At 64.3% G+C, this 56,053-nt stretch carries 52 protein-coding genes and 1 pseudogene (1 of these 53 cut by a window edge); 28 read left to right on the top strand and 25 right to left on the bottom strand.

All coding sequences use genetic code 11. The features are described from left to right. Window positions 1-263, bottom strand: a 263-nt coding sequence (locus PVZ78_RS08415; protein ID WP_273828319.1) for a transposase family protein, incomplete at its 3' end; no start/stop codon positions are given. 563 nt (window positions 264-826) lie between these two features. Here PVZ78_RS08415 and PVZ78_RS08420 point away from each other — a divergent pair. The 3 genes from PVZ78_RS08420 to PVZ78_RS08430 all read left to right on the top strand — a co-directional run bounded on the left by PVZ78_RS08420 (window position 827) and on the right by PVZ78_RS08430 (window position 6,704). Further along, complete coding sequence (locus PVZ78_RS08420) at window positions 827-2,620, top strand: DUF1302 domain-containing protein (protein WP_009047036.1); 1,794 nt, start codon at window positions 827-829, stop codon at window positions 2,618-2,620. A gap of 23 nt (window positions 2,621-2,643) precedes the next feature. After that, the gene (locus PVZ78_RS08425) at window positions 2,644-4,011 is read left to right on the top strand and encodes a DUF1329 domain-containing protein (protein WP_110175439.1); all 1,368 of its coding nucleotides are present in this window, start codon (window positions 2,644-2,646) and stop codon (window positions 4,009-4,011) included. 149 nt (window positions 4,012-4,160) lie between these two features. Next, on the top strand, window positions 4,161-6,704 hold the full coding sequence (locus PVZ78_RS08430) for a LuxR C-terminal-related transcriptional regulator (RefSeq protein WP_273828556.1): 2,544 nt from the start codon (window positions 4,161-4,163) through the stop codon (window positions 6,702-6,704). Between the two features lie 149 nt (window positions 6,705-6,853). Here the strand turns inward: PVZ78_RS08430 and PVZ78_RS08435 are convergent, their stop codons facing one another. Then, a complete protein-coding gene (locus PVZ78_RS08435) occupies window positions 6,854-7,645 on the bottom strand; it encodes an IclR family transcriptional regulator (protein WP_009047039.1) in 792 nt (263 codons plus the stop codon). Between the two features lie 166 nt (window positions 7,646-7,811). Here PVZ78_RS08435 and hmgA point away from each other — a divergent pair, with 166 nt between their 5' ends. The 4 genes from hmgA to PVZ78_RS08455 all read left to right on the top strand — a co-directional run bounded on the left by hmgA (window position 7,812) and on the right by PVZ78_RS08455 (window position 12,615). Then, window positions 7,812-9,116: a homogentisate 1,2-dioxygenase gene (hmgA, locus tag PVZ78_RS08440; protein WP_016701731.1), complete on the top strand. Its 1,305-nt coding sequence runs from the start codon at window positions 7,812-7,814 to the stop codon at window positions 9,114-9,116. 3 nt (window positions 9,117-9,119) lie between these two features. Further along, complete coding sequence (gene fahA, locus PVZ78_RS08445) at window positions 9,120-10,424, top strand: fumarylacetoacetase (protein WP_273828557.1); 1,305 nt, start codon at window positions 9,120-9,122, stop codon at window positions 10,422-10,424. Between the two features lie 15 nt (window positions 10,425-10,439). Continuing rightward, window positions 10,440-11,078: a maleylacetoacetate isomerase gene (gene maiA / locus PVZ78_RS08450; protein ID WP_273828558.1), complete on the top strand. Its 639-nt coding sequence runs from the start codon at window positions 10,440-10,442 to the stop codon at window positions 11,076-11,078. 166 nt (window positions 11,079-11,244) lie between these two features. Further along, window positions 11,245-12,615 (top strand): MFS transporter, encoded by a 1,371-nt coding sequence (locus PVZ78_RS08455; RefSeq protein ID WP_009047043.1) that lies wholly within the window; start codon window positions 11,245-11,247, stop codon window positions 12,613-12,615. Window positions 12,616-12,627: 12 nt separating this feature from the next. Here the strand turns inward: PVZ78_RS08455 and PVZ78_RS08460 are convergent, their stop codons facing one another. The 3 genes from PVZ78_RS08460 to PVZ78_RS08470 form a co-directional block, all read right to left on the bottom strand. Further along, window positions 12,628-13,095 carry a GNAT family N-acetyltransferase gene (locus PVZ78_RS08460; RefSeq protein WP_124354614.1) on the bottom strand — a complete coding sequence of 156 codons (468 nt, stop codon included), beginning with the start codon at window positions 13,093-13,095 and terminating at the stop codon, window positions 12,628-12,630. A 56-nt stretch (window positions 13,096-13,151) separates the two neighbouring features. Further along, the gene (locus PVZ78_RS08465; RefSeq protein ID WP_039967690.1) at window positions 13,152-13,964 is read right to left on the bottom strand and encodes a class I SAM-dependent methyltransferase; all 813 of its coding nucleotides are present in this window, start codon (window positions 13,962-13,964) and stop codon (window positions 13,152-13,154) included. Between the two features lie 67 nt (window positions 13,965-14,031). Beyond that, complete coding sequence (locus PVZ78_RS08470) at window positions 14,032-14,835, bottom strand: SirB1 family protein (protein WP_210475402.1); 804 nt, start codon at window positions 14,833-14,835, stop codon at window positions 14,032-14,034. Window positions 14,836-15,018: 183 nt separating this feature from the next. Here PVZ78_RS08470 and PVZ78_RS08475 point away from each other — a divergent pair, with 183 nt between their 5' ends. The 4 genes from PVZ78_RS08475 (at window position 15,019) to PVZ78_RS08490 (ending at window position 19,331) form a co-directional block, all read left to right on the top strand. Beyond that, a complete protein-coding gene (locus PVZ78_RS08475; RefSeq protein WP_025806470.1) occupies window positions 15,019-16,038 on the top strand; it encodes a Leu/Phe/Val dehydrogenase in 1,020 nt (339 codons plus the stop codon). A 99-nt stretch (window positions 16,039-16,137) separates the two neighbouring features. Beyond that, a complete protein-coding gene (pdhA, locus tag PVZ78_RS08480) occupies window positions 16,138-17,232 on the top strand; it encodes a pyruvate dehydrogenase (acetyl-transferring) E1 component subunit alpha (protein WP_009047047.1) in 1,095 nt (364 codons plus the stop codon). After that, on the top strand, window positions 17,225-18,211 hold the full coding sequence (locus PVZ78_RS08485) for an alpha-ketoacid dehydrogenase subunit beta (RefSeq protein WP_009047048.1): 987 nt from the start codon (window positions 17,225-17,227) through the stop codon (window positions 18,209-18,211). The genes pdhA and PVZ78_RS08485 overlap by 8 nt, the downstream gene beginning before the upstream one ends. A gap of 10 nt (window positions 18,212-18,221) precedes the next feature. Beyond that, on the top strand, window positions 18,222-19,331 hold the full coding sequence (locus tag PVZ78_RS08490; protein ID WP_038630629.1) for a dihydrolipoamide acetyltransferase family protein: 1,110 nt from the start codon (window positions 18,222-18,224) through the stop codon (window positions 19,329-19,331). A 156-nt stretch (window positions 19,332-19,487) separates the two neighbouring features. Here the strand turns inward: PVZ78_RS08490 and PVZ78_RS08495 are convergent. Further along, window positions 19,488-19,745 (bottom strand): annotated as a pseudogene (locus PVZ78_RS08495) (YebG family protein); the annotation flags it as partial. Between the two features lie 365 nt (window positions 19,746-20,110). Here PVZ78_RS08495 and PVZ78_RS08500 point away from each other — a divergent pair. After that, the gene (locus tag PVZ78_RS08500; RefSeq protein ID WP_009042237.1) at window positions 20,111-20,611 is read left to right on the top strand and encodes a phosphate-starvation-inducible protein PsiE; all 501 of its coding nucleotides are present in this window, start codon (window positions 20,111-20,113) and stop codon (window positions 20,609-20,611) included. On the opposite strand, the gene PVZ78_RS08505 is transcribed toward PVZ78_RS08500, so the two are convergent. The 3 genes from PVZ78_RS08505 to PVZ78_RS08515 form a co-directional block, all read right to left on the bottom strand. Next, on the bottom strand, window positions 20,608-20,937 hold the full coding sequence (locus tag PVZ78_RS08505) for a DUF3509 domain-containing protein (protein WP_009047051.1): 330 nt from the start codon (window positions 20,935-20,937) through the stop codon (window positions 20,608-20,610). The two genes, PVZ78_RS08500 and PVZ78_RS08505, sit on opposite strands and share 4 nt — an antisense overlap. Before the next feature lie 218 nt (window positions 20,938-21,155). Further along, the gene (locus PVZ78_RS08510; RefSeq protein WP_028681685.1) at window positions 21,156-22,457 is read right to left on the bottom strand and encodes a serine/threonine transporter; all 1,302 of its coding nucleotides are present in this window, start codon (window positions 22,455-22,457) and stop codon (window positions 21,156-21,158) included. A 63-nt stretch (window positions 22,458-22,520) separates the two neighbouring features. Then, complete coding sequence (locus PVZ78_RS08515) at window positions 22,521-23,897, bottom strand: L-serine ammonia-lyase (protein WP_028681686.1); 1,377 nt, start codon at window positions 23,895-23,897, stop codon at window positions 22,521-22,523. 135 nt (window positions 23,898-24,032) lie between these two features. Here PVZ78_RS08515 and PVZ78_RS08520 point away from each other — a divergent pair, with 135 nt between their 5' ends. Continuing rightward, window positions 24,033-24,980, top strand: coding sequence for a LysR substrate-binding domain-containing protein (locus tag PVZ78_RS08520; RefSeq protein WP_273828559.1), 948 nt, complete (start codon window positions 24,033-24,035; stop codon window positions 24,978-24,980). Window positions 24,981-25,192: 212 nt separating this feature from the next. Then, a complete protein-coding gene (locus PVZ78_RS08525; protein ID WP_009047054.1) occupies window positions 25,193-25,600 on the top strand; it encodes an HPF/RaiA family ribosome-associated protein in 408 nt (135 codons plus the stop codon). Window positions 25,601-25,823: 223 nt separating this feature from the next. On the opposite strand, the gene fecA is transcribed toward PVZ78_RS08525, so the two are convergent. The 3 genes from fecA to PVZ78_RS08540 form a co-directional block, all read right to left on the bottom strand. Then, window positions 25,824-28,184, bottom strand: coding sequence for a TonB-dependent Fe(3+) dicitrate receptor FecA (gene fecA, locus PVZ78_RS08530; protein WP_273828560.1), 2,361 nt, complete (start codon window positions 28,182-28,184; stop codon window positions 25,824-25,826). 225 nt (window positions 28,185-28,409) lie between these two features. Next, window positions 28,410-29,375: a FecR domain-containing protein gene (locus PVZ78_RS08535; protein WP_273828561.1), complete on the bottom strand. Its 966-nt coding sequence runs from the start codon at window positions 29,373-29,375 to the stop codon at window positions 28,410-28,412. Beyond that, complete coding sequence (locus tag PVZ78_RS08540; protein ID WP_016703295.1) at window positions 29,372-29,860, bottom strand: sigma-70 family RNA polymerase sigma factor; 489 nt, start codon at window positions 29,858-29,860, stop codon at window positions 29,372-29,374. The genes PVZ78_RS08535 and PVZ78_RS08540 overlap by 4 nt, the downstream gene beginning before the upstream one ends. Window positions 29,861-30,080: 220 nt before the next feature. Here PVZ78_RS08540 and PVZ78_RS08545 point away from each other — a divergent pair, with 220 nt between their 5' ends. The 4 genes from PVZ78_RS08545 (at window position 30,081) to dacB (ending at window position 33,871) form a co-directional block, all read left to right on the top strand. Then, window positions 30,081-30,386, top strand: coding sequence for a DUF3649 domain-containing protein (locus PVZ78_RS08545; protein ID WP_009047058.1), 306 nt, complete (start codon window positions 30,081-30,083; stop codon window positions 30,384-30,386). After that, on the top strand, window positions 30,383-31,957 hold the full coding sequence (locus PVZ78_RS08550; protein WP_028681689.1) for a PepSY-associated TM helix domain-containing protein: 1,575 nt from the start codon (window positions 30,383-30,385) through the stop codon (window positions 31,955-31,957). Before PVZ78_RS08545 ends, PVZ78_RS08550 begins: the two co-directional genes overlap by 4 nt. Continuing rightward, on the top strand, window positions 31,958-32,281 hold the full coding sequence (locus PVZ78_RS08555; RefSeq protein WP_009047060.1) for a DUF3325 domain-containing protein: 324 nt from the start codon (window positions 31,958-31,960) through the stop codon (window positions 32,279-32,281). 141 nt (window positions 32,282-32,422) lie between these two features. Beyond that, window positions 32,423-33,871, top strand: a complete 1,449-nt coding sequence (dacB, locus tag PVZ78_RS08560) for a D-alanyl-D-alanine carboxypeptidase/D-alanyl-D-alanine endopeptidase (protein WP_273828562.1) — start codon at window positions 32,423-32,425, stop codon at window positions 33,869-33,871. A 145-nt stretch (window positions 33,872-34,016) separates the two neighbouring features. Here the strand turns inward: dacB and PVZ78_RS08565 are convergent, their stop codons facing one another. After that, window positions 34,017-34,892, bottom strand: coding sequence for a helix-turn-helix domain-containing protein (locus PVZ78_RS08565; RefSeq protein WP_273828563.1), 876 nt, complete (start codon window positions 34,890-34,892; stop codon window positions 34,017-34,019). A 285-nt stretch (window positions 34,893-35,177) separates the two neighbouring features. Here PVZ78_RS08565 and PVZ78_RS08570 point away from each other — a divergent pair, with 285 nt between their 5' ends. Beyond that, complete coding sequence (locus PVZ78_RS08570) at window positions 35,178-36,077, top strand: DMT family transporter (RefSeq protein ID WP_009047063.1); 900 nt, start codon at window positions 35,178-35,180, stop codon at window positions 36,075-36,077. 145 nt (window positions 36,078-36,222) lie between these two features. Here PVZ78_RS08570 and PVZ78_RS08575 read toward each other — a convergent pair whose 3' ends face one another. Together PVZ78_RS08575 and PVZ78_RS08580 are read right to left on the bottom strand one after the other, a co-directional pair. Beyond that, window positions 36,223-37,197 (bottom strand): 2-hydroxyacid dehydrogenase, encoded by a 975-nt coding sequence (locus PVZ78_RS08575; RefSeq protein ID WP_273828564.1) that lies wholly within the window; start codon window positions 37,195-37,197, stop codon window positions 36,223-36,225. Window positions 37,198-37,438: 241 nt separating this feature from the next. Beyond that, on the bottom strand, window positions 37,439-38,407 hold the full coding sequence (locus tag PVZ78_RS08580; protein ID WP_009047065.1) for a LysR family transcriptional regulator: 969 nt from the start codon (window positions 38,405-38,407) through the stop codon (window positions 37,439-37,441). A gap of 263 nt (window positions 38,408-38,670) precedes the next feature. On the opposite strand from PVZ78_RS08580, the gene PVZ78_RS08585 reads away from it, so the two are divergent. From PVZ78_RS08585 to PVZ78_RS08600, 4 genes are read left to right on the top strand one after another with little or no spacing between them, the layout of a single operon-like run. Continuing rightward, window positions 38,671-40,182, top strand: a complete 1,512-nt coding sequence (locus PVZ78_RS08585) for an efflux transporter outer membrane subunit (protein ID WP_273828565.1) — start codon at window positions 38,671-38,673, stop codon at window positions 40,180-40,182. 52 nt (window positions 40,183-40,234) lie between these two features. After that, window positions 40,235-42,442 (top strand): FUSC family protein, encoded by a 2,208-nt coding sequence (locus PVZ78_RS08590; protein ID WP_009047067.1) that lies wholly within the window; start codon window positions 40,235-40,237, stop codon window positions 42,440-42,442. After that, window positions 42,432-42,632 (top strand): DUF1656 domain-containing protein, encoded by a 201-nt coding sequence (locus PVZ78_RS08595; RefSeq protein ID WP_007930063.1) that lies wholly within the window; start codon window positions 42,432-42,434, stop codon window positions 42,630-42,632. The genes PVZ78_RS08590 and PVZ78_RS08595 overlap by 11 nt, the downstream gene beginning before the upstream one ends. A gap of 10 nt (window positions 42,633-42,642) precedes the next feature. Beyond that, window positions 42,643-43,509, top strand: a complete 867-nt coding sequence (locus tag PVZ78_RS08600) for an efflux RND transporter periplasmic adaptor subunit (RefSeq protein ID WP_101281841.1) — start codon at window positions 42,643-42,645, stop codon at window positions 43,507-43,509. Between the two features lie 109 nt (window positions 43,510-43,618). Here the strand turns inward: PVZ78_RS08600 and PVZ78_RS08605 are convergent, their stop codons facing one another. The 5 genes from PVZ78_RS08605 to PVZ78_RS08625 form a co-directional block, all read right to left on the bottom strand. Then, window positions 43,619-44,644: a sel1 repeat family protein gene (locus PVZ78_RS08605; protein ID WP_232290993.1), complete on the bottom strand. Its 1,026-nt coding sequence runs from the start codon at window positions 44,642-44,644 to the stop codon at window positions 43,619-43,621. A 276-nt stretch (window positions 44,645-44,920) separates the two neighbouring features. Continuing rightward, complete coding sequence (locus PVZ78_RS08610) at window positions 44,921-45,952, bottom strand: sel1 repeat family protein (protein ID WP_273828566.1); 1,032 nt, start codon at window positions 45,950-45,952, stop codon at window positions 44,921-44,923. A gap of 314 nt (window positions 45,953-46,266) precedes the next feature. Continuing rightward, on the bottom strand, window positions 46,267-47,262 hold the full coding sequence (locus tag PVZ78_RS08615) for a hypothetical protein (RefSeq protein WP_273828567.1): 996 nt from the start codon (window positions 47,260-47,262) through the stop codon (window positions 46,267-46,269). Between the two features lie 238 nt (window positions 47,263-47,500). After that, window positions 47,501-48,325: an SDR family oxidoreductase gene (locus PVZ78_RS08620; RefSeq protein WP_124312778.1), complete on the bottom strand. Its 825-nt coding sequence runs from the start codon at window positions 48,323-48,325 to the stop codon at window positions 47,501-47,503. Between the two features lie 35 nt (window positions 48,326-48,360). Then, window positions 48,361-48,825: a hypothetical protein gene (locus PVZ78_RS08625; protein ID WP_009047073.1), complete on the bottom strand. Its 465-nt coding sequence runs from the start codon at window positions 48,823-48,825 to the stop codon at window positions 48,361-48,363. A 216-nt stretch (window positions 48,826-49,041) separates the two neighbouring features. On the opposite strand from PVZ78_RS08625, the gene PVZ78_RS08630 reads away from it, so the two are divergent. The 5 genes from PVZ78_RS08630 (at window position 49,042) to PVZ78_RS08650 (ending at window position 51,910) form a co-directional block, all read left to right on the top strand. Continuing rightward, window positions 49,042-49,449 carry a PAAR domain-containing protein gene (locus PVZ78_RS08630; protein WP_029526655.1) on the top strand — a complete coding sequence of 136 codons (408 nt, stop codon included), beginning with the start codon at window positions 49,042-49,044 and terminating at the stop codon, window positions 49,447-49,449. Further along, window positions 49,446-49,982 (top strand): DUF4123 domain-containing protein, encoded by a 537-nt coding sequence (locus PVZ78_RS08635; RefSeq protein ID WP_101281846.1) that lies wholly within the window; start codon window positions 49,446-49,448, stop codon window positions 49,980-49,982. Before PVZ78_RS08630 ends, PVZ78_RS08635 begins: the two co-directional genes overlap by 4 nt. Further along, window positions 49,975-50,361, top strand: coding sequence for a hypothetical protein (locus tag PVZ78_RS08640; protein ID WP_016703280.1), 387 nt, complete (start codon window positions 49,975-49,977; stop codon window positions 50,359-50,361). Before PVZ78_RS08635 ends, PVZ78_RS08640 begins: the two co-directional genes overlap by 8 nt. Before the next feature lie 365 nt (window positions 50,362-50,726). Further along, on the top strand, window positions 50,727-51,182 hold the full coding sequence (locus PVZ78_RS08645; protein ID WP_009047077.1) for a Tox-REase-5 domain-containing protein: 456 nt from the start codon (window positions 50,727-50,729) through the stop codon (window positions 51,180-51,182). Between the two features lie 14 nt (window positions 51,183-51,196). Continuing rightward, window positions 51,197-51,910, top strand: a complete 714-nt coding sequence (locus PVZ78_RS08650; protein ID WP_028681700.1) for an Imm52 family immunity protein — start codon at window positions 51,197-51,199, stop codon at window positions 51,908-51,910. A gap of 117 nt (window positions 51,911-52,027) precedes the next feature. Here PVZ78_RS08650 and PVZ78_RS08655 read toward each other — a convergent pair whose 3' ends face one another. From PVZ78_RS08655 to PVZ78_RS08675, 5 genes are all read right to left on the bottom strand, one after another. Continuing rightward, window positions 52,028-52,423: a hypothetical protein gene (locus PVZ78_RS08655; protein ID WP_038636440.1), complete on the bottom strand. Its 396-nt coding sequence runs from the start codon at window positions 52,421-52,423 to the stop codon at window positions 52,028-52,030. Between the two features lie 92 nt (window positions 52,424-52,515). After that, window positions 52,516-52,842 carry a hypothetical protein gene (locus PVZ78_RS08660; RefSeq protein ID WP_372437841.1) on the bottom strand — a complete coding sequence of 109 codons (327 nt, stop codon included), beginning with the start codon at window positions 52,840-52,842 and terminating at the stop codon, window positions 52,516-52,518. 53 nt (window positions 52,843-52,895) lie between these two features. Beyond that, window positions 52,896-53,288 carry a hypothetical protein gene (locus PVZ78_RS08665; protein WP_016703275.1) on the bottom strand — a complete coding sequence of 131 codons (393 nt, stop codon included), beginning with the start codon at window positions 53,286-53,288 and terminating at the stop codon, window positions 52,896-52,898. Continuing rightward, window positions 53,285-54,244, bottom strand: coding sequence for a hypothetical protein (locus tag PVZ78_RS08670; protein WP_273828570.1), 960 nt, complete (start codon window positions 54,242-54,244; stop codon window positions 53,285-53,287). The genes PVZ78_RS08665 and PVZ78_RS08670 overlap by 4 nt, the downstream gene beginning before the upstream one ends. Before the next feature lie 725 nt (window positions 54,245-54,969). Continuing rightward, a protein-coding gene (locus PVZ78_RS08675; protein ID WP_009047083.1) for a mannose-1-phosphate guanylyltransferase/mannose-6-phosphate isomerase crosses the window boundary here: on the bottom strand, window positions 54,970-56,053 show its 3' portion. The gene runs 368 nt beyond the window's last position; 1,084 of the gene's 1,452 nt are visible here — the last part of the coding sequence; the start codon falls outside the window, past its right edge; its stop codon occupies window positions 54,970-54,972.

Consider the following 56,053-nt stretch of genomic DNA (forward strand, 5'->3'; position numbering starts at 1 on the left):
GTCTCCATGCGTTTGCCGCAGTCACGACAGCCAACACGTCTGAGCAAAACGCTGAGGCGCACTGCACGGCCGAGAATGGGCAAATCACGAACGACTCGCTCGCAATACTCGTGAGTGGTTGAACAGGGCTTTTGGCATCCACCACAGGAAGGGAATCGGGTGGTGTGGGGCGTCAGATCGATCTGTAGGGCATCGCCATCAGGCTTGATCGTGACGACAGAAAAGCCCTCCCAAAAAGGAAGGAAAGTATTAATATCGTGCATAAGAACGCCGGTTTTTTAGATGTGTTTGCTCGCACGAACATCATCAATCAAATCGGCGTTCTTGTTTCTGTGTTTCCCGGAATTCCGTGAAGAACCATAAAAAAGGCCGCTGCAAGGCAGCGGCCGAAGGAAGACGTTAGATCAAGGAGCAACAAATCAACGTCAGTGAACACCCGGTGAAGATCTGAATATCGTTGCTTCAAACCTTCTGAATCCTCTTGCCCCAAGGTGGCGTGATCACACCTCTGGGCGACTCTGCGTGGCTGTTTGCCGTGAGAGCGAGGCCAGAATAAGGGCTGGCCGCTCAATGAAAAATAGCGATTGTGGACAAGGACTGTTACAGCCTGGGCAATAGTAGTGCACGCCGTGCGGACATGCCCTGCAAGTGCGCAATCCATCCACCTGATACCCGTCCATCCAGCCCGTCGATGCACCGCGCAAAGGCCCGGCTGGCGGGGGCATTCATCCTTTCGAACGACAGCGCGAATACCTCCTTGGTGCGCTTATCGCTCCCGTGCCCCGGCAGTAGGGTGAGGCCTTCTGTCACTCACCGGGGAAGACGCATGACAAAAACAACAATGCGCGCCATCTTCACACCGCGGACGCTGGCCGTCGCGGTGGCCTTGGGGGGCTGCGCCCAGGCGCAGGCCGTTTCATTCAACATCGGGGAGATCGAGGGGCAGTTCGATTCTTCGCTGTCCATCGGCGCCAGCTGGGGCATGCGCGATGCCGACAAGGACCTGGTGGGTGTCTCCAACGGCGGTCGCGGGCAGTCCTCCACTGGCGACGACGGGCGCCTGAACTTCAAGAAGGGCGAGACCTTCTCGAAGATCTTCAAGGGCATCCACGACCTTGAATTGAAATACGGCGACACCGGCGTCTTCGTCCGGGGCAAATACTGGTACGACTTCGAACTCAAGGACGAAGACCGCGAGTTCAAGCCCATCAGCGACCACAACCGCAAGGAGGGCGCCAAGTCGTCCGGCGGGCAGATCCTCGACGCCTTCATCTATCACAACTATTCCATCGCCGACCTGCCGGGCACCGTGCGCGCCGGCAAGCAGGTGGTCAGCTGGGGCGAGAGCACCTTCATCGGCAACTCGATCAACAGCATCAACCCGATCGACGTGTCCGCTTTCCGTCGTCCTGGCGCGGAGATCAAGGAAGGCCTGATCCCGGTGAACATGCTGTTCGCTTCCCAGGGCCTGACCGACCAGTTGACCGTGGAAGGTTTCTATCAGCTGGAGTGGGACCAGACCGTGGTCGACAACTGCGGCACCTTCTTCGGCAACGACGTGGTGGCGGACGGCTGCACCACGGGATACACCGTCGGCAGCCCGGCGATCCGGCCGCTGCAACCGATTGCCGCGGCGTTCGGCCAGGGCTTCACCGTGGCCCCCGAAGGCGTGGTGATCGGCCGCGCCGGCGACCGCGATGCCCGCGACTCCGGGCAGTGGGGCACCGCTTTGCGCTGGCTGGGCGACGACACCGAGTACGGCCTGTACTTCATGAACTACCACGCCCGCACCCCGACGGTCGGCACCATCACCGCCGGGAGCAGCACCCTGGCGAGCATCCCGGGGATCGTCAGCAGCGCCAACAGGATCGCTCCGGGCACCGGTTCGGCCCTGGCCCAGAGCGTGATGCTCGGGCGCGGCCAGTACTACCTCGAATACCCGGAAGACATCCGCCTGTACGGCGCCAGCTTCTCCACCACGCTGCCCACCGGCACCGCCTGGACCGGCGAGATCAGCTACCGGCCCAACGCCCCGGTGCAGGTCAACACCAACGACTTGACCCTGGCCCTGGTCAACCCGATCGCCGGTGGCCTGGCGTCGCCGGTGCGGACCTCGGCGGGGGCCGACAACACCGGTTATCGGCGCAAGGAAATCACCCAGGTCCAGAGCACCCTGACCCAGTTCTTCGATCAGGTGCTGGGCGCCGACCGCCTGACCCTGGTGGGCGAGGCGGCCATCGTGCATGTCGGTGGCCTGGAGTCGAAAAGCCAGCTGCGCTACGGCCGCGACTCGGTCTACGGCCAGTACGGTTTCGGCGGCGATACCGACGGTTTCGTCACGGCCACGTCCTGGGGTTATCGCGCCCGGGCGATCCTCGACTACAACAACCTGATCGCCGGGATCAACCTCAAGCCCAACCTGTCCTGGTCCCACGACGTCAACGGCTACGGGCCCAACGGCCTGTTCAACGAAGGCGCCAAGGCGGTGAGCCTCGGGGTCGATGCCGACTACCGCAACACCTATACCGCCAGCCTCAGTTACACCGACTTTTTCGGCGGCGACTACAACACCCTCAAAGACCGCGACTTCCTCGCGTTGAGCTTTGGCGTGAACTTCTGACCCGACCCAGGAAGGACAACTTTATGCGCAAGACGATTTTGCAATGCGGTGCCCTGGCCTTGACCCTGCTGGCGGCCAACGTGATGGCGGCGGTCACCCCGCAGGAAGCGGACAAGCTCGGCACCAGCCTGACCCCGCTCGGTGCCCAGAAGGCCGGCAATGCCGACGGCTCGATCCCGGCCTGGACCGGCGGCATCGGCAAGAACGCCGGGGCGGTGGACGCCAAGGGCTTCCTCGCCGACCCGTTCGCCAGCGAAAAGCCGCTGTTCACCATCACCGCGGCGACTGTCGACAAGTACAAGGACAAGCTCTCCGACGGCCAGGTGGCGATGTTCAAGCGCTACCCGGAAACCTACAAGATCCCGGTCTACCCGACCCATCGCACGGTCGGCCTGCCGGCGGACATCTACGAGTCGGCCAAGCGCAGCGCGCTGAATGTCACCTCGATCAACGAAGGCAACGGCCTGGCCAACTTCACCGGCAACCGCTACTACGCCTTCCCGATTCCGAATAACGGCGTGGAAGTGCTGTGGAACCACACCACCCGTTATCGCGGCGGCAACCTGCGCCGGATCATCACCCAGGCCACGCCACAGACCAACGGCAGCTACACGCCGATCCGCTTCGAGGAAGAGGTGGCGGTGCCGCAGCAGATCCCCGACCTGGACCCGGAAAAAGGCGCCAACGTGCTGACCTTCTTCAAGCAGGCGGTGACCGCTCCGGCGCGCCTGGCCGGTAACGTGCTGCTGGTGCACGAAACCCTCGACCAGGTGAAGGAGCCGCGCCTGGCGTGGATCTACAACGCCGGCCAGCGCCGGGTGCGCCGCGCCCCGCAAGTGGCCTACGACGGGCCGGGCACCGCCGCCGACGGCCTGCGCACCTCGGACAACTTCGACATGTTCTCCGGCGCGCCGGACCGCTACGACTGGAAGCTGGTGGGCAAGAAGGAGATGTACATCCCCTACAACAGCTACAAGCTGGATTCGCCGAGCCTCAAGTACGACGACATCATCAAGGCCGGGCATATCAACCAGGACCTGACCCGCTACGAGCTGCACCGGGTCTGGGAGGTGATCGGCACGGTCAAGCCCAGCGAGCGGCATATCTACGCCAAGCGCCACATGTACATCGACGAAGACAGCTGGCAGGTGGCGCTGGTGGATCACTACGACGGTCGCGGCCAGCTGTGGCGGGTGGCCGAAGGGCATGCGCAGTTCTATTACAACGCCCAGGTGCCGGCCTACACCCTCGAAGCGCTGTACGACATCATCGCCGGGCGCTACATCGCCCTGGGGATGAAGAACGAAGAGAAGCACAGCTTCGAGTTCGGCTTCGCCGCCAAGGCCGCCGACTACACCCCGGCCGCCCTGCGCGCAGCCGGCGTGCGGTAAGGCCCGGGATACAAACGATGGCAAAAGGCGACCGATCGGTCGCCTTTTTTATGGGCGCGGATCAGCGCGCTGAATACTTCTCAACAAGCACCGGCGACAAGGCTAGGGTGAGGGCACGCAGGCTAAAACTATAAAAAAGGCACGCCGCAATGACCGCCATGACCCCCTGTCCTGGATTCCTGCCCCGTTTGTCCTCCCACCACCTGTCCCGCAGCCGTCTGAGTGCCCCGCTCCTGGCATCGCCGGCGCGGGTGAAGCTGCTCTGTGCGCCGGCCGGCAGCGGCAAGACGGCCCTGCTCGCCGAGTGCCTGTTGCAGGCGCCGGCCGCATGCCGGGTGTGCTGGTTGCCCCAGGCCGGGGCGGCGCAGACACCGCTGCAACTGTGCGGCGAGCTGGCGCGGGCGCTGGGCCTGGCCGCGGCGGACGAGGCTGCGGTGCTGGAGCATCTGGCGCAGGTGCAGGCCCCGACCTGGCTGTTCCTCGACGACTACTGCCGGGTCGCCGCGCCGCAGCTGGACTTGCTGCTCGACCGCCTGCTGGCGATCGGCAACCCGGCGCTGACCTGGTGGCTGGGCGGCCGCCGCCGGCCGCAATGCAACTGGCCGCGGCTGCTGCTCGACGACCAGCTCCACGAATGCACGGGCCCCGAGCTGGCATTCACCCAGGAGGACATCGAGCGACTGCTGCAGCAACTGCCGCAACCTTTGTCGATCCATACCGCCAGCCGGATTTTCCAGCGCAGTGCCGGCTGGTGCGCCGGGGTGCGCATCGCCCTGCTCGAAGGCAGCGACCTGGCGGCCGCGCCGTGCCGGCAGGGGCGGCCCAATACCCTGCTGGAATACCTGGAGCACGAACTGTTCAGCGTGTTGCCGGCGGAACTGTCCGAGGTCTGGCATGTGCTGGCGCACCTGCCGCGTTTCAATGCCGCGTTGTGCGAGCACCTGTTCGGCGCCGGGGAGGGCGCCCAGTATCTGCGGGCGTTGCAGGAGCTGGGCTGCTTCATCGAACCCTGGGACCCTGCGCCGGAGTGGCTGCAAGTGTTCGCCCCCCTGGCCCGGCTGATGCGTGACGAGCCCTGGCCGGCGGGACGCTCCTGGCATCGCCGCGCCTGCCAGTGGTTCGCTGCGCAGGAGGACTGGCAGGTGGCGTTCGAGCAGGCGTTGCTGGCGCAGGAATACGAAGTGGCGGTCAGCCTGTTGCAGCACTTCAGTTTCGAGCAGCTGTTCGAGCAGCAGAACGTGGTGTTGCTGTTGCGTCTGCATGAACAGCAGGGCGACGAACTGCTGCTCGGCAGCCCGCAACTGGTGGGGCTGTTGACGGCGGCCTTGCTGTTCGCCGGGCGTTTCGATCAGGCGCAATCCTGCGTGGCGCAGATGGCGCGTTTCGCGCCGCAGTCGACGGCCTCAGGGCAGAAGCAACTGGTAGCGCGCTGGCAGGCGCAGCAAGGGTGGCTGTTGCATCTGCAAGGGTTGATGGAACCGGCGCGGATGCATTTTCTCGAGGCGCTGACCGAACTGCCGGCCCATGCCTGGCCGACCCGCCTGCTGTGCCTTTCGGGCCTGACCCAGCAGGCCTTGCTCCGGGGCGAGCTGGAGGTGGCGCAGATGCTCAACCGCGAGGCGCTGTGCCTGGCCCGGGCCCAGCATTCATTGGTGTTCGAAGCGCTGCTGGAGCTGGACCATGCGCAGTTGCTGGAGCAGCGCGGGGCGCCCCACAGGGCGCAGAGCCTGCTGGACGAGGTGCAGCTATTATTGAGTCGTCAGGCTTATCGGGTCGGCCCGCTGCTGGGGCGGATCGCCTTGCGTCGCGGGCGCCTGGCCTTGCGTCAGGGCCAGGCGGAACAGGCTGCCGGGCATTTCCAGGACGGGCTCGAGCTCTGTCTGCTCAGCCATGACAAACGCGCCTTGTACGGGTTTCTCGGCCAGGCGTTTCTGGCCGCCAACCAGGGCGACTACGCCCATGCCTTTGTGCGCCTGCGCGATGCCGAGCGGCTGATGCAGCAACGGCAGATTCCCGACACCGTGTACCGCGCCGTGCTGCTGCAGGTCAGCAGCGTGTTCTGGTTGCAGCAGGGCCGGCCGGAACTGGCCCAGGAGGCCTTGAGCCGGGTGCTGCGTCACTACCGCGGGCCGCAGGCGCGTCAGGCGCCACCGGCCAGCCTCGAGCTGATTCCGCGTATCGAATACCTGCTGGTACTGGCCGAGGTGTACCTGCAGCGCGCCGAGGCGCCTGTGGCAAGTTTGCAGCGCCTGCTCGAACAGGCCCGGCAACGGGGCATGTTGTGCCTGCAAACCGAGTTGCAGCTGGCCCTGGCGGAGGTGGCTTTTCTGCTGGGGGACCGGGCGTTGTCCACCCGTGCCTTGCAGGAGGGGCTGGCGCTCGGTGCGCGCTGCAACCTGCACCAGGCACTGCATGAATTGCGTTTGCGTCAGCCGCGGATGTTTGAAGTCCAGCAAGTGGCTGAACCCGAAGAAGTGCCGCTGCCGGCGGCAGGGGAGAGCCCGCTGAGCCAGCGGGAACTGGAAGTGCTGCAACTGATTGCCCTGGGCAGTTCCAACCAGCAGATCGCCGAGCAGCTGTTCATTTCCCTGCACACGGTGAAAACCCATGCGCGGCGTATTCATAGCAAGCTCGGGGTGGAGCGTCGCACTCAGGCAGTGGCCAAGGCCAAGACGTTGGGGTTGATGCTGTAGCCGCTGGCGGAGCCTGCGATCGGCGTGGGCGGCATTCCGATGTAGTCGTCGTAACAGAAGGCTTTGCGAATTATCGGAGGTACCGCGTCGTCAGAGGTAGCGACGGCTGCGCCGTCGATCGCAGCCTGCGGCAGCGGCTACAGGGGGCTTTAGGGTTGGTAGCCCATGCGCCAGCTCACCGCCTGGGATGCCGCCAGCAGGCGCTGCGCCGCCGGGCCGTTTTCGTCGGCGTGGAACAGCGAGGTCGGGCCGACCACCGTCAGCACGGCGGCGACCTTGCCGGTGGCGTCGAACACCGGGGCCGACAAGGCATCCACACCGGGCATCAGCAGGCCATGCACATGGTGCAGGCCGCGCTGGCGAATCTGCTCACACAGGGCGGCATACACCTGATCGTCCGCCAGCGCGTGAGGCGCGTGGGCCTTGAGTTCCTGCTCGCGCAAATCGACGGTCTCGCGGTTCGGCAGGTAGGCACCGAATACCAGCCCGGTGGACGAGCTGAGCAACGGCAGCACCGAACCCAGTTGCGTCACTACTGTCACCGCACGCACGGCCGGTTCGATATGCACCACGGTCGCGCCCTGGTTGCCCCATACCGCGAGAAAGCAGGTCTCGTTCAACTCATCCCGCAGCTCGGCCAGGGGCAGGGCGGCGACCTTCAATACGTCCATGCTGCCCAGCGCCGCCATGCCGACCCGCAAGGCCTCGCGGCCCAGGCCATAGTGGTTGGTGGCGGTGTTCTGTTCGGCGAAACCGCTGGCGATCAATGCCTGCAGATAACGGTGGACCTTGCTCGCCGGCATCTGCACGTGTTCGGCCAGGCGCGACAGCGAGGTGGCCGGCGACAGCTCGGCCAGCGCCTTGAGGATGTCGGTGCCGACCTCGGCCGAGCGGACTTTCTGTTTACCGTTGCTGTCGCTGGTGCTGCGCGGCTTTTCCATGGAGGCGGTGTGATCCCGGGACGAATGGGCGTCTTTATAGCTTGACGGTCAATACCAATCAAATTACGTTATCCGTAATTGGATTACGATAAAAATAACGCAGGCGTGCCGAGAGCTCTTCCCATGGAGTCGCTGGCCGCTGCCAACTCCACTTCCAGGAGGCTCCATGAACCTCGATTCCACGGCGTCCGGGCTGGCGTACCAGTCGGGCTTCGGCAACCAGTTTTCCAGCGAGGCCCTGCCAGGCGCCTTGCCCGTCGGCCAGAACTCCCCGCAAAAAGCTCCGTACGGTCTCTACACCGAACTCTTCTCCGGCACGGCCTTCACCATGGCCCGCAGCGAAGCGCGGCGCACCTGGATGTACCGCATCCAGCCGTCGGCCAACCACCCGGCCTTCGTCAAGCTGGACCGCCAGCTGGCGGGCGGGCCGCTGGGCGAAATCACCCCCAACCGGCTGCGCTGGAACCCGTTGGATATCCCCAGCGAGCCCACCGATTTCATCGACGGCCTGGTGAACATGGTCGCCAACTCGGCGGCGCAGAAACCGGCCGGGATCAGCATCTACACCTACCGCGCCAACCGCTCCATGGAGCGCGTGTTCTTCAACGCCGACGGCGAGTTGCTGCTGGTGCCCGAACAGGGCCGCCTGCGTATCGCCACCGAGCTTGGGGTACTGGAAGTCGAGCCGCTGGAGATCGCGGTATTGCCCCGCGGCCTGAAATTCCGCGTCGAACTGCTCGACCCGCAGGCCCGTGGCTATATAGCCGAAAACCACGGCGCGCCCCTGCGCCTGCCCGACCTGGGGCCGATCGGCAGCAACGGCCTGGCCAACCCGCGGGACTTCCTGACCCCGGTCGCCCATTACGAAGACCTCAAGCAGCCGACCACCCTGGTGCAGAAGTTCCTCGGCGAGCTGTGGGGCTGCGAGCTGGATCATTCGCCGCTGAACGTGGTGGCCTGGCACGGCAACAACGTGCCGTACAAATATGACCTGCGCCGTTTCAACACCATCGGCACCGTCAGCTTCGACCACCCGGACCCGTCGATTTTCACCGTGCTGACCTCGCCCACCAGCGTGCACGGCCTGGCCAACCTCGACTTCGTGATCTTCCCGCCGCGCTGGATGGTGGCCGAGAACACCTTCCGGCCGCCGTGGTTCCACCGCAACCTGATGAACGAATACATGGGCTTGATCCAGGGCGCCTACGATGCCAAGGCCGAAGGTTTCGTGCCCGGCGGCGCTTCGCTGCACAGCTGCATGAGCGCCCACGGCCCGGATGGCGAAAGCTGCACCAAGGCCATCAACGCCGAGCTGCAACCGGCGAAGATCGACAACACCATGGCCTTCATGTTCGAGACCAGCCAGGTGCTGCGTCCGAGCCAGTTCGCCCTGGAGTGCCGGCAATTGCAGAACGACTACGATGCTTGCTGGGCCTCGCTGCCCGCCACCTTCAACCCGAATCGGAAATAACCCATGAATCAGCCAACCATCACCCGCAGCTGGGTTGCCTCCGCCAACGACCACGCCGACTTCCCGTTGCAGAACCTGCCGCTGGGGGTGTTCAGCCACAAGGGGTCGGCGCCACGCAGCGGCGTGGCCATCGGCGAGCACATCTTCGACCTGGAAGCGGCGCTCGACGCCGGGCTGTTCGAGGGCCCGGCCAATGCCGCGGTGGAAGCCACCCGTGGCGGCCAGTTGAATGCCTTTTTCGAACTGGGCCGCCCGGCCCGAGTCGCCCTGCGCGAACGCCTGCTGGAGTTGCTCGGCGAAGGCAGCAGCCTGCGCGGCAAGGTCGAGGCCCTGGGGGCGAAGCTGCTGCCCCTGGCCGCCGATTGCCAGATGCACCTGCCGGCGAAGATCACCGACTACACCGACTTCTACGTCGGCATCGAGCATGCGCAGAACGTCGGCAAGCTGTTCCGCCCGGACAACCCGCTGCTGCCAAACTACAAGTACGTGCCGATCGGTTACCACGGCCGCGCGTCCACCATCCGCCCTTCCGGTGCCGAGGTACGCCGGCCGAAAGGCCAGACCCTGCCCGCCGGTCAGAGCGAGCCGACTTTCGGCCCATGCGCGCGGCTGGACTACGAGCTGGAACTGGGCATCTGGATCGGCCAGGGCAATGAAATAGGCGAGCCGATCGCCATTGGCGACGCCGCCGAGCACATTGCCGGTTTCTGCTTGCTCAACGACTGGTCGGCGCGGGATATCCAGGCCTGGGAATACCAGCCGCTGGGCCCGTTCCTGTCGAAAAGCTTCATCACCAGCATCTCGCCGTGGGTGGTGACGGCCGAAGCCCTGGAGCCGTTCCGCCGTGCCCAGACGCCACGTCCCGAAGGCGACCCGCAGCCACTGCCGTACCTGCTGGACAAGCGCGACCAGGCCGCCGGTGGTTTCGACATCGAGCTGGAAGTGCTGCTGCTCACCGAAGCCATGCGCGAGCAAGGCCTGCCGGCCCACCGCCTGACCCTGAGCAACACCCAGTACATGTACTGGACCGTGGCGCAGATGGTCGCCCACCACAGCGTCAACGGCTGCCAGCTGCAGGCCGGCGACCTGTTCGGTTCGGGCACCTTGTCGGGCCCGCAAAGCAGTCAGTTCGGCAGCCTGCTGGAGATCACCGAAGGCGGCAAGAAGCCGATCGAGCTGGCTTCCGGCGAAGTGCGCAAGTTCCTCGAGGACGGCGACGAAATCATCCTGCGCGGCCGCTGCCGCCGCGAGGGTTTCGCCTCCATCGGTTTCGGCGAATGCCGCGGCAAAATCCTGCCTGCCCGTTAAGAAGAGGTGCGCGTCATGGAGCTCTATACCTACTACCGCTCGACCGCCTCCTACCGGGTGCGCATCGCCCTGGCGCTCAAGGGCCTGGATTACCAGGCGCTGCCGGTCAACCTGCTGGTCCCCGCCGGCGGTGCCAACCGCCAGCCGGAATACCTGCGGATCAACCCGCAAGGCCGCGTGCCGGCCTTGCGCACCGATGACGGCGAGCTGCTGATCCAGTCGCTGGCCATCATCGAGTACCTGGAGGAACGTTATCCACAGGTGCTGCTGCTCTCCCAGGAGCTGGCGGCCCGCGCCCACGAGCGGGCAGTGGCGTTGCTGATCGGCTGCGATATCCATCCGCTGCACAACTCCAGCACGCAGAACCTGTTGCGCCAGTGGGGCTACGACGAGGCCCGGGTGCTGGAGTGGATCGGCCACTGGATCAGCAATGGCCTGGCGGCGGTCGAGCAGTTGATCGGCGAGCAGGGTTATTGCTTCGGCGAGCAACCGGGGCTGGCCGACACCTTCCTGATTCCCCAGCTGTACGCGGCCGAGCGTTTCAAGGTGCCATTGGACGCCTACCCGCGGATTCGCCGGGTCGCCGCCCTGGCCGCCGAACACCCGGCGTTCCAGAAGGCCCATCCGGCCAACCAGCCCGATACGCCTGCCTGACCTCTATTGCCGCTGCCACGGCCTGTGGCAGCCGCAATAGAAGATATGCCCGTAGGTGCAAGCCTGCTCCCGCACCTGAAGACGTACACAAGACCGATCATTGCCGCCCAAGAGCAATGACGGTCTGCCGGCTCCCATAACCATAAAAACCAGCAGGTACCTTGCGATGCACAATCAGATTGCCAGCTTCCGGGAGGCGCTCGACGCCCGTCCCGTGTCGCGTTATCAGTGGTTGCTTCTTCTGCTTCTGGCCCTGTTGCTGGTCACCGATGGCTACGACGCCCAGGTGCTGGGTTATGTGGTGCCGGCCCTGGCCCAGGACTGGGGCCTGGAGAAAGCCGCGTTCGGTCCGGTGTTCAGTGCCAACCTGCTGGGCCTGACCCTGGGCTCGCTGGCGGTGACGCCGCTGGCGGACCGTTTTGGCGTGCGGCGGATCCTGCTGGCCTGCGTGCTGATCTACGCCAGCCTCACGGTGATGATGGTGTTCGCCGATTCGCTGAACAGCCTGATGGTCGCGCGTTTTATCTGCGGCATCGGCATGGGCGGGGCGATGCCCAGCGCCATGGCGTTGATGTCGGAATATTCGCCGCCGCGCCTGCGCACCCTGATGGTGACCCTGGCCGCCTGTGGTTTCTCCTTCGGTGGCGCGGCCGGCGGTTTTGTCGCCGCGGGCTTCATCGACAGCTTCGGCTGGCAGGCGGTGTTCCTCGCCGGCGGTGTCACGCCGTTGCTGCTGTTCCCGTTCCTGGTCTGGTTCCTCCCTGAGTCGCTGCCGCGCCTGCTGCGCGATCAGCCGCCTTATGCCCGCCTGCGCAAGGTTACCGCGCGCATGTTGCCGGACTGGCAGCCACCGGCCGCCTCGGCCGCGCAGAACCAGGCCGAGCAGGGCAGCAAGCTCACGGTGATCGAGTTGTTCCGCCACGGTTATGCGCGTCCGACGCTGCTGATCTGGTCGACCTTTTTCGTCAGCCTGATCCTGCTGTATTTCATGATCAGCTGGTTGCCGTCGCTGCTGCTGGAAAGTGGCCTTGGCTTGAACGAGGCGAACCTGGTGACCTCGATGTTCCTGTTCGCCGGTACCCTGGGGGCGATCTGCATGGCCTGGTTCGCCGACCGCCTGCAACGCAAGGTGCGGCTGCTCTCGGCGGTGCTGGCCGGCGCGGCGCTGTGCACCCTTCTGTTGGGCCTGAACCACGACAACCCGCGCTACCTGGTGGCCTTCGTCTTCGCCGCCGGCTTCTGCATCATTGGCGGCCAACTGACCCTCAACGCCTTCGCCAGCAACTTCTACCCGGCCCATGTCCGCGCCACCGGCACCGGCTGGGCCCTGGGCGTCGGCCGCTTCGGCTCGATCCTCGGCCCGCTGTTCGGCAGCCTGCTGCTGGCGATGCACATCCCGGTGCAGCAGATCTTTTTCTTCTGCGCGATTCCGGCGGTGATTGCGGCGTTGCTGATCATCCAGGTGCGTTCGCCGTCCGAGGCTTCTTCGGCAGGCGCGGGGCCTGCCCCGGAACTGCAGGCGCCGCTCAAACCCTGAACGAGCGCGGGCTCAGCGTGCCAGATGCTTGATCATCGGCACGCAGGCCAGGGTCAGGCCCCGGGGCGACTGGTACTGGGCAATCCGTTCGCCGACGAAGCCGCAGTGGCGATAGAAGTCCGCAGCGTTCAGGGTCGAGTCCAGGGCCAGGTGCGGCAGGCCGGCCTGCCGCGCCAGTTGTTCGAGGTAGTTCATCATCTGCCGGCCGATCCCGCGGCCCATGTACGCCGGATCGACAAACACCGCATCGACCTGCCCCGACTCGAGGTCGAGCATGCCGCTGGCGGCGATCTGGTCGTCGATGACGGCTACGTGCCCGGTCTTCTCCAGGACTTCGACGAAGTAGTCCCCCAGGTTGCCGGCGGTCCAGACCTGCAGGTCCGCGGCGGGGTAATGGCCGCTGCACTGGTGGTTGATGGCTTGGTTGCGAATGACGAAGACGCGTTGCGCGTCGTCGCCATGAGCTTTTCTGATCAGCATGCTGTGCCCATTCCCTGGTGTGAGCCGAGCATCCTGGCAGAGCCCGGACGGGGCTGTCATGCCGCCCTGGCCTGGATCAGCAGCAGCCCCCAGCCGGTCAGCAGCGTGCCGTCCGCCCGGAGCAAGGGTTGTGTGGCCGTGCGCAGTTCGCTCTTCATCAAGGCGCGATTGGCGGGTGTCAGGCGATCCAGGTCGTAGGTTTCTCCCAACGAGTCCCAGAGCTCCTCGAAGGTGGGCGTCCACTCAAGGTCCAGTTCCTCGAATTGCAGTGAGCTGAAGTGGTGGTCCAACAGCGCCCGCCATCCACTCTGTGACTGAGTACGGGGATCCACCAGGGGCAGGGGACGGAGCTGGTCGCGCCGGGCGGCGGCGCGGAAGGCCTGCACGTAGTGCTGGCCCGGCTCGCCCAACAGAAAGGCCCGGCCGACGATGGCCGAGAGTTGCCCGCCCTTGGCCAGGACCCGATGGATTTCCTCCAGCACCTGTTCGATATCGCTCATCAGCATCAGGGCCAGGTGCGAGACCACGGCATCGACGCTGCCGGTGGCCATCGACAGGCACTGGGCCCGCTCATTGAGCAGCACGCTGCGGTTCGCGAGGCGGGTGTGTGCCGCTTGCAGTTCGGTGGCGCTCATGTCCACGCCGATCAACCGCGCTTCGGGATATTCCCTGGCCAGCAGATCCAGGAGGAAACCGTCGCCGCAGCCCAGGTCCAGCACCCGCGCGCGAGGCTGAGCGGTGGCGAGCGTGGCCGCCAGCATCTCGTAGGAAGAACCGCGCCCTGGCAGGATCAGTCCGGAAAAGGCCGGCGGCGTGGTGCCGGGGCGACGCTGGTGAAAGTCCTGAAGAAAGCGTTCGGCGCTGTTCATGCTGTTCATCCTTGAAGCAAACGGAGAGTCGTTGCCGGGCATTGTGGCATGGAGGCAGAGCGCCCCGTCAGTGCACGATGGTATTGGGCGGCAGATGGCCCAGGCGTTCGGTCAGGCGCAGGCGCTGGATCGGGTCTTCGCTGAGCAGCAGGGCGTGCTCCAGGTCGAAGCGTTCGGCGTTGGGGCAGTCCAGGTGCTGGTAGAGGCTGGCGCGGGCCAGGTAGTCGGAGGCGCTGCCATTGCCCAGTTCCAGGACCCGCTCGGCGTCGATCAGCGCATTGAGGTGGTCGTCGTGGCTCAGGTGCAACTGGCGCAGGTTGCGCGACAGGCGCTGGAGCATCTGCTGCGGGCTGGCGGTGGCCAAGTGCTCGGCGGCCAGCTTGATGTTCGGCCCGTACTGGCGTTCCAGCAGTTCACGGCAGTCGTTGGGGTACAGGCGGCGCCCGCCGCAGGGATCGAGCAGGTGATCGGCGCCGGGCACGCGCAATAGAAAGTGCCCGGGGAAATTGACCCCGACCATGGGGATTTCCAGGCGCCGCGCCAGCTCCAGGGCGATCAGCCCCAGCGCCAGCGGTTGCCCGCGCCGGGTGTGCAGCACCTTGTCCAGCAGCGCCGCCTGTGGCCGCAGCGGCAGGAACTCGTCCTGCTGGAAGCCCAGGTCGTTCATGCGCCGCAGCAGCGGCTGGCCCAGTTCGCTGACCGGCAGCAGCGGCAAGCCGGAGCTGACCCGCTGTTGCAGCTCCTTGAAATCCTGCAGCAACTGCTCGGTCGATACCTCGGTGTCGTGTTCGGCAGCGATCCACAGTGCCGCCTCGAAAAGGGCGGGCGGGGACTGTTGCAGGCAGGCGAAAAAAGCTTGACGCGGGTTCATCGAAATCTCCGGCGAATGCCTCGTTTTAGCCCCGTCGCGGGCGTTCGTCCAGTGCCGTACACATGCCGTAGCAGGTTATTTCCTAAAGCCTGAAAAGGTGTCCGGCTTATTCCCGCGCACTCCAGCAATTTTCATGCACAAGCCTATACTGGCGACTACAAGAAGTGATTCGGGAGCCCGACGATGTTCGCTCTCATGCAAAGCACTCGCCTTGAATCGCTGCACCTGAGCGTTGACTCGGCCACCGGGTTGAAGGCGGTGATTGCCATTCATAGCAGCCGCCTGGGGCCTGCCCTGGGAGGCTGTCGTTACCTTGCCTACCCCGACGACGAAAGTGCCGTGGTCGATGCCGTGCGCCTGGCCCAGGGCATGAGCTACAAGGCCGCCCTGGCCGGCTTGCCACATGGCGGCGGCAAGGCCGTCATCATCCGTCCGCCCCATGTCGAAAGCCGCGCCGCGCTGTTCGAAGCCTTCGGCCGTTGCGTCGAGCAACTCGATGGCCGCTACATCACCGCCATCGACAGCGGCACCTCGGTCGCCGACATGGACTGCATCGCGCAAACCACCCAGCACGTCACCAGCACCACCGCCTCCGGCGACCCGGCACCGCATGCCGCCATGGGCGTGTTCGCCGGCATTCGCGCCACCGCCATGGCTCGCCTGGGCAGCGACAACCTCGAAGGTTTGCGGGTCGCGATCCAGGGCCTGGGCAATGTCGGCTTCGCCCTCGCCGAACAACTGCATGCCGCGGGTGCCGAGTTGCTGGTCAGCGACATCGATTCCGGCAAGGTGCAACTGGCCATGGAGCAACTGGGCGCCCACCCGATCGCCAACGAAGCCTTGCTCAGCACCCCGTGCGACATCCTCGCGCCCTGCGGGCTGGGCGGCGTGCTCAACAGCCACAGCGTGGCGCAACTGCGCTGCTCGGCGGTGGCCGGCTCGGCCAACAACCAGCTGACCAACCTGCAGGTCGCCGACCAGCTGGAAAACCGCGGCATCCTCTACGCGCCGGATTACGTGATCAACGCCGGCGGGCTGATCTACGTTTCGCTCAAGCATCGCGGTGAAGACCTGGCGACCATCACCGCCCACCTGTCGAAGATCAGCCAGCGGCTCACCGAAGTCTTCGCCCACGCCCAGGCTGAAAAGCGCTCCCCGGCGCGGGTGGCCGACGACTTGGCGGAGCGCGTGCTGTACCGCTAGGGGCGAAGGCCTTACCCGGCCATTGCGTCCTGTAGGCCCCGCGCCACAAGCGCGAGGCGCAACAACTGCACGCTGACCCGGCGTGCCAGGAGCCATGTGATGCCTCACAAGGTTGCACTTCCCTATACCCGCTATTTGTCCCCGGACGGCCAGTTGCTCGGCGACCTGCCGGCCTGGGCCGACGACTTCAATCTGCTGACCCGGCTCTACCGGCAGATGGTCCTGACCCGCCTGTTCGACCAGAAAGCCGTGGCCCTGCAACGCACCGGACGCATCGGCACCTACGCGCCGACCCTCGGCCAGGAAGCCATTGGCGTGGCCATCGGCAGCCTGATGCGACCCGAAGATGTGCTGGTGCCCTATTACCGCGACACCGCCGTGCAGCTGATGCGCGGGGTGCGCATGGAGGAAATCCTGCTGTACTGGGGCGGCGACGAGCGCGGCAGCGATTTCGTCGACCCGGCGGTGGCCGAGGACTTCCCGATCTGCGTGCCGATCGCCACCCAGGCCCTGCATGCCTGTGGTGTGGCCAGCGCATTCAAGATCCGTGGCGAGCACCGGGTGGTGGTGACCACCTGTGGCGATGGCGCCACCAGCAAGGGCGACTTCCTCGAAGCCCTCAACGTGGCGGGCACCTGGCAGTTGCCGGTGGTGTTCGTGGTCAACAACAACCAGTGGGCAATCTCGGTGCCACGGCGTATCCAGTGCGGCGCGCCGACCCTGGCGCAGAAGGCCATCGGCGCCGGCTTCCACGGCGAACAGGTCGATGGCAACGACATGCTCGCGGTGTACGACCGGGTGCAGGTGGCCCTGGAGCGTGCCCGGCACGGCAAGGGACCGGTGCTGCTGGAATGCCTGAGCTATCGCCTGGGCGACCACACCACCGCCGACGATGCCACACGCTATCGGGCCGCGGATGAGGTCAAGCAGGCCTGGCTGGAAGAACCGATCAAACGCCTGCAACGCTTCATGGTCGGGCAGGGCGTCTGGGAAGGCAACCGCGAGCAGGCGCTGATGGGGGAATGCCAGGCGCTGGTGCAGCGCGCTGTGGATAACTTCGAGGCGGCGGGCACCCAGGCCCCCGAGTCGGTACTGGACTACGTCTACGCGCAGTGGCCGGCGGCCCTGGCCGAGCAGCGCGAGATGTTCCTCGAACGGCTGGCGCGGCGTGCGGGAGGTGCGGACCATGAGTAACGGCACATTCAGCCTGCTGGAAGCGGTGAACCTGGCGCTGCACCGGGCCATGGCCGAGGACGAGAACGTGATTGTCCTGGGTGAGGACGTCGGAGTGAACGGCGGAGTGTTCCGCGCCACCCTGGGGCTGCGCGACAGTTTCGGCTTCAAGCGGGTGATCGACTCGCCACTGGCGGAAACCATGCTCGGCGGTCTGGTGATCGGCATGGCCGCCCAGGGCCTGAAGCCGGTGGTGGAAATCCAGTTCATGGGTTTTATCTACGCGACCATGGAGCACCTGGTGTCCCACGCCAGCCGCATGCGCAACCGCACCCGCGGGCGCATCACCTGCCCGATGGTGCTGCGCACGCCCATGGGCGCGGGCATTCGCGCACCGGAGCACCACAGCGAAAGCACCGAGGCGCTGTTCGCCCATATCCCGGGGCTGCGGGTGCTGGTGCCGTCCTCGCCGGCGCGGGCCTACGGGCTGCTGCTGGCGGCCATCGACGATCCCGATCCGGTGCTGTTCCTCGAGCCGACCCGGCTCTACCGCATGAACCCGCAACCGCTGGTGGACGACGGCAAACGGCTGCCGCTGGACAGTTGTTTCACCCTGCGCGAAGGCAGCGACATCACCCTGGTCAGCTGGGGCGCGAGCATTGTCGAGACCTTGCAGGCCGCCAACGCGCTGGCCGAGCAAGGCGTGTCGGCGGAGGTGATCGACGTCGCCAGCATCAAGCCGCTGGACCTCGACACCCTGGAAGCTTCGGTGCGCAAGACCGGGCGCTGCGTGATCGTGCACGAGGCGCCACGCACCTGCGGCGTCGGCGCGGAAATCGCCGCCAGCCTCTACGAGCGGGCGTTGCTGGAATTGCAGGCGCCGATTCTGCGGGTCACCGCGCCGGACATTCCACCGCCGCTGTATCGCCTGGAGTCGCTGTACATCCCCGGCGTCGAAGACATTCTTCACGCCTGCGACAGCACCCTGAACTTCGCCTGAGGAGGCTGCGATGAAATATTTCAAACTGCCCGATCTGGGCGAAGGCCTGCAGGAAGCGGAAATCGTCGAGTGGCACGTCAGGGCCGGCGATAGGGTCAAGGCCGATCAGTTGCTGGTGTCGGTGGAAACCGCCAAGGCCCTGGTGGACATTCCCGCGCCCTATGACGGGGTGGTGGCGAAAACCTACGGCGCGCCGGGCGACATCCTGCATGTCGGCGAACCCTTGCTCGGCTACGAAGGCGAGGCGGATGCCGGCACCGTGGTCGGGCGCCTCGAGGGGGGCGGGGCCAGTCAGGAAGATCGGTTTTTTGTCGGTGCCGCGCCCTCGACCCGCGAACACATGGCGGCCCGCGCCACGCCAGCGGTGCGCCAACTGGCCCGGCAACTGGGCGTGGACGTGAATGCCTTGAGCGGTTCGGCCAAGGACGGGCTGGTCACCCGCGGCGATGTGGAAAACGCCGCGCAGCAGGAACGCGAGCGGTTCGGCGGCGACCGGCTGCGCGGGGTACGCCGGAGCATGGCACTGAACATGGCCCGCTCCCATGCCGAGGTGGTGCCGGTGACGATTTACGGCGATGCCGACCTGCACCGCTGGGGCCAGGCCCGCGATCCGCTGATCCGCCTGGCCAAGGCGCTGGCGGCGGCCTGTGCGGTGGAACCGGTGCTCAACAGCGCGTTCGATGGCAAGACCCTGTCGATCAAGCAGCACCAGCACCTCGACCTGGGCATTGCCGTGGACACCCCCGATGGCCTGTTCGTGCCGGTGCTGCGCAATGTCGGCCAGCGCGACGCGGACGACCTCAAGGCTGGAGTGACGCGCTTGCGCGCCGATGTGCAGGCGCGTTCGATTCCCCCCCAGGAGATGATGGGCGCGACCCTGACCCTGTCCAACTTCGGTACCCTGTTCGGCCGTTATGCCAACCCGGTGGTGGTGCCGCCGCAAGTGGCAATCCTCGCCGCCGGGGTGATCCGCGACGAGCCGGTGGCCGTGAACGGCGCGGTGGTGGTGCATCCGCTGCTGCCGCTGTCCCTGACCTTCGATCATCGGGTGGTGACCGGCGGCGAGGCGGCGCGGTTTTTCAAGGCGCTGGTCGAAGCGCTGGAGCAACCCGAGCTTTAGTTTTCCACAGGCATGAAAAAGGCCCTGAGCCAAAGACTCAGGGCCTGTTCAATTCGAGCCTGCTTACTTGGCGGCTTTGCTCGCCTTGGCGGGCTTGGCCGGTGCTGCGGGTTCCGCGGCTTCGGGGGCTGGCACCTGAGCCTCTGGCTCGGCCGCCGCAACCGGCGCGCTGAGCAGTTCGGACAGAGCGTCCGGCTGGCTCTTGAAGGCCTTGGCGAACACATCGCGGTTCTTCGCCATGTAGATCCCGGCTTCTTCCACCTGCTGCTCGCTCAGGGACGGCACAGCTTTTTGCAACACTTGCGCCAGCAATTCAGCCAGTTCGAGCATTTTGTCATGACGGTCAGCTTCGGCTTTATCCATGAACAAGCGCTCCAGATCTCGGCTGCTGCGGTATACCACTTCGACGGCCATTCACCACCTCACATGCCTTCACGATAATGGGTCTTTGCTACTACTGTATTTATATACAGCGCGCAGAATAAGCGAATCCTGCTGCTTTGAATAGTGGCTTTTTAATCTAGCCGGGTTTCAGGGTTTGTCAGCCCTCCCCTGTAGGAGCGAGCTTGCTCGCGATCCGCGCAGCGGCCATTCACCACCTTGTCTGAACAGACGCTATCGCGAGCAAGCTCGCTCCTACAGATTGCCGCCGGTCTGAACGTGCCTTGTCTGCATCAGCCACCATCTCACCCCCAGACGCTGGCCTTTTTTCTGCATGCAGAACAACCGTCACGTCCAACCCGCATCATCCGGTCGAGTCGACCTAAGGAAAAACCATCGTGAAAATCAATTGGGCCGAGAAACTGCGGCAGAACGTCCACCAGCTGGCCGAGTCCCTGGGCAACCTGTTCGTCGAGACCTTTCACTACCTGGCGCTGTTCGCCATCGGCGCGGTGACGGCCTGGGCGGCGGTGATGGAATTTCTCGGGATGCTCGAAGAAGGTCATATCAAGATCGATGACATTCTCCTGCTGTTCATCTACCTCGAACTGGGCGCCATGGTCGGCATCTACTTCAAGACCAACCACATGCCGGTGCGCTTCCTGATCTACGTGGCGATCACCGCGCTGACCCGCCTGCTGATCTCCAACGTGTCGCACCACAACCCGCCGGACCTGGGGATCATCTACCTGTGTGGCGGCATCCTGCTGCTGGCCTTCTCCATCCTGGTGGTGCGCTATGCCTCGTCGCAGTTCCCGTCGGTGAAGATCGAACACCCGCAACGCAAGGTCGGCGCGGGTTCCAGCGAGCATCCGGAAGTCGAGAAGGGCGAGCTTTAAATCGCTACGGTCAGGGGCGGCCGGTTAGCGGGCCGGCCCTTGGCGGCCGGCAGCGGCAGCTTGAAGCTGTCGCTGTTGGTCATGGCTTCGAGGATGGCCATGGCGCTGTGGCCCTGCTCGATGGCGATGCCGAACTGAATGCTTTGCACCAGGCGCTTGAGCCGCTGCGGATCGTTGCGCTGCTCGGCGCTGATCATGCGCTTGGCCACGACCCGGCCGGCCTTGGACAGGGTCAGCATGATGCTGCCGTCCAGGCCCTGGATGCTCAGGTTGACCCGGTATTCCGGGGCGAAGGCATCGGTAATCAGCTGAAAGGGGTTATCCATGTGCGTCACCGCCTGATTGTATCGTGCAGTCATTGACCGGCTGTGGTCGGGATTAGTTCGCATCTCCAGACCACTGGCAGGCCGTTCGCTGAGGTTGGTTAACGTCCGTATTCCTCCGCTCTTGCAAAGCAAAGGGCATGCCGGGAAAACCGCCGGCCAATAAATCCGGGGGCGAAAAAAAACGGACCAAAAGGTCCGTTTTTCTTTGGCTACCCGTTTCAGGGCATGAACGAATAAATGATCGCTGACAGTGCGATCAGGCCGATCAGCACCACGAACAGGTTCGACAGCTGGCCCGAATACTGGCGCAGCGATGGCACCCGCCGGATCGCGTACATCGGCATCAGGAACAGCAGGCAGGCGATCACCGGCCCGCCCAGGGTTTCGATCATGCCGAGGATGCTCGGGTTGAAGGTGGCCACGGCCCAGCAGGTCAGGACCATGAACAGCGCGGTGCAACGCTCCAGCCAGCGCGACGACAGGCTCCGGCCACGGCTGCGCAGGCTTTTCACGATCAGCCCCTGGAAACCCTCGCTGGCGCCGATGTAGTGGCCGAGGAAGGATTTGGTGATCGCCACCAGTGCGATCAGCGGCGCGGCATAGGCGATCACCGGGGTCTGGAAGTGGTTGGCCAGGTACGACAGGATCGAGATGTTCTGCGCCTTGGCCGCGGCCAGGTCGGCCGGCGACAGGGCCAGCACGCAGCTGAAGCAGAAGAACATCACCGTCAGCACCATCATGCCGTGGGCCACGGCGAGGATGCCGCGGCTCTTGCGTTCGGCCTGGGCGCCGTAGTGGCGCTTCTGGTCGACGGCGAAGGCGGAGATGATCGGCGAATGGTTGAACGAGAACACCATCACCGGGATCGCCAGCCACAGGGTCTTGAGGAACAGCGGCATAGACATGCCGTCATTGGCCGAGGCGAAGAAGGCGCCGTTCCAGTTCGGGATCAGGCTGAGGGCCAGCAGCAACAGCGCGGCGACAAAGGGATAGACCAGCACGCTCATGGCCCGCACGATCACGCCCTGGCCACAGCGCACGATGGCCATCAGGCCGAGGATCAGCACCAGGGACAGGATCGCCCGCGGCGGTGGCGTCATGTGCAGTTGGTGTTCCATGAAGCTGCCCAGGGTGTTGGTCAGCGCCACGCTGTACACCAGCAGGATCGGGAAGATGGCGAAGAAGTAGAGCAGGGTGATCAGCTTGCCGGCGCCGATGCCGAAGTGTTCTTCCACCACTTCGGTGATGTCGCCGGAGCGGCCGGACAGGACGAAGCGGGTCAGCCCGCGGTGGGCGAAGAAGGTCATCGGGAAGGCCAGCAGCGCCAGCACGATCAGCGGCCAGAAGCCGCCAACCCCGGCGTTGATCGGCAGGAACAGGGTGCCGGCGCCGATGGCGGTGCCGTACAGGCCGAGCATCCAGGTGGTGTCGTGTTTGCTCCAGCCCTGGCTGGTGGTCGTGGTGTCGCGGGCAGTCTCTACGGCAGGGTTTTCGGCAGCGGGTGTTCGTACATCGGTCATCGGTATCGCCTCGTTATTATTTTTGCTCGGGCTCACGTGGGTCGGACGGTCAGGAGAGGGGGATCAGCACTCCACCCAACTCACGGCCAGGCCGCCCCGTGAAGTTTCTTTGTATTTGTCGTGCATGTCGGCGCCGGTATCGCGCATGGTGCGGATCACCCGGTCCAGGGAAATGAAGTGTTTGCCGTCGCCGCGCAGGGCCATCTGGGTGGCGTTGATCGCCTTCACCGCGGCGATCGCGTTGCGCTCGATGCAAGGCACCTGCACCAGGCCGCCGACCGGGTCGCAGGTCAGGCCGAGGTTATGTTCCAGGCCGATTTCCGCGGCGTTTTCCAGTTGCTCCGGCGTCGCTCCGAGCACCTCGGCCAGGCCAGCCGCAGCCATCGCGCAGGCCGAGCCCACCTCGCCCTGGCAGCCGACTTCGGCGCCGGAGATCGAGGCGTTTTTCTTGCAGAGGATGCCCACCGCGGCGGCGCCGAGGAAGAAGTCGATCACGTCGTCGTCCGACGCTTCGGGGTTGAACTTCATGTAGTAATGCAGCACCGCCGGGATGATCCCCGCCGCGCCGTTGGTCGGTGCGGTGACCATGCGCCCGCCGGCGGCGTTTTCCTCGTTCACCGCCAGGGCGAACAGGTTGACCCACTCCATGGCCGACAGGGTCGAGCTGATGACGTTGGGCTTACCGATTTCCAGCAGGTTGCGATGCAGCTTGGCGGCGCGGCGCGGCACATCCAGGCCGCCGGGCAGGGTGCCTTCGTGGCGCAGGCCCTGCTCGACGCATTCGCGCATCACCGCCCAGATGTGCAGCAGGCCGCTGCGGATTTCGGCGTCGCTGCGCCAGGCCCGTTCGTTGGCCATCATCAGTTCCGAGACCCGCAATTGATGCTGTTGGCACAGGGCCAGGAGTTCCACCGCGCTGTTGAAGTCGTAGGGCAGCTCGACGCTGTTGGCCGCCGGAGCGCCTTCGGCCACTTCGGCTTCCTCGACGATAAAACCGCCACCCACCGAGTAGTAGGTCTGCCGCCACAGCAGGCCGTCCGCACCGAAGGCCGACAGCGACATGGCATTGGGGTGGTAGGGCAGGCTTTCGTCGAGCAGCAGCAGGTCGCGGTGCCAGTCGAAGGCGATGGTCGAGCGGCCACCGAGGCTCAGCTCGCCGCTTTCGCGCAGTTGCTGGATGCGCGGGCCGATGCTGCGAGGGTCGATGCTGTCGGGCCATTCGCCCATCAGGCCCATGACGCAGGCGCGGTCGGTGGCATGGCCGACGCCGGTGGCGGACAGCGAGCCGTACAGGCGGATTTCCACCCGCTGCACCTGCGCCTGCAACCCTTGCTCGAACAGCCCCTGGGCGAAGGTCGCGGCGGCGCGCATCGGGCCGACGGTGTGGGAACTGGACGGGCCGATGCCGACTTTGAAGAGATCGAAAACACTGATAGCCATGCTAAAGCCTTACAAGCAATGGAAGAGAAATCGCTGCCATTTTTTGTAGGCCGAGCGTTAGGTCGGCGATACTGCCTAGCTCGGTCAAGACTGACCAACGAATTTTCCTAAGACAGCCTTTAGCAGGACTAAACGATGAGTCGTCAATTTCATGCCCAGACCTATGTCTGGCTGCATGTGTTTTCCTGTGCCGCGCGGCACTTGTCGTTCACCCGTTGCGCGGAAGAACTGCACATCACCCCGGGGGCGGTCAGCCAGCAGATCCGCCTGCTGGAAGAGCGGCTCGGTTTTCGCCTGTTTCACCGCCGCGCCCGCGGAGTGGAACTGAGCGCCGAGGGGCAGCGGCTGGCGATCACGGTGAACGAGGCCTACGGCAGCATCGACGCCGAACTGCGCCGGCTGGATGCCGGGATGATCAGCGGCACCTTGCGCCTGCGCTCGATCCCGTCGTTTCTCGGCAAATGGCTGACCCCGCGTTTGCCCCGGTTGCAGCAGCGTTTTCCGGACATTCAGCTGCGGCTGGTGGCCGAGGACAGCAGCGTGGCCTTGCATGAAGGTGATTTCGACCTGGCCATCGACCTCAATGACGGCAGCTATCCGGGACTGTTATCCACAGCCCTGCTGGATGAGCAGATCTTCCCGGTCTGTGCCCCGGGCCTGTTGCGCGGGCGGCCGCCGCTGCACGGTCCGGCAGACCTGGTGCATTTCCCGTTGCTGCACGACATCACTGCCTGGCGCGGCAGCTACGAGTACGCGGAGTGGGAGTTCTATCTCAATGCCATCGGCTTCGAGGGCACGGATGTGCGGCGCGGGCACACCTTCAACCGCAACCACCTGACCATCGAGGCGGCGACTGCCGGGATGGGGGTGGCGATTGCCCGGCGCACCCTGCTCAACGATGAACTGGAGCGCGGCACCCTGATCGTGCCGTTTGGCCTCGCGGTACCCAATCACAAGCGTTATGTGCTGCTGTATGCGCCGGGCGCGCTGAGCCATCCGGGCGTGCGCGCGGTGCACGACTGGCTGGTGGAAGAGGCGGAGATATTTCGCGGTTTGCACCCGCTGGGAGGGGGACACGGGTAAGCAGAAAGGACAGGGGAGTGAGGCGACCCAACTCCCGACATTAACAGCGCTTTTGCGCTTTGTCCGGCTTTATTTGCCAATAGATATTTATCTTTTTTAAGGGGTTGAATTGTTCTGCGCTCTGCCCAACTCTGTAACCAAGAGGCCGCAAAAAGTACGCCCTCAGGGGCACGCGGTTCCTCTCGCGAGCTAGCTGAAATAAGGGAAGAACTATGCAAATCCAGGTCAATAGCGATAACCATATTCAAAGCAGCATCCGACTGGAGGAGTGGGTACGTACTACCATTGAGAGCACGCTCGAACGCTACGAGGAGGACCTGACTCGAGTCGAGGTTCATCTGCGGGACGAGAACGGCGACAAGCCCGGTCCCCACGATTTGCGCTGCCAACTGGAGGCGCGGCCAAAAGGCCATCAACCGATTTCCGTGACCCACAAAGCCGAATCCCTGGAACTGGCCATCGAAGGAGCGGCCACCAAGCTGGAGAATTCCCTGGAACACCTGTTCGGCCGGTTGCGCAACAAGCGCGCCGCGGCAGCGCCAAGCGCCCGCGCCGGTCAGGCCGACGCCTTGCTTGAAGAGGAATTCCTGGAAAACGAACAGGCCGCGCTCAATAGCTGACGGCGCAAGTACCCAACCAAGAAGCACCTAGCAAAAAGGGCCTGCATGTGCAGGCCCTTTTTTGTGCGCCGCGTTTCTGTAGGAGCGAGCGGGCGGCGATCCGACTTGCTCGCGATGCAGACGCCGCGGTGTGTCAGGCCGGGCGCCATCGCGAGCAATCGAGCGTCGACCGGCCGCTCCTACAGAAGCACGGGGACGTGCTGTTCTGCAGGAGCACGTTGGCTCAGAACGCCACGGAGGTCTGTACGTACAAGGTCCGTGGTTCGCCCACGTATTTGCCTTTGTTGTTGTCGTCGAACGAGCGGGTGAAGTACTGGTGGTTGAAGATGTTCTTCACCCCGACCGCCACGTTGAGGTCCGACAGTTGCGGGCCGAAGTCGTAGGCGGCGCGGCTGCTGAACAGCATGTAGCCGGGAATCCGTCCGGTGCTGCCGTCGGCGCTTTCGGTGGAGGTGTTGGCGTTGTCGGCGAACTGGCTGCTCTGGTAGCTGCTGTCGAAGTTCAGTTTCCACGGGCCTTCGGTGTAACCGATGCCGAGGGTGCCTTTGTGCTTGGACGAGAACGGCACGCGGTTGCCCTTGTTCGGCCCGTCTTCACGAATGGTGGCGTCGACGTAGGCGTAGGTGGCGTACAGATCGAAACCGGCCAGCGCCGGACTCAGGCCGTCCAGTGCGTAATTGACGCTGGTCTCGATGCCCTGGTGGCGGGTTTCGCCACGGGCGATCACCGAGTCGTTGGTCTGGTTGCTGTCGTACTGGTTGTCGAAGTTGATCAGGAACGCGCCGATCTCCGCCCGCAGGCTGCCGTCGTCATAGCGGGTGCCCAGTTCCCAGGTGCGGGCCTTTTCCGGTTTCACTTCGCCGCTGCTCACGCGGTTGGGCATCTGGCTGTACTGCACGCTGCCGAACGAACCCTCGGTGTTGGCGTAGAGGTTCCAGCTGTCGGTCAGGTGGTACATCACGTTCAGTGCCGGCAGCGCGGTGTTGTAGTCGCCCTTGTATTTGACGTTGGTCAGGTTGTTGGTCTGCTGGGACTCGATCATCTCGTAGCGGATGCCCGGGGTGAGGGTCCACTTGCCGATGTCGATGCGGTCGTCGACGAAGAACGCATTGGCCTCGGTGCCACCGCGGGTATCGCGGTCGTTGCGGCTGCTGGTGCTGGGCAGCTGCTGGTTGGCGCTGATCGGCGTGCGGTAGCGCAACTCGTGACCGGCCTCGTTGATGTAGCGGTAGCCGATGCCCAGCTCATGGCTGGTCGGTCCGAGGTCGAAGCCCTGGGCGAAGCGGGTTTCGATGCCGCGCACCCAGTATTCGCGTGGCGACAGCGACAGGAAGCTGCCCTGGTCCAGGTAGCCGCTGCGCAGGGTCTTGGTGAAGAAGCTGTTGACGGTGAATTCGCGGCGATCTTCCTGGTAGCGGTAACCGAAGTTGATCAGCGTACGGCGGCCCCAGAACTTGTCGTACGGGCGGGCCGACTGATACGGGTCGGCCTTGTAGTCGGCAACGTTGAGGCCGCCGGGCATATCGGCCTCGCCCTCGTAGTACTGGGCCATGGCGTTGAAGCTGTTGGCGTCGTCGAGCTGGTAGTGGCCCTTGAGGATCAGGTCGTCGATCTGTGTGTCGCTGTGTTCGCGCCAGTCGCCACCACGGGTGCCGGAGTACAGCAGGGCGCCGCCCAGGCCGTTGTCGGCGGTGCCGCCGGCCAGCAGGTTGCCGGTGGTCTTGAAACCGTCGTGGCTGGAGGACGGGCTGGTCTCGGTCTGGAAGCCGCCCTTGACCGTGGGCGCATCGGGGATGGCGCGGGTCACGAAGTTGACGATGCCGCCGACGTTCTGCGGCCCGTAACGCACGGCGCCGCCGCCACGCACCACGTCCACCGCGTCCATGTTGCCCATGCTGACCGGGGCGAAGGACAGCTGCGGCTGGCCATAGGGCGCGAAGGGTACCGGAATGCCGTCCATCAGTACCGTGGAGCGCGAGGCCAGGCGTGGGTTGAGCCCGCGAATGCCGAAGTTCAGCGCCATGTCGTGGCTACCGGTGCCGTTGTTTTCCGGGGCATTGACCCCGGGGATGCGGTTGAGCACATCGCGGGCCTGGGTGGCGCCCTGGCGTTCGAATGCTTCGCGGCGGATCACGTCACGGGCCCCCGGGTGTTCGAAGACGTTGGTCTGCGCCGCATCGCCCAGCCAGTCGCCGACCACGCTGGACGTGCCCAGCTCCAGGGCCGCCGGTGCGCCCTCGGCGCTCACCGGTTGCAGGCTGAAGGCATTGCCGCCTTCGGCGCGGGCTTGCAGGCCGGTACCCTTGAGCAAGGCATTCAGACCTTCTTCGGTGGTGTAGCGGCCTTCCAGGCCCTGGCTCTGCACGCCGCTGGCGACTTGGGAGCCGAAGGAGATCAGCACCCCGGCTTCACGGCCGAACTGGTTCAGGGCGTTTTCCAGCGATGACGCGGCGATGTGGTAATCGCGCGACAGGCCATCGGCGGCCATGGCCGGCGGCAGGGCGGCCAAGCTCAGGCTGGCGCCCAGCAGCAACTGGCGCAGGGTGCGGGCAAGGGGCGTGAGGCGAGTGGGTTGCTGGGGCATGGACATCGATCCTGAGAAGGTTGCAGTCAAGGGGGCTTTCCTTCTCTGTCACGCGAGTGCTGGAAAACGGCTCACACAAAATGAAAAAAACCGGCACACCTGAAAAAACATTGAATCGACGCCTGTAGCCGCTGCCGCAGGCTGCGATAAGGCCCGAAGGGCCTTCGAGGGCCTCAAGAGCACGTCCCCTTCGGGGCCGATCGCACCTGCGGCAGCGGCTACAGGTCACGCGCGGGCTTCGACCGTGACCCAGTAGCGGGTGAAGCGACGGACCTTCACCGGAAGGCTGATTTCCAGCAGGTCGAGGATCCGTTCGCTGTCGTCCAGTGGATAACTGCCGGAGATCAGCAGGCCGGCGACCCGTGGATCGCAGTTGAGCTGGCCGCGACGGTAGCGCCCCAGCTCGTCGAGGAAGTCCGCCAGGCGCATCTGGGCGGCCACCAGCATGCCTTCGCTCCAGGCGCCGCTGCCGGCGTCCAGCGGCCGCGGGTTGTCCCAGGCGCTGCGGGTGAAGCTCAATTGCTGTTCCTTGCTTACCACTAACGGCGCTCCCGAATGATCCGACGGGCTGAGGCTGACGTTGCCTTCGAACACCGCCAGCTGGGTGCGCTGGCTGAACTGGCGCAGGTTCAGCCGTGCGCCTTGCGGGCGTAAAACACCCTGGGCGCTCTGTATCAACAGCGGCCGGCGGTCGGCCGCGGCGGTCAGCAGGATCTCCCCGGCCAACAGCCGGATCAGCCGTTGCTGGCCGTCGAAACTCACGTCCACCGCGCTGTCGGTATTGAGCTGCAACTGGCTGCCATCGCTCAGTTGCAGTTTGCGCCGCTCGCCCACCGGGCTGCGGTAGTCGGCCATCAGCGGGGTCAGCGGATTGTGTTCGCGCAAGCCCCAGGCCGCGGCAGAACCGGCGCCGAGGATCAGCAGCAGTTTCAGCGCCTGGCGCCGGCTGGAGGACTTCGGCGCAGTGAGCGTGGCATGGGCCAGGGGCGAAGACAGGCCGCGCAGCCGCGAATTGACCCGCTGGATATGTTCCCAGGCCCGTTGATGTTCGCTGTGGGCGTCGTGCCATTGCTGCCAGGCCCGTTGCTGGCGCGGGCTGAGCGGGCCCGCCTGCATTTCGAGCAGCCAGTGCACGGCCTGTTCGGCGACCTGGGCGCCGATGTCCGGCGGGCGGGGGAGGCCAGTGTTCACAGGGCGAAGTAGCAGCGCAGGGCTGCCTTGTGCAGGTGGCGCTTGACCGTGGCGATGGAGATCCCCAGCTCGCGGGCGATCTCGCCATGTTTCAGGCCATCGACCTGGGCCAGCAGGAACGCGCGTTTCACCAGGCGCGGCAAACCGTCGAGCAACTGGTCCAGCTCCAGCAGGGTCTGCAGGATGATCGCCTTGTCTTCCTCGGACGGCGCCAGCAGTTCCGGCATCTGCGCCAGCGTCTCGAGATAGGCCCGTTCCAGGTCCTGGCGCCGGTAATGGTTGCACAGCACCCGCTTGGCGATGGTGGTGAGGAACGCCCGGGGCTCGACGATCGACGGCGTTTCCCGGGTGCTGAGCACCCGCATGAAGGTGTCCTGGGCCAGGTCGGCGGCGCTGTCGGGGCAGCCGAGCCGACGCCGCAACCAGCCGTTCAGCCAGCTGTGATGGGCGTGATAGAGGACTTCGACGGTAGAGGAGTGAGCCAAGCCGAACGCTCCGGCAGCATGAAAATGCTTAAGAGAACAAGAATTGTTCGCATTGTAGTGGCCTGGCATGGCATTGGGCAATCAACCCGGACCGGCGGAAGATCCCGCTGCGGGTCAGTGAATTTTTGCGCATGAGAATATTTATCATTAATATTGCGCCGACTTGAGTCCGGGTAGGGGAATTCCCTGCGCCGGGCGGTCCTGGTTTCAAGGTCGAAACATGAAAAGCAAAGTTGCCACGATCCCCTCTTCCTACCGTCTGGCGGTGACGTCGCGAGTGCTGGCCGCGGTATTCGGCGGTTACCTGCTGGCGGCGTTGTCCAGCGTCTGCATGACCCTGCTGCTCCCCGTGTCCCGCGCCGATGCGGTGGTCAGCGGCATGATGACCTCCTTCCTGTTCTATCTGGTGGCGGTGCTCTGGTGCTTTGCCTGCCGCACGGCCTGGCAGGCCTGGCTCGGTTTGCTGCTGCCGGCGCTGGGGTTGGCGGCGATTTCTGCGTGGGCGCACGGGATGAATCTTTCATGAAGGAGGGATTTCGCCAGTCCATGGCCTGGCTGCACACCTGGGCCGGACTGGTATTCGGCTGGCTGCTGCTGGCGATTTTCCTGACCGGCACCCTGGCCTACTTCAAGGACGAAATCAGCCACTGGATGCAGCCCGAAGTGCCGTCGCGCTCGGTCAGCAACGAAACCAGCCTGATCCTCGCCCAGAGTTATCTGCAGCAGCACGCCCAGGGCGCCTCGCGCTGGTTCATCAACCTGCCCGATGCCCGTGAGCCGGGGTTGTCGGTGATGTGGCAGTTCCCGGGCAAGCCCGGCGAGCGCGGCGCCTTCACCCAGAAACTGCTGGACCCGGCCACCGGTGCCGAGCTGCAGGCCCGCGATACCCGCGGCGGCGAGTTCTTCTACCGCTTCCATTTCCAGTTGCAGATGCCTCATCCGTGGGGCCGCTGGCTGTCCACCGCGGCGGCCATGCTGATGTTCGTCGCCTTGATTAGCGGCATCATCACCCACAAGAAAATCTTCAAGGACTTCTTCACCTTCCGCCCCCGCAAGGGCCAGCGCTCCTGGCTCGACGGGCACAACGCGGTGGGCGTGCTGGTGCTGCCGTTCCACCTGATGATCACCTACAGCAGCCTGGTGATCTTCATGTCGATGGTCATGCCGGCGAGCATCCTGGCCACCTACGGCAACGACACCCGGGCGTATTTCAACGAAGTGTTCCCCGCCAGCAAAACCGCCCCGGCCGCAGGCAAGCCGGCGCACCTGGTGCAACTTGAACCGCTGCTGGAGCAGGCCCGCGAGCAGTGGCCGGGTGGCCGCGTGGGGCGGATCACGGTGAACAATCCGGGGGACGCCAATGCCTCGGTGAATGTCATGCGTCATGGTGGCGACCAGGTGGTCCGCGACTTTGGCAACGTGGTCACGTTCGACGGGGTCAGCGGCAAGCTGTTGCAGGTGTCGCCGCCGCAGTCGACGGCCCTGGCCATCAACGGCAGTTTTTACGGGCTGCACATGGGCCTCTTCGCCGGGCCGCTGCTGCGCTGGCTGTACTTTATCTGCGGCCTGGCCGCCACCGCGATGATCGGCACCGGGCTGGTGATCTGGCTGGGCAAGCGCCAGCTCAAGCATGCCAAGAGTGGAGTGACGCCCTTTGAACTGCGCCTGGTGGAAGTGCTGAACATCGCCAGCATGTCCGGCCTGGTGCTGGCCGTCGCCGCCTTCTTCTGGGCCAATCGCCTGTTGCCGGTGAGCCTTGCCGAGCGGGCGGACTGGGAAGTGAACAGCTTCTTTATCGTCTGGGGCCTGAGCCTGCTGCACGCCGCGCTGCGTCGCGGGCGTAAGGCCTGGGTCGAGCAGTTGGGCCTGGCGGCGCTGCTGTTGGCCAGCGTGCCGCTGCTCGATGCGCTGACGATGCCCGATATGCTGGATGGTTTCCTGGTGCATGGCGACTGGGTCCGCGCCGGCTTCGACCTGACCTGCCTGGCGGCGGGGCTGTTCCTCGCTTGGGGGGCCTGGAAGATGTCGCGTCCTGTCGCCCAGCCTGCCGTTGCCGCCCGCTCGCGACGGGCCGCCCTTGAAACCGAGGTGAACTGAATGCTCCTGGCGCTGCTGTTGTGTTACCCAGGCTTTGCCGGCTTGTGCCTGTCGATGGACCGTCATCACGCCGAACTCCTGGGCTACAAACCCACGGCCCGTCGTCGCTCTGGCTTGCGTATTGGCGGCTGGCTGCTGCTGGCCGGCTCGTTGTGGGCGGCGATCGCGGCGGCCGGCTGGGGCCTGGGCCTGGTGCAATGGTGCGCGGCCTTGATGCTCAGTGCCTTGTCGCTGGTGCTGTTGCTGCCGTATCAACCGCGCCTGGCGTTGCTGGCGGCGGGGCTGGGATTGCTGGTCAGCCCGCTGGCCGCGTTGGCGCAATGAGCGTTCTGCAGCGCCGGGCCTGAGGGGCCGGCTCGATTGTTCGTTGACACGAACCCCTCGCCAATCGTTATCTGGGCGCCCGCCGCAGCGGCTGCAAGGTTGTCGGCGCGGGTTCGAGGTCATCAAGGAAATATGTTTTTCATGGGTTCAGCACATCGTTTCTACACTCGCGGGCTGGGGGTGTTCCTGGCCCTGTCACTGGCGGCTTGCGCCAGCCATCCCGGCGCCCGCTACGCCGCCAGCCTGGATCAGGTCCTGGCCGATCCGGCGCTGCAGGGCGCCACGGTATCGCTGACGGTGCGCGATGCCGAGAGCGGTGCGGCCTTGTATCAGCACAACCCCGACAGCCGCCTGATCCCGGCTTCGAGCCTCAAGCTGCTGACCACCGCCGCCGCGCTGGACGTCCTCGGCCCCGACTACCGTTTCACCACCGAGGTGCTGGGCGACGGTGCCCAGCAGGGCGAGCGCCTGCTGGGCAATCTCTACCTGCGCGGTTCCGGCGATCCGAGCATGCAGGTCGCGGACTATCGGGAGTTGGCAGCGGCGGTGGCGCGCACCGGCATTCGTCAGGTCGCGGGCGACCTGGTGCTCGACGACACCGCTTTCGATGACCAGCGGCTCGGCGTCGATTGGGCCAGCGACGATGAAAGCCTGTATTACGCGGCGCAGATTTCCGCCCTCAATATTTCCCCCAACGACGACTTCGACGCCGGCAGCGTGCTGGTGTCAGTCACGGCGCCGACGATGCCGGGAGCGCCGCTGGCGGTACGCGTCAGCCCGGAAAACCGGTTGATGAGCCTGCGCAATCAGGGTCGGGTCGGAACGACGGACAGCCTGCAGGTCGGCCGTGAGCATGGCAGCAACCTGCTGCTGGTCAGCGGCGCCTTGCCGCCGGGGCAGTCGCGGCGCCATTGGGTCAGCGTGTGGGAGCCGACCCGCCTGGTGGCGGACGTGTTCCAACAAGCGCTGGCCGATCAGGGCGTGACGGTGCAGGGCCAGGTGCGCATAGGCCAGCCCACGGCACCCGCCGCCCGGGTGCTGGCCAGTCACTCGTCGATGCCGCTGGCGGGCTTGATCACGCCGCTGCTCAAGCTGTCGAACAACAACATGTCGGAAGTGCTGCTCAAGGCCATGGGCCGCAAGACCGCCAATGCCGGCACCGCGGCTGCCGGGGTGGCGGCCATCGAGGGCTTCCTGCGGCGCCAGGGCCTGAGCCCGCAAGGGCTGGTGCAGGTGGATGGCTCGGGGCTGTCGCGGCGCAACCAGATTTCCAGCCAGAGCCTCAGCGACCTGTTGCTGGTAGCGCGCAAGCAGCCCTGGTTCGCCACCTGGTACGCGGCGCTGCCGGTGGCCGGCGATGCCCAGCGCATGACTGGCGGCACCCTGCGTTATCGCCTGCAAGGCACTGGGGCTGTGGATAACCTGCATGCCAAGACCGGCTCGATGCAGGGCGTGTCGTCGCTGTCCGGGTATCTGCGCGCGGCCGATGGCCGCCGGCTGGTGCTGGTGATGCTGTCGAACAACTATCGGGTCGATGGCGCGCGCATCAAGGCTCTGGAAGACCGGGTGACGCAGGTGCTGTTGCAATAAGGCTGGGGATCGGGTTTGCCTGACACATCGCCATCGCGGGCAAGCCTCGCTCCTACAGAAGATGAGCGCTGCTTTTGTAGGAGCGAGCGGGCGGCGATCCGACTTGCCCGCGATAAGAACGACGCGGTGTCGCTGACGGCTGCGCTCAGCCAAGAAACGCCTGGCGATATTCCCCGGGCGTGCCACCCAGGGCCTGGCGAAAGCGATTGGTGAAGTGGCTGGCGCTGGCGAAACCGCAGGCCAGGGCAATCTCGCCCAAGGGCAGGCGGGTGCCGCGCAGCAGGTCGCGGGCATGCTTCAGGCGTCGCACCAGCAGGTATTGGTGGGGCGGCAGGCCGAAGCTCGCGCGGAACATCCGCGCAAAGTGGTATTCCGACAAGGCGCAGCGCGCGGCCAGTTGCCCGAGGCTGAGCGGTTCGGCCAGCTGGCTGTCGATGTACTCCACCAGTTGCCGACGCTGATGCGCCGCCAGCCCGCCCTTGAGGCGCAGCCCCTGGCGCTGGCCGACCTGGGTCAGCAGGGCGTGGCTGAGCATCTCGTGGGCCAGGCTGCTGGTCAGCAGGCGTTCGCCGGGTTCGTCCCAGTTCAGCTGGATCAGTTGCCGAAAGCGCCTGGCCTGCTGCGGATCGTCGAGGAAGGTGTTTTCCTGCAATTGCAGCTCGCGGGGTTCGCGGTCCAGCAGGGTCACGCAGCCCAGGGCAAATTGTTCCGGGCTGAAATACAGGTGGGCCAGGCGGATCTCGCCGTTGATCACCCAGGCCGAACGGTGCTCGGCGGGCAGGATGCACAGCTTGTCCGGGCCGCCCTTGGTCCCCGGCTGGCCGCGGCGAAAAGTCCCGGTGCCGCCGGCGATGTAGCACGATAGGGTGTGATGGCTCGGCGCTTCGTAGTCCTGGGCGTCGTGATGGTTGCTCCACAAGGCTGCGGCCAGGCCGTCACCGAGCTCGGCGCTGTGCTCCAGGCGAGCATTGGGCGAGCGGTTCAGGGCTTGAAAGACTTGCAGGGTTTCCAGGGTAGACATGGTTTTGATTCGATAAAGGGTGGCACGTTGTAGCCGCTGCCGCAGGCTGCGATCGGCTCCGCAGGAGACGCGCTTTTGAGATCGCAAGAAGGTCCTGCGGGTCGAGCGCGACCCCGGCCTATCGCAGCCTTCGGCAGCGGCTACAGGAGCGAAGTCAGATGTTTCGCATCCTACTCCGTAGGCAACGCGCTGCCAGCCCGGCAACCGACAAAAGCGCAAGTTTATGCAAGCGCCCGGGCGCGCAATGGCCTGAGACTGGGTTGCCCTGCACAGGAGTCCCGCGCCATGAACCTCTCGCTTTATCTGCTCACCGTCCTGATCTGGGGCACCACCTGGATCGCCCTCAAGCTGCAGCTGGGGGTGGTGGCGATTCCGGTGTCCATCGTCTATCGCTTTGCCCTGGCGGCCCTGGTGCTGTTCGTCATGCTGCTGCTCAGCCGCAAGCTGCAAGTGATGAACCGTCGCGGGCACCTGATTTGCCTGGCCCAGGGGCTGTGCCTGTTCTGTATCAATTTCATGTGTTTCCTGCACGCCAGCCAGTGGATCCCCAGCGGCCTGGTGGCGGTGGTGTTTTCCACGGCGACCCTGTGGAACGCCCTGAATGCCCGGGTGTTCTTCGCCCAGAAGATCGCCCGCAACGTACTGCTGGGCGGGGCGCTGGGGCTGCTGGGGCTGGGCCTGCTGTTCTGGCCGGAGCTGGCCGGCCATAGCGCCAGCCCGCAGACCCTGCTCGGCCTGGGGTTGGCGTTGTTGGGGACCCTGTGTTTCTCGGCGGGCAACATGCTGTCCAGCCTGCAACAGAAAGCCGGCCTCAAACCGCTGACCACCAACGCCTGGGGCATGGCCTATGGCGCGGCGATGCTGGCGGCTTATTGCCTGGTCAAGGGCATCCCTTTCGACATGGAGTGGAACGCGCGCTACATCGGCTCCTTGCTGTATCTGGTGATCCCGGGTTCGGTGATCGGCTTCACCGCCTACCTGACCCTGGTCGGCCGCATGGGCCCGGAGCGGGCGGCCTACTGCACCGTGCTGTTCCCGGTGGTGGCGCTGAATGTCTCGGCCTTCGCCGAAGGTTACCAATGGACCGCCCCGGCGCTGGCCGGGCTGGTCCTGGTGATGCTGGGCAACGTGCTGGTGTTCCGCAAGCCCAAGCCGCTGGCCGTCCGCGATCCCCGGCTCGCCTGATGGGTAGCGCGGCTGCTGCAGGGTTTGAGGAGCTTCTGTAGGAGCGAAGCTTGCTCGCGATAGCGGTGTCTCAGGTACACCGCGTCGTGCCTATCGCGGGCAATCGAGCGTCGACCGGCCGCTCCTACAGTGGACCGCGTTGGTTTCAGCCTTTCCACACCTGCGGGTTGACCAGGTCCTGCGGGCGTTCGCCGAGCAGGGCGCTGCGCAGGTTGGCCAGGGCGCGGTTGGCCATGGCGTCGCGGGTTTCATGGGTGGCCGAGCCGATATGCGGCAGGGTCACGGCGTTTTTCAGCTGGAACAGCGGCGACTCGGCCAGCGGCTCCTTCTCGTAGACGTCCAGGCCGGCCCCGCGAATCGTGCCGTTGCGCAGGGCCTCGATCAGCGCCGGCTCATCCACCACCGGACCGCGGGAGATGTTCACCAGGATCGCGCTCGGCTTCATCAGCGTCAGTTCGCGGTGGCTGATCAGGTGCTTGGTCTTTTCGCTCAACGGCACCACCAGGCAGACGAAATCCGCTTCGGCCAGCAACTGCTCGAGGCTACGCAATTGCGCGCCCAGCTCCTGTTCCAGGGCGGTCTTGCGGCTGTTGCCGCTGTAGATCACCGGCATGTTGAAGCCCAGGCGACCGCGTCGGGCGATGGCCGCGCCGATATTGCCCATGCCGACGATGCCCAGGGTCTTGCCATGCACATCGCAACCGAACAGCGGCGCGCCGACGCTGGCCTGCCATTGCCCGGCCTTGGTCCAGGCGTCCAGTTCGGCGACGCGCCGGGCGCTGCTCATCAGCAGGGCGAAGGCCAGGTCGGCGGTGCTTTCGGTGAGCACGTCCGGGGTGTTGGTGAGCATGATCCCGCGTTCGTTGAAGTAGGCCAGGTCATAGTTGTCGTAGCCCACCGAGACACTGGAGACCACTTCCAGCTGGCTGGCGTTTTCCAGCTGCGCGCGGCCCAGCTTGCGACCGACGCCGATCAGGCCGTGGGCGTGGGGCAGGGCTTCGTTGAATTGCGCGCCGATATCGCCCAGCTTGGGGTTGGGCACTATCACCTCGAAGTCCTGGCGCAGGCGCTCGATCATGTCCGGGGTGATGCGGCTGAAGGCAAGTACGGTCTTTTTCATCGCGGGAAAGCTCGTCAGGCGGAGGAGAATGCCAAGCAAGCTAACATTCCCCACGGGCTTTTTGTAGCGGCTGCACAGGGCTGTGAGGGCAAGAAGGTTCTGCGACTGTAGCCGCTGCCAAAGGCTGCGATCGGCTCCGCAGGAGACGTGCTCTTGAGATCGCAGGAGGTCTTGCGGACCTTTCGCAGCCTGCGGCAGCGGCTACAGGGGGGAAGCATGACAAAGCCCCGAAGGGCTTGGCTCAAGTGGTCAGGCGTACGCCGCTGAGGCCGCCGCTCAGTTCATAGGCCGCGAGCTCCGCCTGATGGGCGGCGAGAATCTCCGGCAGGGTGTTGCGCAGGTACTCGACCCAGGTCTTGATCTTGGCGTCCAGGTACTGGCGCGATGGGTAGATGGCGTACAGGTTCAGCTCCTGGGAGCGGTACTTGGGCATGACCCGCACCAGGGTGCCGTTGCGCAGGCCCTCGATGGCCGCGTACACCGGCAGCACGCCCAGGCCCATGCCGCTGGTGATCGCGGTTTTCAGCGCGTCGGCGGAGTTCACCAGGAACGGCGAGCCGTTGAGCGTGACCCCTTCCTGGCCCTCGGGGCCGTCGAACAGCCATTTGTCCAGGGCGATCACCGGGCTCACCAGGCGCAGGCAGGCATGGTTCGACAGGTCGCTGGGGCTGCTCGGGCAGCCATTGGCTTTCACGTAGGCCGGCGAGGCGCAGACGATGCTGTAGGTGATGCCCAGGCGCTGGGAGACGAAACCCGAGTCCGGCAGTTCGCTGGCCAGCACGATGGACACGTCGTAGCCCTCGTCCAGCAGGTCCGGCACGCGGTTGGCCAGGGTCAGGTCGAAGGTCACGTCCGGGTGCGACTTGCGGTACCGGGCGATGGCGTCGATCACATAGTGCTGGCCGATGCCGGTCATGGTGTGCACTTTCAGCTGCCCGGACGGGCGCGCGTGGGCGTCGCTGGCCTCGGCCTCGGCTTCTTCGACATAGGCCAGGATCTGTTCGCAGCGCAGCAGGTAGCGCTTGCCGGCCTCCGTGAGCGCGATGCGGCGAGTGGTGCGGTTGAGCAGGCGGGTTTGCAGATGGGCCTCCAGATTGGAGACCGCGCGCGAGACGTTGGCCGTGGTGGTGTCGAGCTGGACGGCGGCGGCGGTGAAGCTGCCGGCTTCGGCGACACAGCTGAAGGCGCGCATGTTTTGCAAAGTGTCCATGGGGTGCTCTCTCGGGAGATGGCAAATTGTGACACGAAGTAACAGATTGTTGGCTATTCCACCAAGGGATTATCGCGCGAACGGTAATAAAGATTCACAGGAATCCCAGCTTATCGCCGCAAAGCCCGCCGCCTAGAATTGCGCCGATCTGTAGGGGCCGGCTGCCGGAGCCCCGTGCAATGCGGTGGGTCAGTGACACCGTCTCGCGAGCAAGCTCGCTCCTACAGGGATCCGCCTTCTCCCTATTTCAGGAATTCGCAGCAGTGCCGCGTCGCATCAGCAGAGAGCTGAAGACTCTCAGTGTTTGGGCTTTATCGTTAGCAATCAGCGGCTGCATCGGAACCGGGGGCATTGCCCCGCAAGGCAAGGCACTACCGGCCAATACACTGGCCACCGACGAGGCGATCCAGAGCGCCGCGCGCGACGCCCGCTGGCCCACCGCCCAGTGGTGGCAGGCCTATGGCGATGCGCAGTTGAACCAGTGGGTGAACCTGGCCGTGCAGGGCAGCCCGAGCATGGCCATGGCCGCCGCCCGGGTACGCCAGGCGCGTGCCATGGCCGGCATCGCCGAGTCGGCCGAGTCGCTGCAGATCAAGGGCGACGCCACCCTCAAGCGCCACAACTGGCCCACCGACCAGTTCTACGGCCCGGGCGAGCTGGCCAACAGCACCACCTGGGACAACAACGCCGCGCTCGGCTTCAGTTATGCCCTCGACCTCTGGGGCCGGGAAAGCAATGCCAGCGAGCGCGCCGTGGACCTGGCGCACATGAGCGCCGCGGAGGCGCGCCAGGCCCAGCTGGAACTGCAGAACAATGTCGTGCGCGCCTATATCCAGCTGTCGCTGCAATACGCCCAGCGCGACATCGTCCTGGCCACCCTGAAGCAGCAGGAACAGATTCTCGAACTGGCGCAAAAGCGCCTGGCCGGCGGCATCGGCACCCACTTCGAAGTCAGCCAGGCGCAGACACCGCTGCCGGAAACCCATCGCCAGCTGGATGCCCTGGACGAAGAAATCGCCCTGGGTCGCAACCAGATCGCCGCCCTGGCCGGCAAGGGACCGGGGGCGGGCGCGCAGTTGCAACGGCCGAGCCTGTCCCTGGCCGCGCCGCTGAAACTGCCGTCGGCGCTGCCCGCCGAACTGCTCGGCCAGCGTCCGGACGTGGTCGCCAGCCGCTGGCAGGTGGCGGCCCAGGCGCGCGGCATCGATGTCGCCCACGCCGGCTTCTACCCCAACGTCGACCTGGTGGGCAGCCTTGGCTACATGGCCACCGGCGGCGGGGCGCTGGAGTTCCTCACCGGCAAGAAGCTCAACTACAACGTCGGCCCGGCCATCAGCCTGCCGATCTTCGACGGCGGCCGCCTGCGTGCCGAACTGGGCGAGGCGGCGGCCGGTTACGACATCGCCGTGGCCCACTACAACCAGACCCTGGTCAACGCCCTGAAGAACATCTCCGACCAGTTGATCCGCCGCGAGTCGATGGACAAGCAGGCCGAGTTCGCCGCCGAGTCGGTGGCGTCGGCGCAGAAGACCTACGACATCGCCATGGTCGCCTTCCAGCGTGGCCTGACCGACTACCTCAATGTGCTCAATGCCCAGGGCATGCTGTTCCGCCAGCAACAGGTCCAGCAGCAGGTCCAGGCCGCGCGCCTGAGCGCCCATGCCGAGCTGGTGACGGCCCTGGGTGGCGGCCTGGAGGCGGGCCGGGATGTGCCCGAGGACAGCAAGACCCAACCGAGCAAGACCCCGGCGGCGCTGGCTGTCTTCGATCATTAAGAGCTGACCATTAAAAGCCGACCCCCAAGTGCTGATCACTGAGTAAGACCCCATGACTTCCTTGCCTGCACCCTTGCGCTGGCTGTACTCCCTTGAATGGCGCCGGGGCTTCTTCGACTGGGCACGCAGCGACGGCGTGACCTGGGTCTATATCTTCAAGGTCCTGGCCGCCGCGTTCCTCACCCTGTGGCTGGCCATGCGCCTGGAGCTGCCGCAACCGCGCACGGCGATGATCACCGTGTTCATCGTCATGCAGCCGCAGAGCGGCCAGGTGTTCGCCAAGAGCTTCTATCGCTTTCTCGGCACCCTGGCCGGGTCGGCGGTGATGGTGGCGCTGATCGCCCTGTTCGCCCAGAACACCGAACTGTTCCTCGGTTCGCTGGCGATCTGGGTCGGCATCTGCTCGGCCGGCGCCGCCCGTTATCGCAACTTCCGCGCCTATGGCTTCGTGCTTGCCGGCTACACCGCGGCGATGGTCGGCTTGCCGGCCCTGGCCCATCCGGACGGGGCCTTTATGGCGGCGGTGTGGCGGGTGCTGGAAATCTCCCTGGGGATTCTCTGCTCGACCCTGGTCAGCGCTGCGATCCTGCCGCAGACCGCCAGCGCGGCGATGCGCAACGCCTTGTACCAGCGCTTCGGGGTGTTCGCCCTGTTCGTCACCGACGGTTTGCGCGGCCGCAGCCAGCGCGATGCGTTCGAGAGCGGCAATGTGCGTTTCATCGCCGAAGCGGTAGGCCTGGAAGGCCTGCGCAGCGTCACGGTGTTCGAAGACCCGCACATGCGCCGGCGCAACGGCCGCCTGAGCCGTTTGAACAGCGAGTTCATGGGCATCACCACCCGCTTCAACGCCCTGCATCAGTTGCTCGAGCGCCTGCGCGGCAGCGCCGCCGAGTATGTGCTGGCGGCGACCAAACCCGGGTTGCAGGACCTCGCCGAACTGCTGGACGGTTTCTCCGGCCGCGCCCTGACCAGCCCCGATGCCGCGCGCCTGGCCGAACAGCTGGCGAGCTACAAGGCCGAGCTGCCGGCGCGGGTGCGCAGCATGCGCGCGCTGTTCCAGGAGCACGAGCCGAGCGATGCCGAGCAACTGGATTTCCACACCGCCTATGAGCTGCTCTATCGCTTCGTCGACGAGTTGCACAGCTATGCCCAGACCCACGCGTCCCTGGCCGAACACAGCCACGAGCGCGAGCGCTGGGACGAGCCCTTCACCCCGCAGACCAACTGGCTGGCCTCGGCCGCCTCGGGGATCCGCGCCTCGTTCATCCTGATCGTGCTCGGCAGCTACTGGGTCGCCACCGCCTGGCCCAGCGGCGCCACCATGACCCTGATCGCGGCGGCCACCGTCGGTCTCTCGGCGGCGACGCCGAACCCGAAACGCATGGCCTTCCAGATGGCCTGCGGCACCTTGATCGGGGCCGTGGTCGGCTTCGTCGAGATGTTCTTCGTGTTCCCCTGGATCGACGGTTTTCCGCTGCTGTGCGTGATGCTGGCGCCGGTGATCGTGCTCGGTTCGTTCCTCGCTTCACGCCCGCAGTACGCTGGCGTGGGCCTGGGGTTGCTGATCTTTTTCAGCACCGGTTCGGTGCCGGACAACCTGACCGTCTACAACCCCTACGCCTTCATCAACGACTACATCGCCATGATCATGGGCATGCTGGTCTGTGCCGCCGCCGGGGCGATCATCCTGCCGCCCAACAGCCGCTGGTTGTGGCGCCGCCTGGAGCAGGACCTGCGCGGCCAGGTGGTGTACGCCATCAGCGGCAAGCTCAAGGGCCTGGCGTCGAGCTTCGAAAGCCGCACCCGCGACCTGCTGCACCAGGCCTATGGCCTGGCGGCGGGGCAGCCGCAGGTGCAGCGCGAGCTGCTGCGCTGGATGTTTGTGGTGCTGGAGGTGGGGCACGCCATCATCGAGCTGCGCAAGGAGCAGGCGATCCTCCCGGTGCACCCGGCCTATGCCGAATCCCAGCCATGGCGCCAGGCGATCCGGGTGATGGGCCGCTCGTTGGTGCGGCTGTTCCTGCAACCGGGCCAGAGCAACCTGGAGCGCGCGCTGGTCGCGGTCGATCACGCGATCAGCCGGGTCCAGGCCAGCGACGAACCCTTCGCCCCGCACTTCGATACCTCGGTGTTGCGCCGGGTGAAGAGCTACCTGCACTTCATCCGCAGCTCATTGCTCGACCCGCAATCGCCGCTGGCCGCCTATGCCGCGCCGCCAGCCGTACAGGCCCCGCCCCAAGGACTTGAACATGCCTCGTGAAATCGCCTTCCACGGCGTGTACATGCCGACCATGACCCTGATGTTCTTCATTGCCGCGGCCCTGGCCTGGGCCCTGGACCGCTTCATCTCGGGTTATGACCTGTACCGTTTTTTCTGGCACCCGGCGCTGCTGCGCCTGAGCCTGTTCTGCTGTCTGTTCGGCGCCATGGCGCTCACTGTTTACCGTTGAGAGTCCCACGATGAAAAAGTTTTTCAGCCTGCTCGCGACCCTGCTGGTGCTGGCCCTGGCCCTGTGGATCGGCCGCACCCTGTGGGTGCATTACATGAACACGCCGTGGACCCGCGACGGCCGGGTGCGCGCCGACATCATCAACGTCGCCGCCGACGTCACCGGGGAAGTGGTGGACGTGCCGGTGCGCGACAACCAGCTGGTGAAAAAGGGCGACCTGCTGATGCAGATCGACCCCGAGCACTACCAGATCGCGGTCAAGCAGGCGCAGTCGCTGGTGGCTTCGAGAAAGGCCACCTGGGAGATGCGCAAGGTCAACGCCCACCGCCGCGCCGACCTGGACAACCTGGTGATCTCCAAGGAAAACCGCGACGACGCCAGCAACATCGCCGACTCGGCCCTGGCCGACTACCAGCAGGCCCAGGCCCAGCTGGAGGCCGCGGAACTCAACCTCAAGCGCACCCAGGTGCGCGCCGCGGTGGACGGCTACGTCACCAACCTCAACGTGCACCGCGGCGATTACGCGCGCATCGGCGAGCCGAAGATGGCGGTGGTCGACATGCATTCGTTCTGGGTCTACGGCTTCTTCGAGGAGACCAAGCTGCCCCATGTGCGCGTCGGCGATAAGGCCGATATGCAGCTGATGAGCGGCGAGGTGCTCAAGGGCCATGTGGAGAGTATTTCCCGCGGCATCTACGACCGCGACAACCCGGAAAGCCGCGAGCTGATCGCCGATGTCAACCCGACCTTCAACTGGGTACGCCTGGCCCAGCGCGTGCCGGTGCGCATCCATATCGATGAAGTGCCGGAAGGCGTGCTGCTGGCTGCGGGGATTACCTGCACCGTGGTGGTGAAGGAGGGCGGGGAGGCGCAGTGATCGGGCCGCTGCCGGGCGTGCCTGCACGGCATCTCTGGCGAGCCGGCTCCCGCGATATCTTGCGGGAGCCGGCGGGCGACCAGACGCTAGCGCGCCGGGGGAACCAGGGTTACTTGTAGCTTTTCTGCATGATCGCCAGGGACTTCTTCGCCGTGGCTTCCAAGCCGTCGTTAACGTGGTTGATGGCGGCCACCAGCTTCGGGTTCTGCAGTACGTCGACGCCGGGGTAACGCTGCTGGGCCAGGCGCGAGACGATGATGTACTGGGTCACCGCGTAATGCAGATCGAACTTGCCGCTGTCCCGGGCCTTGGCGATGGCCGCTTTGACAAAGGCCTGGCGCTCGGCCGTCGTCATGCCCTTGAACAGGTCGGGGATATCGAAATGGATCTCGGCCGAGAAAATGGCCACCTCCTCAGCCCGCGCCTCGTCGTACATCACCTGCTTGCTGGTCACCCGCGCCTTCAGCTCGCTGAAGTGTTGTTCGCCTTCGGCCAGTTGCTCAGGGCTCATCTTGCCTTTCAAGGCATCCAGCTGGCTGGTGTCTTCAGTGTTATCGATAACCTTCAGCCAGGCGTAGGCCTTCACCAGGTCGCCAGACTCTTCGGCGGCGTCGGCCAGGCTCTGCTGCGGTTCCGGGTTGCCATGCAGGGCCGAGCGCTCCAGCCAGCGCACCGCCAGCTGCCGGTCCTGGGGGATGTCCTTGTCGCCGAACCAGTAGGTGGCGTACATGCCGTACTCGGCGCACCAATCGTTCTGCGACGCCGAGTAGGCGATGTAGTTGAAGGACTCGCGGTCGCGCTCGGCCTTGGGTCTGTCCGTTTCCTGATCGGTGCTGGTGGACAGGTAGCAGAAGGCCCGGGTGTAGTTCGGCGCGGCCATGGCGAAGCAGCTCTTGGCGCTCTTGAAGTCCTCGGCCTCGTACAGCTTGTAACCGGCACCGTACAGCACATCGGCGTCCATGGCCGGGTTGCAGTACTCGTTGGCGCTGACCTTGGGCAAGACGCTTTCCAGCGTCAGCTTGGGCAGGGTGTCATTCAGTTCGGGGATTTTCGGCTCGGTCTTTTCCGGAGCCGTGGTGGCGCAGGCCGCCAGCAAGACAGCCAATGCCAGTGGCAGCACGTTGAACAATTTCAATGGATATTCCCTGATCTGCGATTGAATGAAGAGACGCATGGAATGCAGCAGGGACAGGACGGGAGAGGGGGAGCTTGAGCAGTTCCGTGCTTCAGTGTCGACGCCAGCGATTCCATGCTGCTTGAGCGCGGGCGCTCAAGACCGGGGATTCTACTGGGTTTGAGAGGGCGTACAACCGAAACCGCAGCACCTGTTTGGCCACGGCAAAGGGCTCTTGGGCCTTGCGCACGCGACACCTCGGCGGCGCTTCAAAAGAAGTAGCGCCAGCCTCTCAAGCTATTGCTTGCGCTTGGCCAGGATGGTTTTGGCCTTGGCCACGGTCTCTTCCACGCTCAGGTCATCATTGACCAGCAAGGCATGCAGTGCCGGGTCCTGCCACAGGTCCACGGCCGGCCCGGTACTTTGCACAAGGCGGGAAATCAAGGCGTAGGCCACCACTTGGCCTCGCGTGTGGAACTTCGGGTAGAGGTCCAGCATGTCCACCAACTGGGCCACGAAAGCATGCCGTTGCACAGGGGACATGCCCTCGAATACCTCCGGGTGGCTGTAGTACAGATCTCCTGAGCTCAGGGCGATGAGGTCCTTGCGCAGCGCCTGCTCAATATCCTTTTCGGGGGTGAGTTGGCTGAGCAGCCGGGTGTAGTGCTGCTCGCCCTCGGCCATTTGCTGAGGGCTCATTTTGCGCTGCACGGCCTCGATTGTTTTTGCCTCATTCAGGACCCTGGCCCAGGCATAGGCCACCGGGAAATGGTCCTGTTCGCTGCTCCAGCGCACCATGTCCTGTTGCGCGTCCTGGTCGCCGTGCCGAGCGGCGCGCTCAAGCCAGCCCATGGCCAATTCCTTGTTCGGTGGCTGGCCCAGCTTGCCAACGCTGTAGATGTCGTACAGGCCTGCTTCCGCGCAGGATTCATTGTGCTTGGCGGCGTAGGCGATGTAGTTGAAGGCTTCGCTTTTGTCATAGTTGTTTTGCCTGGCGCCGACAATCTTGCCCAGGATGCACAAGCTCGTGGTGTAGCAGGGGGCGGCCATGATCAGGCAACTGCGGGCCATTTTTATTTCCTTGCTCGCCAGCAAGGTACGGCCTGCGCCATACAGTACCTCGTCCTCATCGATCAGTCGGATGCCGAGGCCGAGCAGCAATTCGCTGTCCATCTCCGGCGTGCAGTACGGGTTGGCCTCGACCTTGGGCAGGATCTGCTCGAGGCTCAGATCCGGCAGGGAATTATTGAGTTTTTCGTCCGGCGACGAGGCATCGCAGCCCAGCAGCAGAGTGAAGATGGCCAAGGGCAGCAGGCTACGACATTTCAATGGAGAGTCCCTGAGGTTCACTGGTAAAGGGAGGACGCCAAGAGGGCATGAGCAGGGGCGGGGTGCAGCCGCTCCGTGCTTGAGGTGCCGCTTCCCTGCGATTGGAGTGCGGGCATTCTACGGGCATCGGCGCGGCATACAACGGTGTCATGCGCGTGATGGCCGGCGTTGAATGCTCAGAGCCTGGCGCTTAATCCGAAACGCTTCATCAGCTGGGTGAACAACCTGACCCCGCCCCCTTGTAGGAGCTGGCACCTACAAGACGGCGGCCATGTATAAGGCCCCTGTAGGCGCGGCCGGCGGTGTTCCCGCTGTTACAGGGCGGCCTGGCCGAGGATCACGTCGGCCTTCTTTACCGCCTCACTCACTTGCAGCTCGGTATCGCTGAGCAGCTCGACAATCTGCGGGTTCTGCAGTACATCGACGCCGGCCTGCTTCAACTGGGCCTGCCGCGCGATGATCACATAGGCGTAAAGCTGGCCACGGGTGCTGAACTCGGGACGGGCGCTCACCGTGGCCACGGCCTGCTCCATGAGCGCATGACGCTCGGCCACCGACAGGCCCTTGAAGGTCTCGGGGTATTCCATATGGATGTTCGCCGAGTACACCGCGATGTTCTCCTCGCGGGCCTCTTTGCGCACGGCGTCCTTGCTGGTGACGATCTTGCCCAGTTGCTCGAAGCCTTGTTCGCCTTCGCTGAGTTGCTGCGGGTTCATCCGTTGTTTCAGGGCGTCGATCTGTGCCTGGTCATCGAGGACCTTGGCCCAGCGGTAGGCCAGCGGCAGATTGCCTTTGTTGCTATGCAGGCGTACCAGGGTCTGTTGCGCATCCGCATCGCCGTGACGCGCGGAGCGTTCCAGCCAGCGCAGGCCCAGGTCGATGTCCGGAGTCTGCCCGCGCATGCCGTAGGTGAAGTTCTGGAACATGCCGAACTCGGCGCAGGCGTCATTCTTCACTGCGGAATAGGCCATGTAGCCGAAGGCTTCGCGGTCGCGCTCGGCGCTGTCCTTGCTGCTGTCCTGTTCCGCGATGCTCGCCAGGTAGCACAGGGCCCGGTCGTGGGTGGGCGCGGCCATGATCAGGCAACTGCGGGCTTGCTCGGGTTTGTCGTCGTTGTACAGCTGGTAGCCGATGCCATACAGCAGATCGCTGTCCAGCTTGGGGTTGCAGTACTCGTTGGCGACGGCTTGCGGCAACAGCTCCTTGAGACTGAGCTGGGGCAGGGTGGCGTTCAGCTCCTCGTCTGGCGACGGCGCGCAGCCGATCAATACAGTGGCCAAGGCCAGCGGCAGCAGGTGTTGAGGTTTCAATGGATATTCCCTGATCGACGATTGAATGGCGGCGAGCATGGAAGAAGGGGAGTTTCAGCGGTGCGCCAGCGATCCATGCGGCCTGATCGAGGCCCTGGAGGCCTCGAGTGCGCGCATTCTACTGGGATTGGGGATGGGCACAACCTGAACCGCGGTGTCTGTGATACTGGCTACTAAAAGACGTTTTCTGGAACCTGTGGAAACGGCCGGGCGACATTTCGCTACCGGTGATCGACCGTCACAGCTTTGCACCCAGGCCAAAACGCTTCATCAGCACCTTGTCCAGCAAGCCTCTGGGCAACAGGCTGGCCATCAAGGGCAATGCGCGGCTGCCATTACCAATCCGAACCAGACGCGCAGGCTTGTCCTGCTGCACCGCCTTGAGCAGCCTGGCGGCAAATTCGTTGGCGGGTGTCGGGTGGTCCTGTGAGGCCCGGGCCCGTGCGCGGATGCCTTCGCGCAGCGGCCACCAGGGCGATTGTTCGGTGAGCAGTTGCTCGGCTTGATGCCCGGCATTCTTGGCGAAGCTCGAGGCGATGGCGCCGGGCTGGACCTCCATCACGCGGATGTCGAACGGCGCCAGCTCCATGCGCAACGCATCGCTCAAGGCATGCACCGCCGCCTTGGAGGCGCAGTAGGCACCGGCAAAAGGCGTGACCAGGACGCCCGACACGCTGCCGATATTCACCACCAGCCCGCGGCTGCGGCGCAGCACTGGAAACATCGCCCGGGTCACGCCGACCAGGGCGAACACATTGGTTTCGAACTGCCGCTGCATGGCCTCGACACCGCCATCCAGCAGCGGGCCCATGGCGCCGTAGCCGGCGTTGTTGATCAGCAGGTCGAGGCCGCCGTGTTGCTGGTTGATGCGCTCGCCCAGGGCGGTGAGCGCCGGCCCATCGTTGACGTCCAGTTGCACCGCGTTGAAACCCGCGGCTTGCAGCATGGCCACGTCTTCGGCCCTGCGGGCGGTGGGCAGGACGGTGAAGCCGGCGGCCTTGAAAGTATCCGCCAGGGCGCGGCCGATGCCGCTGGAACAACCGGTGATCAGCGCAACGGGCATGGCGCGGTCCTTGTGCAAAAAGAGGGAAGGGGGAATCAGTCGGAGAAACTACCCTGCAAGCGCTCGGCGCGAAACTCCAGGGTTTGCGGGCGATAGCCGGGACGCAGCGGTGGCAGGGGCAGGCAGTCTTCCCAATTGGCGCCGGCCTGCAACTCGCCGGGGCCGCGATAACGCGGGGCGCTGTACTGGTTGTCGGCCAGGTTTACCGTGTCGCCCGGCGCATAGGCGGCGACGCGCCAGCGCAGTTCGGTCAGCGGCACATCGTTGCCGTTGTTCATCTTCAACAGCAGCGGGCGATCCGCCGGGCAATGCTCGGGGGCATAGCTGATGCGCAATTCCAGGCGCGCCAGTTGCTGGGCTTCGCGGTTATCCATCCAGACCACCCACACCGCCACCAGGCCCAGGCCGACAGCGGCGGCCATGGACACCGGCAAGGCCTTGGCGGGGTAGCGGACCAGCAGGATCAGCCAGGTGATAACCAGCAGAACGCCGATGAACATGAGGTGAACCTCGGGGGAAATAGTGCAGCCATCCTACCTAAGCGTAGGTGGGATTGACCAACCCTGATCCCGGGACTGAGCCCCCTGGTGACTTATCGGGGGGAGGAGACCGGGATCGCTGTTGTTCGGAAAAACTTTGAAAAGGATTGTTGATTGTATGTTTTTTGAGCATTCGGCAGAGTCGGTTTTCTCGCCAGTTTCGATAGGGAAGTTGAAATGTCTGGGAAACCTGCCGCGCGCGTTGGAGATCCAACCGTCTGTCCTTTGCCTGGCCACGGTACCAATCCGATTACCAGTGGCTCGCCTGATGTCCTCTTTGATCACCTGCCCGTCGCACGGGAAGGTGACCCGACGGCTTGCGGTTCAGCATTGAACGCCAATGTCATTCCCAACGTACTGATCAACGGAAAGCCGGTCGCTGTCCTGGGTTCCCTGGGCAGTCACGGCAATGTGATTGTGGGTGGTTCGGGGACGATCATCATCGGCAACAGTGGCGGCGGTGCGGCGTCTTCCGCAGTAGCCGCATTCCCCTCCGTGCCCGGATTATGTTTGAAGTGCCTGCTGCTGGCCGCTCAGCGCAATCAGACCTTTGTACCGCTGGAAGCCCTGGGGAGCAGCGCATGAGGCGTGTCGGCTCCTTGTTCTGGCGGCTCTCGGAGCCCTCCGGGTCATCGTCCAGACTGCTTGCCCTTATCGATGGTGCCCGCTATCTGACGTTGAACAAACGCCTTGAAGAGGCGGACGACAGCATCCGTTTTCACTGGCTCCTGAGCGCTGGCGCACTGGATGAAATTCGCCATGCCGGCCCGGTACTGGTTGAGTTTCCTGACTCCAGGAGCGGTTTGCGCGGGGCATTCGGCAATTGGCTGGTTACACGAGACCAGCAGGCACCGATGGTTTCCTGGCTTTGGAGTGATCAGCCGTTCGAAACCCTGCGCGACTATCACCAGGACCTGTTGTTCAGCCAAATGCCGGATGGGCGTCGAGCACTGTTTCGTTACTACAGTCCTGAGGTCAGGCGTGCGCTGGACAAGGTGATATCACCCTCCCAGATCCAGCAGCTCATGCGTCATGTCCAGGACTGGCTGGTCTGGCAACCCCTGCAAGGTTGCTATCTCAGCTACGGCGTCGAGCAAGTGGGGGAGCAACATGCTTGAGTTGAGTGCCGAACAGCTTTCACAACTGGATGACATTCGTCAGAACGAAGTATTTGAGCGGCTGTTACTGGAAGTACAGCAAGAGAACCCTGAGTGGTTGTCCAGAAAGGGGCTGATGCCGGCTTTGCAGATGTTGAAAGACCTGCGTGAGCGTGCGTGGGGTTTTGGCATCAGGGAGCCCGAGTCCGTCGAGCATTTTCTGCGGCATGGATTGACCTTTACCGACTTTGACAAGCAGCCGGCCTTTATCGAGTTCATGAACAGGCCTGTAGCGGATAGCCCCGAGCGGCGGTTCGAGGATTACGAGGATATCGTGGTGTTCAGGATGAACATGCAGCACTGGCGGGACATGCAAGCCGTCGGGGAGATTCGACCATGAGTGGATTGGGGATTCTGCCAAGCACAGGGCCCATGGCTCTACGCATGACGCCTCGCTTGGGGCCACGTTTACCATTCGAGATTCCAACCCCGACTCCCAGGCTGCCGATGCCCCCTCCACGGCCAATGCCGATGCCGACGCCCAGGCCCACTCAGCCACTGCCGGCGCCCCGGCCAATCCCGCAGCCCGTCCCTTTGCCGCAGACGCAACCCCAGGCAAAACCCAGGGTGGATGCGCCTCCGACGACCGCTGAACGGACTCGGGAAGCCGAGCGCGACTGCAAGGCCAAGCGGGACAAGGACTGTGTGAAATGCCCCCCCGAGCAGGGGACCATGACGATACCCAATAACGGCAAAGGTCATAGTATGTCCGCCCAGTCCGCGCTCTATCAGGCGTGGGTGACTGCTTTCCCGACGCCCTACGAGTGGTGGTGGAACAACACCTGGTGGGATGGTTTCGACAAACCGCGTTGCACCTTGCTGGAAGCCAAGGCCAATTATGCGTTCATGTTCATTCCGCTTATCGGGCTGCCGCGCCCCTGGGCCAATGTGGAGAAAACCCTGATTACCCCGGCCGAGATACATTCCCTGAAAGCCCGGCCCAGCCCACCGGTTTCGGTGGAATGGCATTTCCTGCAAAGGGTGGTCTATGAGTATTGTGCCGAACAGTACGCAGAGAAGGGGCTTACCAACCTGACCGCCTACTGGAACCCGATGCCGGGCACCAAGGATCATGATGAGTACATCAAGCAACGTGCAAAAGAGCAGAAAGAGTGGGATGAGTACCGCCGTGAAAATCCCGACCGTGTTTTTGAAGCCTGACTGAGGACGAGCGCTTGTTCAGAAAATTTTCATTCGTTCTGCGTTTCGACAAACAGAAGATCTCCGCGGTCCCGCATGAGGAGCAGCTGGAAAGAGCCGAGCGCTTTTTCCAGGGCCTTGGCGAGATTCATCCTCTGTTGCAGGACTGGTATCTGCAGGCCGGTTCCAGGGAGGAGTCGCTGCGCAAGCGGATCAATGACGACTTCGAGTACCTGCGTGAAGAAGCGCGGAGCAACCATAACGACGACTTCCCCACGAAGTTGCAGTTTTCCGTGTGGAATGGCCTGGATGATCCCCTCAAGGGTGGGTTGGCCTTTCATTACAACGCCCACGACCTGGACTCAGTCGCCAGCATGCGCTTCGAAGATGGCGGGGCGCTTGTGGCAGCCATTCCCGATGTGAGACCGATAGTGATCAGGGTGATTCAGTTGGCCGTTGAACTGTGGCCTGAACTTGACTGGTGTGTGCTGGCGCCAAAAGACCACTATTTGCGCACCAAGGTGTTCAAGGACCGGCAGACCGTCGGCTGGGTCGGGTTTTGTCCACACGTGTTGCGGGCCGGGGATTTTCCGAGCGCCGACCAGCTCATCGACATTCCAAAACGCGGCACGCTGATCGTGAGTTGTCCACAGGTGATGGATGAGGGCAAACGGGCTGATGTCCAGCGAGTGGCGGAGATCGATATCAAGCTGGTGGAGCTGGGGTATTTGCCACTGTTCATGAACTAGGTCGGTGGGCCTCGCCAGGGCACAAAAGAATCCCCCGTCCAGCCGGCTGCGGATAGGAACCACAGCCAGCTGGAAGGTGCTGTGACAGTGCTACTGCATCCGTACCCGCGCGCCACGTCAGTGCTTAGTCAGTTTCAACAGCGTATACATGATCGAACCCCAGACCAGAAGCACGACATCCATCCAGTTTCTGATGGTCAGCAGGCGCTGGAGATGGGGAGGGAAATTGTCTACGTCTTCCGAGGAAAGAAAGCCTCTGCGAACCGCAGGGCCGGGCCAAAGCATCGATCCTCGAACGGCTGCCAGCATTAGAAAATGCGTGAACCATCCCTCGTGAGGAAGGCTGTCGGTCCAGCGATAAAAGTGCTGGCTTCTCCGTAGGGCTTCCAGCATCTCTTTCAGGTATCGCCGGCTTAGGTAGTAGCTGAAGGAGAGGTTTGTCACGGCCAGCAACAATGGACATAACAAAAGGATGAAGGCGAGCCAGGAATGCCAGAATTGTTGCCCTGTCATGGCGATGTCTGTTCGCAAAGATCTTGTGCATGCATAAAAGCTTTCCATGGATAGTTGGGAAGGTGCACTGGTCAGTGGTTGCAGATGAATGACTAAAGCTTTATCAGCAGGTACACAAATGTGCCCCACACGACAATCACGCCATCGAGCACGTTCTGTGTTTTTAAAAGGCGCTTGTACTGCGGTGGGAAGTTGCGCACATCGTCTGGGGAAATTATCCCCCTGCGTATTCCCGGCCCAGGCCAGAACATCATGCCCCTGAGTTTTGCGAACATCAGATAGCGAGGATGCCATCCCTGATGAGGCAGGTAGGTTGCCCAGCCTGCGAAATAGTTACTCCCCTTTAGCGCACCCAGCATCCCGTCGAGGTAGCGTCGACTCATGTAGTAGCTGAAGAGGAGACTGATGAGGGCAAGCAAAAGCAAGCCTCCAGTCAGAATAAGGGCGATTAGCGGAGGGAGCGTATGCATCGTCAGCCCGTCAACTTCAGCAACGCATACATGATTGCGGACCAGACGAAAAGAATACCGTCCAATCTGTTCTGTATGCTCAGAAGGCGTTTGAGTCGGGGGGGGAAGTTGTGTACATCCTCCGGTGAAAGTAGTCCTTTACGTAGTCCTGGACCGGGGCAGAGCATCATTCCTCTTACGCGGCCAAACATCAGAAAGTGTTCGAACCATCCCAAATATTGAAGCCTGTCAGTCCATCGATGGAAATAGCGGCTCCGCTGAAAGGCCTCGAGCATTTCCCGCAAGTAGCGCTGGCTGAGGTAGTAGCTGAATGCAAGGCTTGTGGCGGCTAACAGAATCGGACCTAGCAAAAGCGCAAAGGCGAGCCAGGAGTGCCAGAACTGTTCTGTCATCATGGGAGTGTTCTCTCGTAAAGAATTTCACCCATTTTTTCTCCATATGCGCCAAGAGTATCTGACCCAAGCCATGCTCCAGTGCCTATCAGAATGGCACCGCAGATCACTCCTCCTACCCCGCCGAATGCAGCACAGACAAATGTACTCCCTACATATCCGGCGTTCGCCCCTAGGTTTCCTCCGAATGCAGATCCCGCAAACTTCCCCGTCTCAGTAAACATCACCTTCCTGCAACTCTCATCACCCGACCCCGCCTGACAAACCTCCTGAATCCTCAACGCCGACGACACCCCGCCAATCGCAATGCCGATGTATCCACCCGTCTGCATGTACTTCGCCGCGCGGCTGACGGCGTTCACGTGGGTGGCGTATCCCGGGATCTGGCCGGGGGCGCCGGCTTTGTTCCAGTGGTGTACCAGGCTGCGGCTGGAGAGGCCGAGGGCGGTTTTCAGTTTGGGGTGGTCGCCCAGGGGCGTGTAGCCGCGCAGGCGGGTGGAGGTCAGCAGTTGTGCGTCCAACTGCGCCAGCAGGCGCCGGCGGCGGGCGAGGAAATCGGGGGATCTGAGGTGGCCGTGTTGGCGGTAGCTGTCCTGATGCAGGCGTTCCATGTCTTGCAAGGTCTCGCGTAGTTTGTCCAGGTGTTTACCCATCACCGAGGTGCCGATGCCCAGCCAGGTCGAGGCCTGGCTGGTGAAGCTGGCGATCTCGGCCTGATGGCGAACCATGAAGTCGGCGGCTTCGGGTGTCAGGGGGGCGAGAGCGATCTTAACCTGCTCGGCGGCGAGCATGAGTTGCGCTTCCTCGTAGGTGCAGGCGTGGTTGGCCGGATCGCTGAGTACGATCAGGCTGCCGGCTTTGACCGTATCGCCAAGGCCTGGATTGAGGGCCAGGTATTTGGCCAGGACGCCGGGTGAGGGGCTGTCGAACAGGTGGCGCTGCAACTCGCTCAGCGGCATGCTCCGGGGCACGATGTAGAAGCCGGGAGCGACAGGTGTAGAGGGCTGGACCTGTGAGGGTTTCGCAGGAGCGTCTAGGCCTTGAGGCGTGGTCAGTATCGAGGTGTTCTTTATCCGTGCACCCGGCAGCGGAGGATTCGGGTTGGCAGGGCGCAGCACGCGAGGCATCGGGGTCGGTTCGCCACGGGAATCGGTGGTGTATTTGTTGCCGGAGGGTTGCTCAGCCATCGGTCTTTGTCCCGTGGCTGTGGCAGGCACCATGGTCGGTGCAGGCAGCACTTTCGGTTGCCTTTTCTTGCGTGTGTATCCGCTGCCCCATCGCTGTTTTCGCTGTGTGTCTTTACCTCCCGAAACCCTAATGAGCTGCATGGATGAAGTCGTTGAGAGCTATCTGAAACGCCCGGCGGCGCTTTCTAAATGTCTCGTAGGAATGGCTGAACGCCTATCCCTGTAGCCGCTGCCGAGCCCTGGCGAGGCTGCGATCGACCGCGCAGCGGGCGCAGGGTCTTGAGATCGCTGGAGGACCTTCGGTCCTATCGCAGCCTCGCCAGGGCTCGGCAGCGGCTACAGGGATGTGAGCATTCGAGAGGCGCGCGGGCATAAAAAAGCCCCCGCCCAACCGCCTGCGGATAGGGGACGCAGTCGGTCGGACGGGGGGCAAGGACTTGCTGACAACGACTCCCTGCTTTTACTTGCAGCTTGCCGCTTGAAGCTTGTCGCTGTGGTTACTGGGCGATGGTTTTCACCGCGACGCCGCGTTCCACCGGAGTGGAGCGGCCGTAGATGTCTTCGAAGCGTTCGATGTCGTCTTCGCCCAGGTAGCTGCCCGATTGCACTTCGATGATCTCCAGCGGGATCTTGCCCGGGTTACGCAGGCGGTGCACCGAGGCGATCGGGATGTAGGTGGACTGGTTTTCGGTGAGCAGGAACACGTTTTCGTCGCAGGTGACTTCGGCGGTGCCGCTGACCACGATCCAGTGTTCGGCGCGGTGGTGGTGCATCTGCAGAGACAGGCACGCGCCCGGCTTGACCGAGATGTGCTTGACCTGGAAGCGCCCGCCCATGTCCACCGAGTCGTAGGAGCCCCACGGACGGTAGACCTCGCAGTGGTTCTGGGTTTCGCTGCGGCCCTGTTCGTTGAGGGTGTTGACCATCTGCTTCACGCCTTGGACCTTGTCCTTGTGGGCGATCATCATGGCGTCCTTGGTTTCGACGACCACGATGTTTTCCAGGCCGATCACCGACACCAGCTTGCCGTTGCCGTGGATCATGCAGTTGCGGCTGTCCTGGATCACCACGTCGCCCTTGCTGACGTTGCCGTTGACGTCCTTTTCATGCACGTCCCACAGCGACGACCAGCAGCCCACGTCGCTCCAGCCGGCGCTCAGCGGCACCACGCAGGCGCGCTGGGTCTTTTCCATCACCGCGTAGTCGATGGAGTTGTCCGGGCAGCAGGCGAAGGTGGCCGGGTCGACGTCCACGGTGTCGGCGTCCTGGGCACTGCGTTCCAGGGTCAGCAGGCAGGTGTCGTAGATGTCCGGGTCGTGCTTTTTCAGCTCTTCGAGGAAGCGGCTGGCGCGGAACAGGAACATGCCGCTGTTCCAGAAGTAGCCGCCGGCCTCGACGAACTCGGCGGCGCGCTTGACGTCGGGTTTCTCGACGAAGTGCGAGACGCGGCTCACGCCTTCCGGCAGCAGCGCATCGTTGGTCGACTTGATGTAGCCATAACCGGTTTCCGGCTTGGTCGCCGGCACGCCGAACAGCACCATCTCGCCACGCTCGGCGGCCACGGTGGCCAGGGCCAGGGCG

Origin of the sequence: Pseudomonas sp. SBT1-2 (genome assembly GCF_028640875.1) — a bacterium.
Lineage (GTDB): Bacteria > Pseudomonadota > Gammaproteobacteria > Pseudomonadales > Pseudomonadaceae > Aquipseudomonas > Aquipseudomonas chlororaphis_I.

Bases quoted from the DNA above. Each gene is read 5' to 3' on its own strand.
- PVZ78_RS08420 (WP_009047036.1), top strand. From the start codon at position 827: ATGACAAAAACAACAATGCGCGCCATCTTCACACCGCGGACGCTGGCC.
- PVZ78_RS08425 (WP_110175439.1), top strand. From the start codon at position 2,644: ATGCGCAAGACGATTTTGCAATGCGGTGCCCTGGCCTTGACCCTGCTG.
- PVZ78_RS08430 (WP_273828556.1), top strand. From the start codon at position 4,161: ATGACCGCCATGACCCCCTGTCCTGGATTCCTGCCCCGTTTGTCCTCC.
- PVZ78_RS08435 (WP_009047039.1), bottom strand. From the start codon at position 7,645: ATGGAAAAGCCGCGCAGCACCAGCGACAGCAACGGTAAACAGAAAGTC.
- hmgA (WP_016701731.1), top strand. From the start codon at position 7,812: ATGAACCTCGATTCCACGGCGTCCGGGCTGGCGTACCAGTCGGGCTTC.
- fahA (WP_273828557.1), top strand. From the start codon at position 9,120: ATGAATCAGCCAACCATCACCCGCAGCTGGGTTGCCTCCGCCAACGAC.
- maiA (WP_273828558.1), top strand. From the start codon at position 10,440: ATGGAGCTCTATACCTACTACCGCTCGACCGCCTCCTACCGGGTGCGC.
- PVZ78_RS08455 (WP_009047043.1), top strand. From the start codon at position 11,245: ATGCACAATCAGATTGCCAGCTTCCGGGAGGCGCTCGACGCCCGTCCC.
- PVZ78_RS08460 (WP_124354614.1), bottom strand. From the start codon at position 13,095: ATGCTGATCAGAAAAGCTCATGGCGACGACGCGCAACGCGTCTTCGTC.
- PVZ78_RS08465 (WP_039967690.1), bottom strand. From the start codon at position 13,964: ATGAACAGCGCCGAACGCTTTCTTCAGGACTTTCACCAGCGTCGCCCC.
- PVZ78_RS08470 (WP_210475402.1), bottom strand. From the start codon at position 14,835: ATGAACCCGCGTCAAGCTTTTTTCGCCTGCCTGCAACAGTCCCCGCCC.
- PVZ78_RS08475 (WP_025806470.1), top strand. From the start codon at position 15,019: ATGTTCGCTCTCATGCAAAGCACTCGCCTTGAATCGCTGCACCTGAGC.
- pdhA (WP_009047047.1), top strand. From the start codon at position 16,138: ATGCCTCACAAGGTTGCACTTCCCTATACCCGCTATTTGTCCCCGGAC.
- PVZ78_RS08485 (WP_009047048.1), top strand. From the start codon at position 17,225: ATGAGTAACGGCACATTCAGCCTGCTGGAAGCGGTGAACCTGGCGCTG.
- PVZ78_RS08490 (WP_038630629.1), top strand. From the start codon at position 18,222: ATGAAATATTTCAAACTGCCCGATCTGGGCGAAGGCCTGCAGGAAGCG.
- PVZ78_RS08505 (WP_009047051.1), bottom strand. From the start codon at position 20,937: ATGGATAACCCCTTTCAGCTGATTACCGATGCCTTCGCCCCGGAATAC.
- PVZ78_RS08510 (WP_028681685.1), bottom strand. From the start codon at position 22,457: ATGACCGATGTACGAACACCCGCTGCCGAAAACCCTGCCGTAGAGACT.
- PVZ78_RS08515 (WP_028681686.1), bottom strand. From the start codon at position 23,897: ATGGCTATCAGTGTTTTCGATCTCTTCAAAGTCGGCATCGGCCCGTCC.
- PVZ78_RS08520 (WP_273828559.1), top strand. From the start codon at position 24,033: ATGAGTCGTCAATTTCATGCCCAGACCTATGTCTGGCTGCATGTGTTT.
- PVZ78_RS08525 (WP_009047054.1), top strand. From the start codon at position 25,193: ATGCAAATCCAGGTCAATAGCGATAACCATATTCAAAGCAGCATCCGA.
- fecA (WP_273828560.1), bottom strand. From the start codon at position 28,184: ATGCCCCAGCAACCCACTCGCCTCACGCCCCTTGCCCGCACCCTGCGC.
- PVZ78_RS08545 (WP_009047058.1), top strand. From the start codon at position 30,081: ATGAAAAGCAAAGTTGCCACGATCCCCTCTTCCTACCGTCTGGCGGTG.
- PVZ78_RS08550 (WP_028681689.1), top strand. From the start codon at position 30,383: ATGAAGGAGGGATTTCGCCAGTCCATGGCCTGGCTGCACACCTGGGCC.
- PVZ78_RS08555 (WP_009047060.1), top strand. From the start codon at position 31,958: ATGCTCCTGGCGCTGCTGTTGTGTTACCCAGGCTTTGCCGGCTTGTGC.
- dacB (WP_273828562.1), top strand. From the start codon at position 32,423: ATGGGTTCAGCACATCGTTTCTACACTCGCGGGCTGGGGGTGTTCCTG.
- PVZ78_RS08565 (WP_273828563.1), bottom strand. From the start codon at position 34,892: ATGTCTACCCTGGAAACCCTGCAAGTCTTTCAAGCCCTGAACCGCTCG.
- PVZ78_RS08570 (WP_009047063.1), top strand. From the start codon at position 35,178: ATGAACCTCTCGCTTTATCTGCTCACCGTCCTGATCTGGGGCACCACC.
- PVZ78_RS08575 (WP_273828564.1), bottom strand. From the start codon at position 37,197: ATGAAAAAGACCGTACTTGCCTTCAGCCGCATCACCCCGGACATGATC.
- PVZ78_RS08580 (WP_009047065.1), bottom strand. From the start codon at position 38,407: ATGGACACTTTGCAAAACATGCGCGCCTTCAGCTGTGTCGCCGAAGCC.
- PVZ78_RS08590 (WP_009047067.1), top strand. From the start codon at position 40,235: ATGACTTCCTTGCCTGCACCCTTGCGCTGGCTGTACTCCCTTGAATGG.
- PVZ78_RS08595 (WP_007930063.1), top strand. From the start codon at position 42,432: ATGCCTCGTGAAATCGCCTTCCACGGCGTGTACATGCCGACCATGACC.
- PVZ78_RS08600 (WP_101281841.1), top strand. From the start codon at position 42,643: ATGAAAAAGTTTTTCAGCCTGCTCGCGACCCTGCTGGTGCTGGCCCTG.
- PVZ78_RS08620 (WP_124312778.1), bottom strand. From the start codon at position 48,325: ATGCCCGTTGCGCTGATCACCGGTTGTTCCAGCGGCATCGGCCGCGCC.
- PVZ78_RS08625 (WP_009047073.1), bottom strand. From the start codon at position 48,825: ATGTTCATCGGCGTTCTGCTGGTTATCACCTGGCTGATCCTGCTGGTC.
- PVZ78_RS08630 (WP_029526655.1), top strand. From the start codon at position 49,042: ATGTCTGGGAAACCTGCCGCGCGCGTTGGAGATCCAACCGTCTGTCCT.
- PVZ78_RS08635 (WP_101281846.1), top strand. From the start codon at position 49,446: ATGAGGCGTGTCGGCTCCTTGTTCTGGCGGCTCTCGGAGCCCTCCGGG.
- PVZ78_RS08640 (WP_016703280.1), top strand. From the start codon at position 49,975: ATGCTTGAGTTGAGTGCCGAACAGCTTTCACAACTGGATGACATTCGT.
- PVZ78_RS08645 (WP_009047077.1), top strand. From the start codon at position 50,727: ATGTCCGCCCAGTCCGCGCTCTATCAGGCGTGGGTGACTGCTTTCCCG.
- PVZ78_RS08655 (WP_038636440.1), bottom strand. From the start codon at position 52,423: ATGACAGGGCAACAATTCTGGCATTCCTGGCTCGCCTTCATCCTTTTG.
- PVZ78_RS08665 (WP_016703275.1), bottom strand. From the start codon at position 53,288: ATGATGACAGAACAGTTCTGGCACTCCTGGCTCGCCTTTGCGCTTTTG.
- PVZ78_RS08670 (WP_273828570.1), bottom strand. From the start codon at position 54,244: ATGCCGCTGAGCGAGTTGCAGCGCCACCTGTTCGACAGCCCCTCACCC.